The organism is Lacrimispora sp. (assembly GCF_036758025.1).
GTDB lineage: Bacteria > Bacillota > Clostridia > Lachnospirales > Lachnospiraceae > Lacrimispora.
Map to the genome: position 1 here is coordinate 1 of NZ_DAIOXM010000027.1, position 57671 is coordinate 57671.

Annotated in this window: 51 protein-coding genes, 2 tRNA genes and 1 pseudogene (1 of these 54 running past the window's edge); 8 read left to right on the forward strand and 46 right to left on the reverse strand. The window is 46.1% G+C overall.

Annotated features, from left to right (window positions below; all coding sequences use genetic code 11):
• Window positions 1–101: 101 nt before the first annotated feature.
• From V7M78_RS18415 to V7M78_RS18470, 12 genes are all read right to left on the reverse strand, one after another.
• Window positions 102–190 (reverse strand) — tRNA-Ser (locus V7M78_RS18415).
• Between the two features lie 41 nt (window positions 191–231).
• A tRNA-Ser gene (locus V7M78_RS18420) sits at window positions 232–317 on the reverse strand.
• A 251-nt stretch (window positions 318–568) separates the two neighbouring features.
• A complete protein-coding gene (locus V7M78_RS18425; protein ID WP_333651834.1) occupies window positions 569–1117 on the reverse strand; it encodes a glycine betaine ABC transporter substrate-binding protein in 549 nt (182 codons plus the stop codon).
• A gap of 239 nt (window positions 1118–1356) precedes the next feature.
• Window positions 1357–2058, reverse strand: coding sequence for a 2-C-methyl-D-erythritol 4-phosphate cytidylyltransferase (gene ispD / locus V7M78_RS18430; RefSeq protein WP_333651835.1), 702 nt, complete (start codon window positions 2056–2058; stop codon window positions 1357–1359).
• A 4-nt stretch (window positions 2059–2062) separates the two neighbouring features.
• On the reverse strand, window positions 2063–3100 hold the full coding sequence (gene tsaD, locus V7M78_RS18435; RefSeq protein WP_333651836.1) for a tRNA (adenosine(37)-N6)-threonylcarbamoyltransferase complex transferase subunit TsaD: 1038 nt from the start codon (window positions 3098–3100) through the stop codon (window positions 2063–2065).
• A 10-nt stretch (window positions 3101–3110) separates the two neighbouring features.
• Entirely contained in the window at window positions 3111–4022 is a 912-nt protein-coding gene (locus V7M78_RS18440) for a ribonuclease Z (protein WP_333651837.1), read from the reverse strand.
• 146 nt (window positions 4023–4168) lie between these two features.
• Window positions 4169–4411, reverse strand: coding sequence for a hypothetical protein (locus V7M78_RS18445; RefSeq protein WP_333651838.1), 243 nt, complete (start codon window positions 4409–4411; stop codon window positions 4169–4171).
• A 370-nt stretch (window positions 4412–4781) separates the two neighbouring features.
• Window positions 4782–5216 carry a ribosomal protein S18-alanine N-acetyltransferase gene (rimI, locus tag V7M78_RS18450; RefSeq protein WP_333651839.1) on the reverse strand — a complete coding sequence of 145 codons (435 nt, stop codon included), beginning with the start codon at window positions 5214–5216 and terminating at the stop codon, window positions 4782–4784.
• A complete protein-coding gene (gene tsaB, locus V7M78_RS18455) occupies window positions 5206–5925 on the reverse strand; it encodes a tRNA (adenosine(37)-N6)-threonylcarbamoyltransferase complex dimerization subunit type 1 TsaB (protein WP_333651840.1) in 720 nt (239 codons plus the stop codon). Before tsaB ends, rimI begins: the two co-directional genes overlap by 11 nt.
• Entirely contained in the window at window positions 5926–6351 is a 426-nt protein-coding gene (gene tsaE, locus V7M78_RS18460) for a tRNA (adenosine(37)-N6)-threonylcarbamoyltransferase complex ATPase subunit type 1 TsaE (RefSeq protein WP_333651879.1), read from the reverse strand.
• Window positions 6352–6353: 2 nt separating this feature from the next.
• Window positions 6354–6860, reverse strand: coding sequence for a YcxB family protein (locus tag V7M78_RS18465; protein ID WP_333651841.1), 507 nt, complete (start codon window positions 6858–6860; stop codon window positions 6354–6356).
• Window positions 6861–6912: 52 nt separating this feature from the next.
• Window positions 6913–9054 (reverse strand): Tex family protein, encoded by a 2142-nt coding sequence (locus V7M78_RS18470; protein WP_333651842.1) that lies wholly within the window; start codon window positions 9052–9054, stop codon window positions 6913–6915.
• Window positions 9055–9233: 179 nt separating this feature from the next.
• Here V7M78_RS18470 and V7M78_RS18475 point away from each other — a divergent pair, with 179 nt between their 5' ends.
• Window positions 9234–9608: a sodium:solute symporter gene (locus tag V7M78_RS18475; RefSeq protein ID WP_333651843.1), complete on the forward strand. Its 375-nt coding sequence runs from the start codon at window positions 9234–9236 to the stop codon at window positions 9606–9608.
• A 2-nt stretch (window positions 9609–9610) separates the two neighbouring features.
• Here the strand turns inward: V7M78_RS18475 and V7M78_RS18480 are convergent, their stop codons facing one another.
• The 6 genes from V7M78_RS18480 to secA form a co-directional block, all read right to left on the reverse strand.
• Window positions 9611–9943: a DUF2752 domain-containing protein gene (locus V7M78_RS18480; protein ID WP_333651844.1), complete on the reverse strand. Its 333-nt coding sequence runs from the start codon at window positions 9941–9943 to the stop codon at window positions 9611–9613.
• 5 nt (window positions 9944–9948) lie between these two features.
• Window positions 9949–11157 carry an aspartate kinase gene (locus V7M78_RS18485; RefSeq protein ID WP_333651845.1) on the reverse strand — a complete coding sequence of 403 codons (1209 nt, stop codon included), beginning with the start codon at window positions 11155–11157 and terminating at the stop codon, window positions 9949–9951.
• Window positions 11158–11199: 42 nt separating this feature from the next.
• Entirely contained in the window at window positions 11200–12423 is a 1224-nt protein-coding gene (locus V7M78_RS18490) for a homoserine dehydrogenase (RefSeq protein WP_333651846.1), read from the reverse strand.
• A 55-nt stretch (window positions 12424–12478) separates the two neighbouring features.
• Window positions 12479–12922, reverse strand: coding sequence for an ACT domain-containing protein (locus V7M78_RS18495; protein WP_333651847.1), 444 nt, complete (start codon window positions 12920–12922; stop codon window positions 12479–12481).
• Window positions 12923–13092: 170 nt separating this feature from the next.
• Window positions 13093–14227 (reverse strand): peptide chain release factor 2 gene (prfB, locus tag V7M78_RS18500; RefSeq protein ID WP_333651880.1). Its coding sequence is split into 2 segments (ribosomal slippage): window positions 13093–14151 and window positions 14153–14227, totalling 1134 coding nucleotides; the frame shifts between segments, so codons are not numbered across the junction.
• Window positions 14228–14359: 132 nt separating this feature from the next.
• Window positions 14360–16930: a preprotein translocase subunit SecA gene (gene secA, locus V7M78_RS18505; RefSeq protein WP_333651848.1), complete on the reverse strand. Its 2571-nt coding sequence runs from the start codon at window positions 16928–16930 to the stop codon at window positions 14360–14362.
• A gap of 613 nt (window positions 16931–17543) precedes the next feature.
• On the opposite strand from secA, the gene hpf reads away from it, so the two are divergent.
• On the forward strand, window positions 17544–18071 hold the full coding sequence (gene hpf / locus V7M78_RS18510) for a ribosome hibernation-promoting factor, HPF/YfiA family (protein ID WP_333651849.1): 528 nt from the start codon (window positions 17544–17546) through the stop codon (window positions 18069–18071).
• A gap of 53 nt (window positions 18072–18124) precedes the next feature.
• Here hpf and trxB read toward each other — a convergent pair whose 3' ends face one another.
• Entirely contained in the window at window positions 18125–19045 is a 921-nt protein-coding gene (trxB, locus tag V7M78_RS18515) for a thioredoxin-disulfide reductase (protein WP_333651850.1), read from the reverse strand.
• Window positions 19046–19193: 148 nt separating this feature from the next.
• Here trxB and ymfI point away from each other — a divergent pair, with 148 nt between their 5' ends.
• The gene (gene ymfI / locus V7M78_RS18520) at window positions 19194–19925 is read left to right on the forward strand and encodes an elongation factor P 5-aminopentanone reductase (protein ID WP_333651851.1); all 732 of its coding nucleotides are present in this window, start codon (window positions 19194–19196) and stop codon (window positions 19923–19925) included.
• Window positions 19926–20042: 117 nt separating this feature from the next.
• Here ymfI and V7M78_RS18525 read toward each other — a convergent pair whose 3' ends face one another.
• Genes V7M78_RS18525 through larA form a run of 3 tightly spaced genes read right to left on the reverse strand, consistent with a single transcriptional unit; the run spans window position 20043 to window position 23472 of the window.
• Complete coding sequence (locus V7M78_RS18525; protein WP_333651852.1) at window positions 20043–21041, reverse strand: 2-keto-3-deoxygluconate permease; 999 nt, start codon at window positions 21039–21041, stop codon at window positions 20043–20045.
• An 11-nt stretch (window positions 21042–21052) separates the two neighbouring features.
• Window positions 21053–22180, reverse strand: coding sequence for a glycerate kinase family protein (locus V7M78_RS18530; protein WP_333651853.1), 1128 nt, complete (start codon window positions 22178–22180; stop codon window positions 21053–21055).
• A 14-nt stretch (window positions 22181–22194) separates the two neighbouring features.
• Window positions 22195–23472: a nickel-dependent lactate racemase gene (gene larA, locus V7M78_RS18535; protein WP_333651881.1), complete on the reverse strand. Its 1278-nt coding sequence runs from the start codon at window positions 23470–23472 to the stop codon at window positions 22195–22197.
• A 201-nt stretch (window positions 23473–23673) separates the two neighbouring features.
• On the opposite strand from larA, the gene V7M78_RS18540 reads away from it, so the two are divergent.
• Window positions 23674–25488 (forward strand): sigma-54-dependent transcriptional regulator, encoded by a 1815-nt coding sequence (locus V7M78_RS18540; RefSeq protein ID WP_333651854.1) that lies wholly within the window; start codon window positions 23674–23676, stop codon window positions 25486–25488.
• Between the two features lie 64 nt (window positions 25489–25552).
• Here V7M78_RS18540 and yajC read toward each other — a convergent pair whose 3' ends face one another.
• The 4 genes from yajC to scfA form a co-directional block, all read right to left on the reverse strand.
• Window positions 25553–25825: a preprotein translocase subunit YajC gene (gene yajC / locus V7M78_RS18545; protein ID WP_333651882.1), complete on the reverse strand. Its 273-nt coding sequence runs from the start codon at window positions 25823–25825 to the stop codon at window positions 25553–25555.
• Window positions 25826–25882: 57 nt separating this feature from the next.
• Window positions 25883–27022 carry a tRNA guanosine(34) transglycosylase Tgt gene (tgt, locus tag V7M78_RS18550; protein WP_333651855.1) on the reverse strand — a complete coding sequence of 380 codons (1140 nt, stop codon included), beginning with the start codon at window positions 27020–27022 and terminating at the stop codon, window positions 25883–25885.
• A gap of 38 nt (window positions 27023–27060) precedes the next feature.
• A complete protein-coding gene (scfB, locus tag V7M78_RS18555) occupies window positions 27061–28455 on the reverse strand; it encodes a thioether cross-link-forming SCIFF peptide maturase (protein WP_333651856.1) in 1395 nt (464 codons plus the stop codon).
• Between the two features lie 137 nt (window positions 28456–28592).
• Entirely contained in the window at window positions 28593–28739 is a 147-nt protein-coding gene (gene scfA / locus V7M78_RS18560) for a six-cysteine ranthipeptide SCIFF (RefSeq protein ID WP_002601553.1), read from the reverse strand.
• Window positions 28740–28893: 154 nt separating this feature from the next.
• Here scfA and V7M78_RS18565 point away from each other — a divergent pair, with 154 nt between their 5' ends.
• Window positions 28894–29253, forward strand: coding sequence for a TIGR04086 family membrane protein (locus V7M78_RS18565; RefSeq protein WP_333651857.1), 360 nt, complete (start codon window positions 28894–28896; stop codon window positions 29251–29253).
• Window positions 29254–29299: 46 nt separating this feature from the next.
• Here V7M78_RS18565 and V7M78_RS18570 read toward each other — a convergent pair whose 3' ends face one another.
• The 16 genes from V7M78_RS18570 to V7M78_RS18645 form a co-directional block, all read right to left on the reverse strand.
• Window positions 29300–29872, reverse strand: coding sequence for a nitroreductase family protein (locus V7M78_RS18570; protein WP_333651858.1), 573 nt, complete (start codon window positions 29870–29872; stop codon window positions 29300–29302).
• Between the two features lie 29 nt (window positions 29873–29901).
• Window positions 29902–30750 (reverse strand): pirin family protein, encoded by an 849-nt coding sequence (locus V7M78_RS18575; RefSeq protein ID WP_333651859.1) that lies wholly within the window; start codon window positions 30748–30750, stop codon window positions 29902–29904.
• Complete coding sequence (locus tag V7M78_RS18580; RefSeq protein WP_333651860.1) at window positions 30734–31168, reverse strand: MarR family winged helix-turn-helix transcriptional regulator; 435 nt, start codon at window positions 31166–31168, stop codon at window positions 30734–30736. Before V7M78_RS18580 ends, V7M78_RS18575 begins: the two co-directional genes overlap by 17 nt.
• Window positions 31169–31406: 238 nt before the next feature.
• Window positions 31407–31874 carry a signal peptidase II gene (locus tag V7M78_RS18585; protein WP_333651861.1) on the reverse strand — a complete coding sequence of 156 codons (468 nt, stop codon included), beginning with the start codon at window positions 31872–31874 and terminating at the stop codon, window positions 31407–31409.
• A gap of 64 nt (window positions 31875–31938) precedes the next feature.
• Window positions 31939–33354, reverse strand: a complete 1416-nt coding sequence (gene clpX / locus V7M78_RS18590; protein WP_333651883.1) for an ATP-dependent Clp protease ATP-binding subunit ClpX — start codon at window positions 33352–33354, stop codon at window positions 31939–31941.
• Between the two features lie 213 nt (window positions 33355–33567).
• Window positions 33568–35349: a HAMP domain-containing methyl-accepting chemotaxis protein gene (locus tag V7M78_RS18595; protein ID WP_333651862.1), complete on the reverse strand. Its 1782-nt coding sequence runs from the start codon at window positions 35347–35349 to the stop codon at window positions 33568–33570.
• Window positions 35350–35636: 287 nt separating this feature from the next.
• The gene (locus V7M78_RS18600) at window positions 35637–36968 is read right to left on the reverse strand and encodes a S1C family serine protease (protein WP_442914677.1); all 1332 of its coding nucleotides are present in this window, start codon (window positions 36966–36968) and stop codon (window positions 35637–35639) included.
• A 248-nt stretch (window positions 36969–37216) separates the two neighbouring features.
• Window positions 37217–39856: an LCP family glycopolymer transferase gene (locus tag V7M78_RS18605; protein WP_333651864.1), complete on the reverse strand. Its 2640-nt coding sequence runs from the start codon at window positions 39854–39856 to the stop codon at window positions 37217–37219.
• A gap of 33 nt (window positions 39857–39889) precedes the next feature.
• On the reverse strand, window positions 39890–41308 hold the full coding sequence (locus V7M78_RS18610; protein WP_333651865.1) for an undecaprenyl-phosphate glucose phosphotransferase: 1419 nt from the start codon (window positions 41306–41308) through the stop codon (window positions 39890–39892).
• 250 nt (window positions 41309–41558) lie between these two features.
• Window positions 41559–42548 carry a glycosyltransferase family 2 protein gene (locus V7M78_RS18615; protein WP_333651866.1) on the reverse strand — a complete coding sequence of 330 codons (990 nt, stop codon included), beginning with the start codon at window positions 42546–42548 and terminating at the stop codon, window positions 41559–41561.
• Window position 42549: 1 nt separating this feature from the next.
• Complete coding sequence (locus V7M78_RS18620) at window positions 42550–44742, reverse strand: glycosyltransferase family 2 protein (protein ID WP_333651867.1); 2193 nt, start codon at window positions 44740–44742, stop codon at window positions 42550–42552.
• Window positions 44739–45725 (reverse strand): glycosyltransferase family 2 protein, encoded by a 987-nt coding sequence (locus V7M78_RS18625; protein ID WP_333651868.1) that lies wholly within the window; start codon window positions 45723–45725, stop codon window positions 44739–44741. The genes V7M78_RS18620 and V7M78_RS18625 overlap by 4 nt, the downstream gene beginning before the upstream one ends.
• A gap of 4 nt (window positions 45726–45729) precedes the next feature.
• A complete protein-coding gene (locus tag V7M78_RS18630; protein ID WP_333651869.1) occupies window positions 45730–46842 on the reverse strand; it encodes a zinc-binding dehydrogenase in 1113 nt (370 codons plus the stop codon).
• Window positions 46843–46851: 9 nt separating this feature from the next.
• Window positions 46852–48057, reverse strand: coding sequence for a class I SAM-dependent methyltransferase (locus tag V7M78_RS18635; RefSeq protein WP_333651870.1), 1206 nt, complete (start codon window positions 48055–48057; stop codon window positions 46852–46854).
• A gap of 1 nt (window position 48058) precedes the next feature.
• On the reverse strand, window positions 48059–49000 hold the full coding sequence (locus V7M78_RS18640) for an NAD-dependent epimerase/dehydratase family protein (protein WP_333651871.1): 942 nt from the start codon (window positions 48998–49000) through the stop codon (window positions 48059–48061).
• A 49-nt stretch (window positions 49001–49049) separates the two neighbouring features.
• Entirely contained in the window at window positions 49050–50978 is a 1929-nt protein-coding gene (locus V7M78_RS18645) for a thiamine pyrophosphate-binding protein (protein ID WP_333651872.1), read from the reverse strand.
• Window positions 50979–51278: 300 nt separating this feature from the next.
• Here V7M78_RS18645 and V7M78_RS18650 point away from each other — a divergent pair, with 300 nt between their 5' ends.
• Together V7M78_RS18650 and V7M78_RS18655 are read left to right on the forward strand one after the other, a co-directional pair.
• Window positions 51279–52616, forward strand: a complete 1338-nt coding sequence (locus V7M78_RS18650; RefSeq protein ID WP_333651873.1) for an N-acetylmuramoyl-L-alanine amidase family protein — start codon at window positions 51279–51281, stop codon at window positions 52614–52616.
• A gap of 231 nt (window positions 52617–52847) precedes the next feature.
• Window positions 52848–53240, forward strand: a complete 393-nt coding sequence (locus tag V7M78_RS18655) for a hypothetical protein (protein ID WP_333651874.1) — start codon at window positions 52848–52850, stop codon at window positions 53238–53240.
• Between the two features lie 61 nt (window positions 53241–53301).
• Here the strand turns inward: V7M78_RS18655 and V7M78_RS18660 are convergent, their stop codons facing one another.
• The 3 genes from V7M78_RS18660 to V7M78_RS18670 all read right to left on the reverse strand — a co-directional run bounded on the left by V7M78_RS18660 (window position 53302) and on the right by V7M78_RS18670 (window position 56046).
• A complete protein-coding gene (locus tag V7M78_RS18660) occupies window positions 53302–53451 on the reverse strand; it encodes a hypothetical protein (protein ID WP_333651875.1) in 150 nt (49 codons plus the stop codon).
• Window positions 53452–53960: 509 nt separating this feature from the next.
• Complete coding sequence (locus tag V7M78_RS18665; RefSeq protein WP_333651876.1) at window positions 53961–54653, reverse strand: hypothetical protein; 693 nt, start codon at window positions 54651–54653, stop codon at window positions 53961–53963.
• The gene (locus tag V7M78_RS18670; RefSeq protein ID WP_333651877.1) at window positions 54643–56046 is read right to left on the reverse strand and encodes an AAA family ATPase; all 1404 of its coding nucleotides are present in this window, start codon (window positions 56044–56046) and stop codon (window positions 54643–54645) included. Before V7M78_RS18670 ends, V7M78_RS18665 begins: the two co-directional genes overlap by 11 nt.
• Window positions 56047–56267: 221 nt before the next feature.
• Between V7M78_RS18670 and V7M78_RS18675 the strand changes: the two genes are divergently transcribed.
• On the forward strand, window positions 56268–57188 hold the full coding sequence (locus V7M78_RS18675) for a tyrosine-type recombinase/integrase (protein WP_333651878.1): 921 nt from the start codon (window positions 56268–56270) through the stop codon (window positions 57186–57188).
• A gap of 287 nt (window positions 57189–57475) precedes the next feature.
• Here the strand turns inward: V7M78_RS18675 and V7M78_RS18680 are convergent.
• Window positions 57476–57671, reverse strand: a pseudogene (locus tag V7M78_RS18680) (IS66 family transposase); its annotated part runs 125 nt beyond the window's last position; the annotation flags it as partial.

A 57671-nucleotide genomic window follows, 5' to 3' on the forward strand; every position in this document is an offset into this window, starting at 1 on the left:
TATTAGAATTTTCAGGGTTTTACATACTGTTCAATCTTCTGTTTTCAAAGTGCTTGTACATCTATACATCTGTTTGAAACTTTCGCATCAGCAGATGTTAACGCAGAAGGAGGGATTTGAACCCTCGCGCCGCTATTAACGGCCTACTCCCTTTCCAGGGGAGCCCCTTCAGCCACTTGGGTACTTCTGCAGGTAGCTGTTTATGTTATTCAGCGGCTTAAAATCTGCCAACGGAGAGGGTGGGATTCGAACCCACGCGCCCTTGCGGACAAACGGTTTTCAAGACCGCCTCGTTATGACCACTTCGATACCTCTCCAAATGTGCTTTTACATTTTAATAGAAGTCCATGCTTTTGTCAAGCACTTTTTTCTATTTCTTTAAATCTCTTGGAGACTCATAAGTTCATTTTTGCGACTCTCACGAGCTGCAACTTGGATAGTTTATCATTGTTTGATTGTTCTGTCAACATGTTTTTACAATTTTTTCAAGCTAATATTTTCAGACCTTGAAAGCGGGCCAAAAGCCCTGCTTTTTACCTCTTGTTCCGGGCAAAATCATCCCGCTGTACTACCCGCTAATCCAGCCGTTAATCAGTTCCGTATTAAACTTTATCCAGTCCCGGGCTGATTCAAGGGGTTCTTTGCCGTCTTCTTTCATAGACTTCATAAAATCTCTCAGTTCTGCCTCATTCACTTTAAAGTTCTTTAGAAACAATGCGACCTCCGGCATATCTGATCCTAACCCTTTCCGGACATATTTATGAACACTTTCTTCACTATTATAAGAAATACCCAGATCTATCATGTCGCTTTCGTATTGTTCCACCTGGCTTTTGTGGATGATTGGAAGACGTACATTCAAAAAGGCATCTGCGTCCCCGGCAGCAAGAGCGGCAAAGGCAGCATCAGCATCTTCCATAATCAGTTCTACCCGATAGCCCATTCTATCCTCCAGCACTGCGGCGGCCAGGCTGGTCAGGGCTATTCCTTCATCCCAGTCCACATAAGTCAGTCTTATATTCCTCTCCGGTTCTTCAATCCTGAGCCTGCGGCAGCCGAACAGCCCCACAGCTGCAATTGACAATGCCAGAATCGTCCCTATTACTTTCTTTCCCATAACTCTCTCCTTTGATTCATTTACCCAGAAAGCATCCCTGTACTTTTAATCCACGGTTCTTTCTGTCTTCCTTTGTATCTATTTCTTATTTTGAGGCAATATGTCTTTCATGCTAGCACAGATCATTTTAATTGTCAAATTCATGAACATTGGAGAATTCAAGGCCTGGAGAAAAAAAAGCAGGCCTCCTGTTAAGGGGCCTGCCGGGATTTGAATATTATTTGTCTGGATATAGGAAGTTATGGGATGTTTTGCAGAAATAAAGCTGCGATTTCCAAGTCCTCCGGTGTAGTGACCTTAATATTAGAATAATCGCCCCGGATCAACTTCACTTTTTCCTTGGTCATAGTTTCCACCACCATGGCGTCGTCGGTGATTCCCTCCTGATGCTGCTCTGATGACATGAGCATTTCATAAGCGTTCAGAACAAGGCCGTATTCAAAGGCCTGGGGAGTCTGGATCAGCCACAGGCGGCTCCGGTCCGGTGTTACGGAAGCAAATTCGTCTTCATCGGAAATTTTTATAGTGTCTTTAACCGGCATTCCCACCACGCAGGCCCGGTAGGTTCTGGCTCCAAGGGAAGCTCTGTCGATGATTTCAGCCGTTACGCAGGGTCTGGCTCCGTCGTGAATCAGGACATATTCGCAGTTCTTCACCGCTTTCAGTCCCTGGTATACGGAGTGGTATCGTTCTTTTCCGCCTTCTGTAATGGCTTTTACCTTGGTGAAGCCGTACTTTTCTACGATTTCACTTTGGCAGTACTCCATTTCCCCACGGCCTGTCACCAGAATGATATCATCCACGGAGCTGTTCTCAAAAGCGCAGAGAGTATAATACAGAAGGGGTTTCCCGGAAATCTCCAGGTATTGCTTATGAACCTGGCTTTCCATGCGGGTCCCTTTTCCTGCTGCTAAAAGGACTGCTGCTATTCTTCCCTTCATCGGATCACCTCTCCCCTAATTTTAAATTGGGAACTGCGTTTAAATCCCAGTCCGCCCTGGCTCCGTTGATGTATTCATAGTAAGCGGCAACGGCAATCATGGCTGCATTATCGGTGCAGTAAATGGGGGATGGGTAATAGAAATCGGCTTTGGCTTTTTTGCAGGCAAGGGCCATTCCTTCCCTAAGCGCGGAATTAGAGGCCACGCCTCCTGCTATGGCAATCTTTTTTATGCCGTATTCCTTTGCAGCGGCCATGGTGTGGCTGACCAGTACATCTACAACAGCTTTTTGGAAGGAAGCTGCCAGATCAGGAACATTTATTTCTTCTCCCATCATCTTTCCATGGTTGATGTGGTTTAAAACCGCCGACTTTAAGCCGCTGAAGCTGAAATCATAGACATTTCCTTCTACTTTAGCCCTTGGAAATGAAATGGCATCGGGATTCCCCTCTTTGGCCGCTTTATCAATCTTGGGGCCGCCCGGATATCCAAGGCCTACGGCTCTTGCCACCTTGTCAAATGCTTCGCCTGCCGCATCATCTCTGGTCCGTCCCAGAATTTCAAATTCCCCGTAATCCTTTACAATGACCAGATGGGTATGGCCTCCTGATACGATGAGACAGAGAAACGGCGGCTCCAGCTCCGGATGCTCGATGAAGTTGGCGGATATGTGGCCTTCTATATGGTGTACGCCTACCAAAGGCTTTTTGGCAGCATAGGCAATGGCTTTTGCCTCTGCAACGCCCACCAAAAGGGCTCCCACAAGTCCGGGACCATAGGTCACTCCAATGGCATCTATGTCCTTTAAGGTGACATTTGCTTCTGAAAGAGCTGTTTCAATGACCTGGTTGATCTTTTCAATGTGCTTTCTGGAGGCGATTTCCGGCACCACTCCTCCGTAAACCGTGTGAAGAGCGATCTGGGAGGAAATCACGTTGGAAAGGACCTCTCTTCCGTTTTTTACCACTGCTGCTGCTGTTTCATCACAGGAGCTTTCAATGGCCAGTATATAAACATCTTCTTCTGTATGATTTTTCTTCATTGCCATTTCCTCATTCCTCATCAAATTCCAGTTCCAGGGTCCAGCCATCTCTGGCTGCTTTGGACCGGGGGAAGATTTCCCGGACCTTGTCCATAAACTCCTCGGGTCTTGTAAGGGAGGGGCTGTAATGAGTCAGCCACATCTGTTTCGGCTGAGCTTCCTTTGCCAGTCTGGCAGCTTCGTAAAAGGTCATGTGTCTGTATTCCCTGGCCTTGGCCTCTTTTCCCTCTTCTCCGTACATGCCCTCGCAGATAAAAAGATCCGCCTCCCTGGCATATTCTGCAATCACAGGAACCGGTCTTGTATCGGTACAGTAGGTGACTTTCAGTCCTCTCCTTGCAGGTCCTAAGACCATGTCGGGAGTCAGAGTCCGTTCTCCGTCCTCTATAACCTCTCCCTTTTGCAGGCGGCTCCAGAACTTCTGGGGAATTTGGGCGTCTCTGGCCCGGTCCACGTCAAAGCGGCCTGTTCTCGGAATGGAGATGGAATAGCCGTAGCATATCACATTGTGATTTACCCGGTAAGCGTCAATCACATAGGGGCCGGCTTTTATCTGCTCCTGATTTTCAGAAAGCTCGATAAATTCCAGGTCAAAGGGCAGCTCCGGAGCAATGGTCCGCAGGGCTCCCACCACCCGCTCCAAGCCTCTTGGCCCGATTAAGGTCAGAGGCTCTGTCCTCTCGGCATTTCCCATGGTCAGAAGCAGACCGGGAAGGCCGCTGATGTGGTCGGCATGGTAGTGGGTAAAGCAAATGACATCAATGGGCTTGGGACTCCAGCCCTTTTCCTTTAAGGCAATCTGGGTTCCTTCCCCGCAGTCAATGAGGAGACTGCTTCCGTCGCATCTTGCCATCATGGCCGTCAGCCAACGGTAGGGCAGAGGCATCATCCCTCCGGTTCCCAGCAAACATATATCCAGCATAAAATTTCCTCTTCTCTAGTTTGATTTTTGAGTTGGTACAGAAAAACAGCAAGTTTTACTGTATTGGCGAACGTACGCGGTGCATTCATAATTTGGCTGCGCCGCTGAACTCTAAAAGCATAACACAAAGAAGAGGCAATTAGCAACTATAAATATTCCAGCTGTTCTTCTCTCTCCACTGGAATCCTGAATTCCGAAATCATGGCATCGTAGCAGGTTTCACATAAATCAAAATGATGAACTTCCCCATCTTTCTCTGAAAAGAAATCCCAGGCATGGCTGATGTGTATAATTCCTTCCCTGGCTACTCCTTTTGACACGATGATCTTTTTTCCGCAGCAATTACATATAACCGTTTCAAGCTGACCTCCGTTTTTGTACTTTCTCATCTTATTCTCACCTTTCCTTTTTATCGTCCCTGCTTTTTCGGACATAAAGGTATACCCGCAGGGTGCTTCCTTTTTATCGTCCTTGCTTTTCGGACATAAGGGGATACCCGCAGAGTGCTTCCTTATTTCTGCCCACGCATTCCCTGGCATCATGACATGCCTGCAAGGCTCTCCTTTTTCGCGCTTTCCAGTTATGACCTGATTCTTTTCCCCTCTCATCTGATGAATGTTCACTCAGCTAAACTGGCTGACGCTTTTGTTGGTTCGTCTTCATTAAGCTGCTTTCGGCAAGGGATAGAAAAAAGGGCATCCATACTGGATACCCCTACATTATAAACGGTGTTCTCCCTTATTTTTAGTGGTAAATGTTTCATATCAGGTTATTTCTCATGATAACAGCATTTTCACTGGGATTTTGGTAGTAATTTTTTCGGATGCCTTCCTCCTGAAAACCATAGGATTTATAAAGGTTTATGGCGATTTTATTGCTTTCACGGACCTCTAAAAATATGGATGTGACCGCCTTTTCTTTGGAATATTCTGCCAGCCTCTCCATAAGTTTCTTCGCCAGCCCCCCACCCCTATATTCAGGCAGAATGGCGATGCGAAACAGCTCTGCTTCTCCTGCAATTATGCGGAAAACGCAGTACCCTTTCACCGCTCCGTCTTCCTCCAGAACCAGCCAGGTGTCGAATGGACTTTCTATTCCCTCTTTTATGGTTTCCAGGGACCAGGGATCGGAAAAGCAGGCCTGCTCGGTATCACTGACTTTCAAAACATCTTCCGGCCTCATTTCACGAACCATGGGATTCTCCCTTTAAAGCGTTTTCCTCCCGCTCCCGTTCAGCCTGAGGCTTTCTTAAGTATTCAGGGCCATGATCGGCCGCAGGGACTGTCTTTCCTTCTTCATAATACAAAGAGCCCAAGGCCGCCACTGCTGCTGCCCGCTGCCGGTTTAAGTGGGCTGGGGCAAAAACAAAGGGGGTTTTCATATTTTCTTCAATCCGGCTTTGATATACGGGAACCCCGTCTCCCAAAAAGATGACTTTTTGTCCGGTTTCGTTTAATTCTTCTATTAAATCCATGATATCCATGGCACACTGTTCCTTTACCACGGAAAATCCGGTGCGGTTGTCATAGATTCCGGTATATACCTGATTTCTTCTGGCATCCATAATAGGGCAGACCAGATAGGCGCTGCCGTATAAATTGTAAGCCATGGCATCTACGGTAGGAACGGAAATCATGGGCTTGTCCAGAGCCAGGCCCAGGCCTTTTCCCGTGGCAGAGCCGATCCGAAGGCCGGTAAAGGAACCGGGGCCGCCGGAAACGGCTATTGCATCAATGGTTTCCAAATCCGCTTCCGTCATTTTCACAATCTCATCCAGCATGGGAAGAAGGGTCTGGGAGTGGGTTTTCTTAAAATTCACCGTGTATTCCGCAGTCAGCACCTGATCCGTTACAATGGCAACAGAGGCTACCAGGGATGAGCTTTCAATTCCAAGTATCTTCATTTATAATCCCTCCACGGTTATTTTTCTGTAATCAAATCCTTTTTCCAGGTCCTTTTCAATGGTTACGGTTATGACCTCTTCCGGAAGAAGCTCTTCAATCAGGCCGGACCATTCGATCAGGCTCACTCCTTCTCCGTAAAAGCAGTCCTCATAACCGATCTCGTCCATCTCGCTGATGTCTCCGATCCGGTAAACATCAAAGTGATAAAATGGCAGGCGCCCGTCGTCATACTGCTGGACGATGGTAAAGGTGGGGCTGTTTACCGGGCCCTCAATTTCAAGGCCTGATGCAAAGCCCTGAGTGAAAACGGTCTTTCCCACCCCTAAATCTCCGTTTAAACAGTATACGGAAGAGGGCTTCGCTTCCTCTCCCAGCTTTTTTCCAAGTTCAAAGGTTTCCTTCGGACTCAGGCTTTCTATTACCATCATCATATCCTCTTTCGCCTCTTGGGAGGCAGCTTTTCTTTTATGAGCTCAGTGATTTCCGCCTTTTTTTCTGCCATACAGCCATCAGTAAGAAGATAGGCTCTGATCTGGTCCATGTAAAGGATGATCATATCTCCTATCCGCACTCCCCTCTTGACATTTTCCCAATTCAGGAGCAGGCTTTCCTCTCCCTGGGAAACTAAAAACCCATCCTCATCAAAGGAAAGCGTCATTCCGTTTTGAATCCTCGGATTTTTGGCCTGTTTGACAGACCTATAGTAGAGAAGAAGGGGCTGCCAGACCGTAAATATAAGGGCGCTGACCAGGAGCATGATCCGGTAAGCCACAGTGCTGGTGCTCCAGGCGGTTATCAGCAGATAAGCAGCGGCCAGGCTGAAAATAGCAGAAAATATCCCCTTACTTCCCCAGTAGGCATGATACAGGGAAAATTTCCACAAATCCTTTGCTGTTAATTTTATTTCTATTACAATCGGGAACTTTTCTTCCACGTTGTCCTCCTTCTTGCGCAAATCCTGCGCAGCGGCCTTTGGCACTGTTCTTTTACAACTTCATGGTCAGAGCGATCCGCTTCTTTGGCACGTCCACGCTTATGACCTTCACTTCCACAATATCTCCTACGCTGACTGCTTCCAAGGGATGTTTAATAAACTTGTCCGAAATCTGGGAAATGTGAACCAGTCCGTCCTGATGGACTCCGATATCCACAAATGCGCCGAAATCAATGACATTTCTCACCGTTCCCTTTAAGACCATGCCCGGCTTTAAATCCTTCATTTCCATAACATCGGTGCGCAGAATAGGGGCAGGCATCTGGTCTCTTGGGTCCCTGGCGGGCTTTTCCAATTCCTTTACAATGTCCCGCAAGGTGATCTCGCCGATTTCCAGTTCAGCAGCCAAAGCCTTATAATCAATGACCTTTTTACCGATTCCGCTTAAGCCGCCCTCAGACAGCTCCTTTAAATCATAGCCCAGCTTTCCTAAAAGCTTCTTTGCAGCATCATAGGATTCCGGATGGACACTGGTGCCGTCTAAAGGATTCTTCCCGCCCTGGATTCTCATAAACCCGGCACACTGCTCGTACGCCTTTGGCCCAAGCTTGGAAACCTTTAAAAGCTGGCTTCTACCAGTAAAGGCACCGTTTTCTTCCCGGTATACCACGATGTTTTTGGCAATGGCTTTGGAAATGCCGGAAATGTATTCCAAAAGAGAAGCGGAAGCCGTGTTCAAATCCACGCCCACCTTGTTGACACAGTCCTCCACCACGCCCTGAAGAGCTTCGCTTAAATGCTTCTGGTTCATATCGTGCTGGTACTGCCCTACTCCAATGGACTTGGGATCGATCTTAACCAGCTCTGCAAGAGGGTCCTGAAGCCTTCTTGCGATGGAGGCCGCACTTCTCTGTCCCACATCAAAGTTGGGGAATTCTTCTGTCGCCAGCTTGCTGGCAGAGTAAACCGAGGCCCCTGCCTCGTTGACAATAATATACTGAACCTGTTCCGGAATTTCCTTTAGAAGTTCTACAATCACTGCTTCTGATTCTCTGGAGGCCGTTCCATTTCCCACGGAAATCAAGGAAATGCCATATTTTTTAATCAGCTTTTTCACAACGGCCTTTGCTTCTTCCACCTTATTCTGAGGAGCTGTGGGATAAATGACCACTGTGTCCAGAACTTTTCCTGTTTCATCCACCACTGCCAGCTTACAGCCGGTTCTGAATGCCGGGTCCCAGCCCAGAACCACACGGCCCACAATGGGAGGCTGCATGAGAAGCTGTTCCAGATTTTTTCCAAACAGCCTGATTGCTCCATCCTCAGCCTTTTCCGTCAGCTCACTCCGCACCTCCCGCTCAATGGCCGGATAAATGAGACGGTTGTAGCTGTCCTCAACCACCGCTTTTAAAATAGGAGCGGTATAAGGGTTGTCCTTTACAATGACCTGCTTTTCCAGAAAACGCAGAATCTGTTCCTCCGGAGCCAAAACCTTCACGGTGAGCAGCTTTTCCTTTTCTCCCCGGTTTAAGGCGAGAATTCTATGGCCTGCCGTCTTTTTGATGGTTTCTTCATAGTTATAATACATCTCATATACAGACTCTGCCTCTTCATCCTTGGCAGAGGACTGGAGAATTCCCTGGCTCATGACGGCATTGCGGATGTAGGTGCGGTACTCTGCATTGTCAGAAATCCGTTCTGCCAGAATATCCTTTGCCCCTTCCACTGCTTCCTCTGCAGAAGAAACGCCTTTTTCTTCTGAAATATAGGCTGCGGCAGCCTCTATAACAGGTGCCTTTGCCATCTGAAGCATAATGAGATCTGCAAGAGGCTCCAATCCCTTTTCCTTCGCAATGGTAGCCCTGGTCCTTCTTTTCGGCTTATAGGGACGGTATAAATCCTCCACCGCCACCAAAGTCCTGGCCTCTAAAATCTGCTTTTCCAGCTCCGGTGTCAGCTTTTCCTGTTCCCTGATGGAAGAAAGAACCTGGCCCTTGCGCTCCTCTAAGTTGCGGAGATAGCGAAGCCGTTCATCCAGACTGCGGAGCACCTCATCATTTAAAGAACCTGTCGCTTCCTTCCTGTATCTTGCAATAAAGGGAATGGTATTCCCTTCGTCAATAAGCTTCACCGCAGCCTCCACCTGACCTCGTCCAATGGAAAGCTCTTCTTGTAATGCCTTTATAATATCCATGCTGATCCCCTTGTTTTCATAGTTTATACATGAGATATTATAATTCATCCCTCCCCCTTATGCAATACCCGTCTGGACAGAAGGAGGGAGTTGTGTTACACTCTTCACGAAAGCACCAAACTGGGGGAAAATGCCAATTCCCCTAGGAAACGAATCAAAAAAACACACGAGGTTTACACATGAACGAAAATAAAAACACCAATCCAAATAATCATAAAACCCCGCCCAGCTCTGCTGCCACTGCCGCATCCTGGTCTGTAATCCTGGGCGGCTTCGGTCTGGTGAGCAGTTGTATTCCCCTATTCAGCATCTGGGAGCTGCCTGCCGGATTATTTTTAGGAATCGCGGGAACCGCATGCGCTATCTATTCCAAGCAGGGCAAGCCCTTTACCCAGCAGGCCCAGCTGGGCCTGATTCTGTCTGTCATTTCTACAGTATGCGGCCTCCTCATGACCTTTTTCATCATCTTCATGTACGATATCATGGAAAGCGACACTCCACTGGGGCGGCATTTCAGGGAAACCCTTGAAGCCCTTTCCGTACCTCAGGAATAGTCTTATTTTATGACAGGAAGCAGATCCACCCCTAAGAAAACCAGCATATAATTTTTAAAAATCCAGTTAACCACTACAATAACGGCTCCCAGCAAAATAAAAAATCTTTCCCACTTTTTCCGGTCACGGGGACGCCAGACCAGCATGAATCCAAAAACCAGGATAGCATAAAGGACCAGCGGATGATATTGAAAACTCATTCGCAGGTCCCCCCGAAGCAGTGACCGGACAGCCCTGGTTCCTCCGCAGCCCGGACAGTAAAGTCCGGTCAGCAGAAGAAACGGGCAGGAAAAACCGATTCCCAGCAGCCGTTTTAACCAGTTCAGCCCCTTCATCTCTTTTAATCCGCCAGGTCAAAGGCGTCATGAACAGATCTCATAGCCCGGTTTACATCCTCTTCATGGATTAAAACCGTAATTCTTATTTCTGAGGTGGCAATCATCTTAATGTTGACATTAGCATTAGAAAGAGCCTCAAACATCTTGGCAGCTACTCCCGGATTGCTCATCATACCGGCTCCGATAATGGAAAGCTTTGCCACATCCTCTTCACTTGTTACAGCCTGGGCTGTAATGGACTCTTTATTCTTTTCCAAAAGATCTAAAGCATCTTTTAAATCCGTCTTTGCAACGGTAAAGGAAATATCCTTCTTCTCCTCACGCCCGATGGACTGAATGATAATATCCACGTTCATGTTGTGTTTTGCCAGAAGATTGAATATCTTAAAAGCAATTCCAGGTTGATTCTTTACACCAAGCACCGAAATACGGGCTACGTTCTTATCTGCGGCCACACCGCTAACCAGCATTCTTTCCAATTTTGTTTCCTCCTTGACGATGGTACCTTCTGCTCTGGTCAGACTTGACCGGACTACCAACTGTACTCCATAGCGTTTTGCCATCTCCACAGACCGGTTGTGAAGCACCTTGGCTCCCAAAGACGCAAACTCCAGCATTTCCTCATAAGAAACCTCCGGAAGCTTTCTGGCGTTAGGAACTATGTGGGGATCTGCGGTATATACTCCATCTACGTCTGTATAAATCTCACAGGCATCGGCGTGAAGGGCAGCCGCAAGAGCCACCGCTGTAGTGTCGGAGCCTCCACGGCCCAGTGTGGTCATATCATCGTATTTATTAACCCCTTGAAAACCTGTAATAATGACAATCTTTCTGGCCTCCAGCTCATGTCTGATCCGTTCTGTATCAATCCTCTTTAACTTGGCTGAGCCGTAGGCAGAGGTGGTGTGCATAGCCACCTGAGCCGCATTCAGGGAAACGGCGGGAACTCCCAAAACATTCATTGCCATAGCCATAAGGGATACACTGACCTGTTCCCCTGTGGATAAAAGCATATCCATCTCCCTCTTAGGGGGATTAGGATTTATCTCATGAGCCTTTGCAATCAGGCCGTCCGTGGTCTTTCCCATTGCCGACAGTACCACCACCACCTGATTTCCATTTTTATAGTCTTCGATACAGCGCTTTGCTGCATTGAAAATTCTTTCCTTGTCTGCGACGGAGCTTCCGCCAAACTTTTTTACTACTAACATCGATGTCTCTCCATTCCGCTATACTGCATGCTTATCAATCTGTTATACAGATTCCAGTTCTGCGCGGATACGCTGTCTGATTCCTGACAGCCGCTTCGCTTTTTCTCTGTACTCATCCTCAGTCATGGTTTCTGTGAGAACCGCAAATTCATCCTTATGCTCCAGTTCAATCACTTCCACCTTGCCCAGTACCTCTTCCACTTCCTTCCGGCGCTGATCTGCAAGACCTTTCAGCCTTACAAAATAACGGAAGGAAAGACCGCCTAAATCTGAAACGGTAAGAGTCTGGTCATCCCAGCCCATCTCCACGTGATGGCCGGGATTCTTAAGGGCCTCTATCATATCTGCAACCACGGCGCTGGCTGTGGGAAGCTTTCCGGCTCCGCTTCCGTAAAACATGGAAGTGCCCAGCATATTTCCTTTTACCAGAATGCCGTTATAGGCATCGCTTACGGAATAGAGGGGATGGTCCTTTCCGATCATGACAGGAGCTGTAAATGCGTGGACCTTTCCGTTCTTCATCCGGCTGGAGCCAAGGAGCTTGACAGAGGTTCCCATTGCCTGGGCATATTCAAAGTCCACATCAGTGATCTTTGTAATCCCTTCTGTATAAATATGCTCATAATTGACCTCATGTCCCGCAGCTATGGCAGTTAGAATGGAAATTTTTCTGCAGGTGTCGTGTCCCTCCACGTCAGCCTCAGGATTCCGTTCCGCATAGCCCAGGTCCTGAGCCTCCCGAAGTGCCGCTTCAAAGGTCTCCCCTGTCTTATCCATCTTTGTCAGGATATAATTGGTGGTTCCGTTTAAAATTCCTGTGATCTCTTCAATCTCCTCACCTGCAAGAGAGGTGTAGAGAGGCCTGATAACGGGAATTCCGCCGCCTACGCTGGCTTCAAAAAAGAAGTTAACTTTATGCTCTGCCGCAATCCTTAAAAGCTCTGTTCCGTGAGCCGCCACCAGGGCCTTGTTGGAGGTGGCAACATGCTTTCCTGCCTCTAAGCTGGCCTTTACAAAGGGATAAGCCGGATTCAGGCCGCCCATGGTTTCCACCACCATGGCAATCTCCGGATCTTTTTCAATGACAGAGAAGTCATGAACGATCTTATGTTCAATGGGTGTTCCGGGAAATTCTCTTAGGTCCAGAATGTATTTTACAAAAATCTCATGGCCTGTTTTTTTAGCGATGAGTTCCTTATTTTTTTCCAAAACCTCGACCACGCCCGAACCAACGGTACCGTAGCCCATAACAGCAACTTTTATCATAATTCTCCTCTTTTCTGCCAGCCTTTTCTGCCACTTCCCCAAGGTGTTTCTGTCCTTATTCTCTGGCTAAAATTTTCACGTAGTGGACTCCATCCTTTTCTTCTATATCCTCTACCATCTTGGAAACATTTCCGGTGGTTTCAAGCACCTCTACGCTAAGGGTCAAGGTTGCTACTCCGTTAACCGGAATACTCTGATGTATGGTAAGGATATTGGCTCGGTATACCGCCACCACGTGAAGCAGGTCTGACAGAAGTCCAGGTTCGTCATCCATCTGCATCACCAGGGTGATGGTCTTTCCCTTGGCATTGTCATAAAAGGGAAAGATATCATCCTTATACTTATAAAAAGAACTGCGGCTGATCCCAACCCGGTCAGTAGCCTCCTGAACCGTGATGACCCGCTCTGATTCCAGCAGCTTTTTCGCTTCAACTACCTTCAGCAATACTTCAGGTACAGCTTTCTGCTTTACCACAAAATATTTACTTTTTTCTTCCATAAAAAAATATCTTCCCTTCTGTGTCCGTAACAGAAATACATCTGTTTACATAGGGAAGATATTATCATATTTATGCAATGTATGCAACTATTTTTCTATTAATTTTACGAAATTGTTCAGGACGGCGGGATAATCGAAGGCTATACAAGAAGATTCCCGTCCGGGCTGCATCATTCCAGTTCCGTGTCCCCCACCTTTGCACCGGTGTTGATCCAGCGCAGATATGCATACATAAACTGGTCCAGAGCACCGTCTAAAACGCTGTTTACGTTGCCGGTTTCTGCTCCGGTTCTGTGGTCCTTGACCATGGTGTAAGGCTGCATAACGTAGGAACGGATCTGGTTTCCCCAGCCGATTTCTGTCACATCTCCGCGGATGCCCGACAGCTTTTCTGCATTTTCCTGCTGTTTCAGCATATACAGCTTGGCTTTCAGCATCTGCATGGCCTTGTCTTTGTTCTGGAACTGGGAACGCTCATTCTGGCACTGCACCACAATGCCTGTAGGCAGATGGGTAATTCGGATGGCAGAGGATGTCTTGTTGATGTGCTGTCCGCCGGCTCCGCTGGAACGGTAGGTATCAATCCGCAGATCCTCTTCATTGACCTCTACATCAAGGTCCTCTTCAATATCCGGCATTACATCGCAGGACACAAAGGAGGTCTGGCGTTTTCCTGCCGCATTAAAGGGAGATATCCGCACAAGGCGGTGGACTCCTTTTTCCGACTTTAAATAGCCATAGGCATTAGACCCGTTGACCTGAATGGTAACGGACTTAATACCGGCTTCTTCGCCGTCTAAATAGTCCAGAACTTCGATGGAGAAGCCTTTCTTTTCTGCCCAGCGGCAGAACATGCGGTAGAGGATGCTGCACCAGTCACAGGATTCTGTTCCTCCTGCTCCTGCGTTCAGCCTTAATATGGCGTTGTGGTCGTCATATTCCCCTGACAGCAGGGTGTTGATGCGCATTTCCTCCAGCTTTTCCTTGAATTCATTCAGCATCTCTTCCACTTCGGGCACCAGGGATGGGTCATTTTCTTCATTTCCCATCTCGATCATGACGCTGATGTCCTCGTATTGCTGCTCCAAATCCTTGTAGCCCTGAACGGTATCTTTTAAATTCTTGGCAAGCTGGACGATCTTTGCAGACTTCTCCGGGTCCCCCCAGAAATCGGGCTCTTCCATGGATTTGTCCAGCTCATCGATTCTCTTTAACTTATTATCTAAGTCAAAGTGAATCCCTCACTTCCACTAATGGTTTTTGAAACGTTGATAATTCGTATTTATACTGGTCAAACTCTACCACTGTGTCACCCACTTTCATTTTATATTGTATGTTCACTCAACTAAACTCGCTATCGCTCGTTAAGGTTCGTGAACGGCCTCGCACTAAATTCAGCCTTCGCCTTCGGCTCGACTTCATTAAGTTGCTTTCGGTCTATGCCGGTTTGCGTCCGCAGCACTGTTTGTATTTCTTTCCGGAGCCGCAGGGACAAGGATCGTTGGGATAAACCTTTGCTTCCATCTTCTTGGCAGGCTCTCTCACTCCGCTGTCATCTTTGTTGGTTCCGGTCACCTTGGCTGCCGGTTCCCTCTCTACCTTCTGCTCTACCTTGATGTGGAACAGAATTCTTACGGTATCCTCACGGATGGCCGCTGTCATCTCATCAAACATCTGGTATCCGCTCATCTTATATTCCACCAGCGGATCTCTCTGTCCGTAAGCCTGGAGGCCGATACCCTGGCGGAGCTGTTCCATATCGTCAATATGGGACATCCATTTATTGTCAATTACCTTTAAGAGAATGACACGCTCGATTTCACGGATCTGCTCTCCCTCAGGGAATTCTGCTTCCTTGGATTCGTAAAGCTTGATAGCCTCTTCCTTCAGCAGGTGCTTTAATTCATTTCTCTTGATCTTCTTATCTTCTGGAAGAGTGATGGGCTTTAAAGGCACAATAGGAAGAAGAAGGGTGTTCAGTTCATTTAAATCCCACTCTTCCGGTGACTGTTCTTCGCTGATAGTAAGGTCAACGGCATTTTCCACCAGATCTGTCACCATCTTTAAGATGACATCACGCATGTTGTCTCCGTCTAATACCTTTCTTCTCTCCGCATAGATCACTTCACGCTGCTCGTTCATGACCTCGTCGTATTTAAGAAGGTTTTCACGGATGCCGTAGTTGTTGGTCTCGATCTTCATCTGGGCCTTTTCAATGGCATTGGACAGCATCTTGTGTTCAATCTGCTCTCCCTCCGGCACTCCAAGGGCATTGAACATGCCTACAAGGCGCTCGGAACCGAACAGACGCATCAAATCGTCTTCCAGGGAAATGTAGAACCTGGATTCACCCTGATCTCCCTGACGTCCGGAACGTCCGCGGAGCTGGTTGTCAATACGGCGTGATTCATGGCGCTCTGTACCGATGATCTTTAAGCCGCCTGCTGCCTTTGATTCGTCATCCAGCTTAATATCCGTACCACGGCCTGCCATGTTGGTGGCAATGGTAACCGCTTTGTGGATACCTGCATCTGCTACGATCTCGGCCTCCAGCTCATGGTATTTGGCATTGAGCACTTTATGGGGAATGCCCCGGCGCTTTAACATGCCGCTTAACATCTCAGAGGTTTCAATGGTAATGGTACCAACCAGAACCGGCTGTCCTTTTGCGTAAGCCTCTTCCACTTCATCGCATACTGCCTTGAATTTTTCTTTCTTTGTTTTATAAACCGCATCCTCCTGATCGATACGGGCAATGGGGCGGTTGGTTGGGATGGCAACAGCATCCATTCCGTAGGTGTTACGGAATTCCTTTTCCTCTGTCAGAGCCGTACCGGTCATACCGGACTTTTTGTTGTACTTATTAAAGAAGTTCTGGAAGGTGATGGTAGCAAGGGTCTTACTCTCCCTGCGGACATTCACATGCTCCTTGGCTTCAATTGCCTGATGGAGGCCGTCAGAATACCGTCTGCCGGGCATAATACGTCCGGTAAACTCATCTACAATCAGGACTTCGTCATCCTTTACCACATAATCCTTATCGCGGAACATAAGATAATTGGCGCGAAGGGCCAGAATGATGTTGTGCTGGATCTCTAAGTTTTTGGGATCAGACAGGTTTTCGATCTGGAAGAACTTCTCTACCTTTTCCACACCCTGTTCTGTTAAGTTTACAACTTTATCTTTTTCATCAACTACGAAATCTCCGCTTTCCGTAATTTCCTCTCCCATGATGGCAGCCATCTTGGAAAATTCACCGGAAGCCTGACCACGCTCTAACTGGCGGGCCAGAATATCGCAGACTTCATATAATTTAGTGGATTTGCCGCTTTGTCCGGAAATGATAAGAGGAGTTCTTGCCTCGTCGATCAATACGGAGTCCACCTCATCAATGATACAGAAATCCAGATTACGGAGAACCATCTGCTCTTTGTAAATAGCCATGTTATCTCTTAAGTAATCGAATCCCAGCTCATTGTTGGTTACATAGGTGATGTCGCAGTTGTATGCGGCACGTCTTTCATCGGAATTCATGGAGTTTAAGACAACGCCTACGGTCAGGCCCAGGAACTCATGAACCTTTCCCATCCACTCCGCATCTCGCTTTGCCAGGTAGTCGTTGACCGTAACGATCTGAACACCTTTTCCTGCCAGTGCATTTAAATAAGCAGGGCAGGTAGACACCAGGGTCTTACCTTCACCTGTCTTCATTTCCGCAATACGGCCCTGATGGAGAACCATGCCGCCGATTAACTGCACACGGAAATGTTCCATATTAAGAACTCTTTTTGCGGCTTCTCTTACGGTGGCAAATGCTTCAGGCAGAATGTCGTCAAGGGTCTCGCCTGCTGCCAGCCTTTCCTTAAAAAGCTTTGTGTTATTTTTCAGTTCTTCATCGGTTAAGGCAATCATGGCCGGACGGAGAGCTTCTATCTTATCCGCAATGGGATTGATCAATTTTAATTCTCTTTCACTATGAGTTCCAAATATTTTTTGAACCAGGTTCATGTTTCTTTCTCCTACTCTTCTTACTGAATGCACGATATAATCCTGTATATTGTAGCACTAACCTTTCTTTAATTCAATGAATTCATAAAAAATTAACATTCTTGCAATAATCAAATCCTTTTTTGTCAGATCCTTCCTTTTTCTCCGGCAAACTTCGGCAAATGATGGGAAATTATGGTTAACCTGACATATTGCACAAAAAATCTGTTCGATTTTTCACCTTTCCACATTATCCACAACCCATTGTGTATGTTTCCCCCATTTTTATCCCCACGCCCATCCCTCATAATTCTGTAAAAAAACAGTTATACACCAAGTTATCCACATTATCCACAGTTTTTCTCCACATATACGCGTTTTTCCCCTCTTCCTGGAAAACCTTTCAATTTTTGTGTACTTGTCATAAAATTATCTTTTTCGACGAAAAAATCCCTTTTTCCCTTGACATTTTCCAAGGTGTATATATAGTTTTTCAATAAATTGATAAAATATAAGTCGAGGGATTTTATAAAAAAATTTCCATTAATTATCTTATAATTTTCCCAATACGATTGAACAAATCTTAAAAATGTGGTATACTATACCCATCTCAAGAAAAAGGAGCTGAAGACTTATGCATTTTACAATTACAGGAAGAAATATTGAGGTTACATCAGGGCTTCGTGAAGCAATTGAGGACAAGCTTGGAAAGCTGGACCGCTTCTTTGCCCCCGCTACAGAAGCAATCGTAAGACTCAGCGTGCAGAAAGATATGCAGAAAATCGAAGTTACCATTCCAGTGAAAGGACATATAATCAGAGCAGAGGAATCCAGCACAGACATGTACGTTTCCATCGATCTTGTAGAAGAGATCCTGGAACGCCAGTTGAAAAAATATAAGAATAAACTGATCGATAAAAAGCAGAATACCCCCTCCTTCTCCGCAGCTTTTATGGAAGAGGAATACCAGGCAGATGATCGTGTGGAAATTGTCAAGACAAAGAAGTTTGCAGTAAAGCCTATGGACACGGAAGAAGCATGCGTCCAGATGGAGCTTTTAGGACATAGCTTTTATGTATTCTTAAACGCAGAGACAGAAGAGGTCAATGTGGTTTATAAGAGAAAAGGCGGTTCTTACGGACTGATTGAACCGGAATTTTAAAAACTTTATGAAAAACAGCCAGGTGACGGACACCTGGCTGTTCTTTATTTTCTTCAATGGCTGCCTGTCAGATACCGTTCTACGCTGGTAATGGCATTGGCTCCGTCGGATACTGCTGTTGAAATCTGTCTAAGCTGCTTGGTGCGCACATCGCCGGCTGCGAATATTCCCGGAATATTGGTCTCGCAGTCCTCTCCTGCCCTGATGTATCCGTGATCCATTTCCACCAGGTTATCAAAGGCCTTGCTCTGGGGATTGATTCCCACTGCAATGAACACTCCGTCTACGGCCAGCTTCTGAGTCTCCTCTGTCTTTGAATTCTTTATAGTCAGGGATTCTACCTGATCACCGCCTTCAATCTCTTCCACAATCGTATCCCAGAGAATTTCCACATTTTCCTGATTAAACAACTGGGTCTGCAGGGTCTTTGCACCTCGTAACTGGTTTCTCCTATGAATTAAGTACACCTTCTTGCACATTCTGGCTAAGAAAATCGCATCCTCAATGGCAACATCTCCGCCGCCTACCACGGCTGCTACCTTGTTGCGGAAAAATGCTCCGTCACAGGTGGCACAGTAGGAAACGCCCATGCCTGCAAGCTCTTCTTCTCCTATGACACTCAGTTTCCGGTGGTGGGCACCGGTAGCAATGATGACTGTTTTGGTGGGATATATCTTTTCTTCTCCCACTACGGTAAATCCATTTTCAGAGGTTTCAATCCGAAGCACCTCATCTGTGACAAATTCTGCGCCCAGCTTCTCTGCGTGTTCCCGAAACTTCATTCCCAGGTCATATCCGTTAATTCCCGGTAAGCCGGGATAATTATCCACTTCATAAGTGTTGAGAACCTGGCCGCCGCTGGCAAGCTCCTTTTCAATTACTACCATATTAAGCTCCGCTCTCTTTCCATAAACAGCGGCAGTCAGTCCGGCCGGACCGGAGCCGATAATCACAACATCATACATTTTATTCATAGTCGTCTACCTTCTCTCTTTTATATTGATATTGGGTCTTCTATCCTCATTATATCTCATCACCCTTCAACTATGCAAGGTTCCATTGCATTCTTCCCCTTGATTTGATAAAATAAGGGTATCAATTATTGACGGAAAGGGTGATTTTATGGCTAAAAAAACAGTACTTATAACCGGCGCATCCAGAGGAATCGGAAAAGCCATTGCTGTTAAGTTCGCAAAGAAGGGATATCATGTGGTCATCAACTGTCTCCACAGTGAAGACCGCCTTCTGCAGACGAAAAAGGAGCTGGAATCCTATCAGATATCCTGTCTGGCCCACATGGGAGATATGGGAGACATGAACCAGTGCCAGGCACTCTTTGAACAGATCCGAAAGCAGTTCGGCACGCTGGATGTCCTGGTCAACAATGCAGGAATTTCCTACATCGGTTTGTTACAGGATATGAAGGACGATGCCTGGGACCGGATTATCCGCACCAACTTAACTTCCGTATTCAACTGCTGCAAGCTTGCCATCCCCGGAATGATAGAAAAGCAGCAGGGAAAGATCATCAATATCTCCTCTGTATGGGGTGTGTCCGGCGCTTCCTGCGAAGTGGCCTATTCTGCCACCAAGGGAGGGGTCAATGCATTTACAAAGGCTTTGGCAAAAGAACTGGCTCCCAGCAATATCCAGGTCAATGCCGTTGCCTGCGGCGCCATTGATACGGAAATGAACCGGTTTTTAGAGGAAGATGAGCTGATTTCCCTCATTGACGGAATTCCTGCTGGACGGCTTGGCAAGGCTGAAGAGGTAGCTGATCTGGTCTACCACCTTGGATATAAAAACTCCTATCTGACCGGACAGATCATCGGCCTTGACGGAGGCTGGATTTAATCCTCTACTAAATCATATGAAAAAGGTTCAATGCCGGACACTGTTTCCCATGCCCGGCATTGATGAAGCAAAAAAAGGTGACAGGGGGATTATATCCCGCCTGTCACTTTCCTATTTTTATCCTGTTTTTGAAGAAGTAACCCCAGCTCTTTTCTTCTCCTCTGCCTTATGTAAATACGAAGTCAGCAAAGGACAAAGAATGGCTGTTACAATGATGGCTGCCGTAATCTGTACCGTTGCAATTCCTGCCACTGCTGCCAGGGAAGGGTCAGCCGTCGCGACAGCCGCAGGTGTGGCCGCAGCATTGCCTGCAGTCGTTCCGATCCCTGCTCCCACCTCAGGATACTTCATTTTCAGAAGCTTGTAGACAAAATATCCTCCAAGGCCTGTGACAAGCGTACAAACAACCCCCAGTATAATTCCGGGAATCCCTGCCTTTAACAGATTGGAAAGATGCAGTCCTGCTCCCAGAGGAAATGCAAAAAAAGGAATCATCATAGTAGCTCCCGGTTCACAGAATTTCCTGATCTCTTCATCCAGGTTTCCCAGAATGCAGCCTATAATAATGGGAATCAGACAGCCGATCAGTACTGTAATGGGAATTGTGGCAACGCCTGCTGCACCTAAGGCCACCATAGTAAAGAAGGGACCGTCGTTGATGGACAGGATGGAGACGGCTCCTACATCTGTTGCATCTCCGTATTCACCTGCAAGAGCGGCATATAATCCTCCGTTTGAATTGGAAATCGCTCCAACAATTGCAAGGGGAGCCAGACCTAAAATACCGTTAGGGCCAAAAACCCTGCCGATTACAATGCCGATTACAATTCCTGTCAGCACTTTGGTGGCAGTCAGTACCACTCCCTTGTACAAGGGCACACCGGCTTTTTTAAAGTCAATGGTGGTAGCATTGCAGAATAAAAACACCGCTAATATGGGCATTGCCCCTGTCTTAAAAAGATTTTCCGTAAAGGTTCCCCCAAACCAGTCCCACACTCCGGTTTCAGTCATGCCTAATATGCTTTTTCCGAAAAATGTGTTGATAATTGCGCCTAATAGCAAGGGCACTACCATTAACCCGCCCGGCAATTTCTTTACTGTCTTTAATATATTCATATCCCTTCTCCTTACACTTTTAATAGTCTCAAAACATTATCCACCGTGTAACCCAGATTTTCTCTCGAAAACTTACTGCTGACTGAGAAGTCCTGAGGAAGCCGGTTTATAGGAAAGACCGCCGTCACTCCCATCTCATATGCTCTGGCAATTTCCCCATCTTCTGCTCCTCCCACAATGGCAATCAAAGGAACATTGTGTTTTTTCGTTCTTCCGGCAATGCCGATCACCACTTTTCCTCTGAGACTTTGGGAATCCAGCTTTCCTTCTCCTGTGATGACGTAAGAATCCTGACTTAAGATTTCATCAAATTTGACGGTATCCAATACGGTTTCAATTCCCATCTGCAGCTCAGAATGAAAAAATGCCACCATGCCTGCCCCCATTGCCCCGGCCGCACCTGATCCTGGGATTTTACTGACATCTTTTCCTGTGGTGCTTTCTATTACAGCGCTTAAGGACTTAAGCCCCTGATCCAGTTCTCTTACCATCTCTTCGCCGGCACCCTTTTGGGGTCCGAATATGTAGGCAGCTCCTGTTTCACCGTACATGGAGTTGTCGATGTCGCACATTGTCACAATTTCCACTTCCTGTAAAATGGGATTGATTTCATCCATGGAAATCCTGGAAATGGCGCTTAAGGTTCCGCCGGTGGGAATAAATGTCTCAGCCCTGTCATTATAAAACTTAACACCAACTGCTGCCGCTGCCCCGCAGCCTCCGTCATTGGTACAGGAGCCACCCAGGCCTATGATTATTTTCTTTGCGCCATCCTCTGCTGCCGCAAGAATCAGCTGGCCTACCCCATAGGTGGTGGTGAGCTTCGGATTTTTTCTGTCTTCCACAAGAGGAAGGCCCGCACAGGAGGCCATTTCCACAACAGCAGTTTCCCCATCGGAAAGCATTCCATAGTAGGCATCCATATCCTCAAAATAAGGATTTTTGACAGTGACTGTTTTTTTCCTGCCCCCCACAGCCGTGATAAAGGCATCTACGCTTCCCTCTCCGCCGTCTGCCACCGGTATGGCTGCCACTTCGCTGCCAGGAAAATGAACGCTGATTTTCTCTTTTATGATATTACATATTTCCCCGGAACTTAAGGTTCCTTTAAAGGAATCAGGTATCAGAATAAATTTCATATTTGCCCTCCTGCTTATTCAATAACAATGACTGATACTCCATCGGGAATCACGGTAACCTGATAATCTTCTTTTTTCACCATTTCTTTTGCCATTTCCATGGCCTCCTCCATACTGTGGGCCGGTGTCATATGCAGATCACGGACCATGTCATCGGGAGCATCGGAAACATAGATCACACGGGCCTTTAACAGCACTCTGGCAAAAATCTGGGACTGCCATTGATCAGGTATGGTTTCTTCTGCCTTTCTGTCAATAAATACCTTCATCATCTTATTTAAATCTTTTTCATCCCGGAAGGTTTCGTAAAAGACCTCTCCGCCGTGGCCGTCCACTGATTTGGCAACCATAATAATTACCCCGCCCTCTTTTACGGTGGCTTCAGCCGCAGTCATTCCCTTTACTGCCTGGTAAATATTCTGGTCAAGGGGATAGCCTCCATTGGTGGATATGACGATATCAGAAGGAACGGCATCGATCCGGCACATGCTGTTTAAAAACCCGCGGCCTTCCCGGTGGGCCAGGTCGCAGTCACCGGAGACGCATTTTATCACCTTATGCTCCGCATCAATGACTACATTGACGATAAAGTCAAGCCGTGCGGCTCTGGCTCCGTAAAGCATATCATTGTGTATGAGATTGCCCTCGATCACACCGGTTCTTGCATACCTGCTGGCAATAAAGGCAGAATTGTGATTGTACATAACGGTTTCACGGCTTGCCACTCCAGGAAGAACGCTCTTTCTTCCGCCTGAAAATCCGGCAAAGAAATGAGGCTCAATAAATCCTTCTCCAATGAGCAGGTCTGCTTCTGCTGCAATCCGGTTAATGGAAAAATTTCCTCCGGAAGGCAGTTTTCCAAAGAAAACAAGGTTTTCTTTATCATCGCAGTCGTGAATTACAATCTTTTCCCGGTCCACAATATCTTCACCGAATTTTTCTACCAGTTCATCCTTTGTTGTTCCCCTGTGCAGGCCTGTGGAAATCAGTATGGTAATATCCGCATCTTTATTTCCTTCACGGACTTCTTTCAGCAAAAGGGGCATAATCACTTTGCTGGGAACCGGCCTGGTATGATCAGAAGAAATAATAACCACCTTTTTCTTACCCGTCACCATATCTTTCAGCCTGGGAGTCCCTATGGGATTTTCCAGGGATTCCTGTACAAGGTCCTCCTGGCTCTTTTCCGCTTTATATTGATGCAGACTGGATACCAGGACCCCGGCTAAGTGCTCCTCCTCAATATTGGCTTCTATGGTTTCCTTTCCATAGGGTAAGTGAAATGTTTTCATCATACAGTCTCCTTTTCGTTTCATTTTAAAACAATTCTATCTATTAATCTGGTGGCTTTCAACTTTTTAGCTTTAAGTTTTTGTTTCACATCGAAACAATTATAGGAAACAGGCTGATTCTTAATGCATACCCGTTTTCTCTATGTTATAATTAGTTTCATATTGAAACAAAATTACATCAGAGAACTATTGGAGAAATTTATGAACCGTAAAATAAAAATTCTGGGCATTGCCCCTTACGAGGGCTTGAAAGTATTAATGGAGCAGGCGGCCTCCAAAAGAGATGATATCCAGCTTACCGCCGTAAAAGGCAACCTGGAGGAAGGAAAAAAGATTGTACAGGCCATGGGACAGGAATACGATATCATCCTGTCACGTGCAAATACTGCCGATATGATCAGGAGCGTAACCCACCTTCCTGTTATTGATATTGGGATTTCCTATTATGATGTGCTTCACTGTATCCGCCAGGCAAAAGCGACGGGAAACCCGTTTTCCATCATAGGCTTCCACGGCTTAACCTCCATTGCAAAATCACTTTGCGAGCTTATGGAATACTCCATTGAAATTATCCCTGTCCATTCTGCGGATAATGTAAAGGAGCTGTTAAAGGGGGTAAAGGAAAAAGGATATGAAACCATCGTATGCGATACGGTTCCTTATCCTTATGCAAATCTTATGGGAATCACTCCCATTCTATTGACTACGGGAATTGACAGCCTGAACACTGCCATTGACCATGCAGTAAAGCATTATATAAATGAGGCACAGTATTTGGAACAGATTTCAGTTCTGAAAAAAACAGTTTCCAGCACGGAAACATATACGGTTGTTTTTGATACGAAAAAGAAGCTTTTATTTTCTTTCAATGCCCAGCCTGACTCTGAGTCCATTCTCCAGAAAATATATAAGGCAATAGATGCTTCTCCTTGCGTAAATGCCGACTTTTTTATCAATGCCAGAGGCACTGTTTATTCCGTTCACTGCCATTATTATGGGGAGGAGAAAAATCCGTACTATATCTGTCATATCAACCCAACCGGCATCCCCATGACCTATTCCAAATACGGCATCAAGATATTAAACCGGATCAAGGCAGAGGAAATTTACAGTTCCAGCTTTTACAGCACTACAAATGCTTCAAAGGAGCTGCAAAGCAAACTGGCTCAGATCAACGAAACAAACACTCCCGTTATGATTACAGGTGAAATCGGCACTGGAAAAAACAAGGCGGCCATGCTTTTATATTCCAAAGGCCAGGATAAAAACAATCCGCTGTTTACCATCGATTGTTCCCTGTTAAATGACAGAAACTGGAATTACCTGGTTTCCAATTATAATTCTCCCTTTATGGAGAACAAGAATACCATATATATCAGCAATATAGAAAGTCTTGATGAGGCCAAGCAGCACCATCTGCTGTCCATTATGACAGATACAAACCTTCATCTGCGAAACAGGCTTATTTTATCCTGTTCCAGCGGATACAAACAGCACATTCCACACATTGCCATGCGTTTTACAAACCTGCTTAACGCCTATGTGCTCCATATGCCGTCTTTGCGGGAACAGGAAAGGGATATCCCCTCTTCTGCCACCTTATATCTGAACACGCTCAATCAGCAGCTGGGAAAACAGGTGGCCAGCATTCAGCCTCCTGCCATGGAGCTTCTTTTAGCCTATGACTGGCCCTTTAATATCATACAGTTTCAAAGAGTGCTGAAAGAGATCGTCACCTTAACCGGCACAAGCCACGTGACTCCGGAAGTGGTGAGCCAGGTTCTGGAACAGGAAGCCAGGTTTGTTATTTCAAAGAGTCTTGAAAGCGATATTCCTATGGCGGGACAAAAGTCCGAAAGCATAAGCCCTGTAAATTTGAGCCAGCCCCTGCATTTTATTATAAGGGATATTGTGGAATACACGTTGGACAAGTGCAATGGAAATCAGAGCGCTGCCGCAAAAAAATTGGGCATCGGAAGAACCACTTTATGGCGGTATTTAAATCATGATAAGTAAAGGACATAAAAAGGGCTGCTGCAAAAAGATTGATCTTCTTTTTGCGGCAGCCCTGCCTGTTTTCTTAAGCTCCTGGTTTTTCTACCTGAACAATGGCAGATTTCTGCATAGGAATTCTGCAGTTCTTATTATTACCGAATTCAACAATAACTGTGTCATCTGTCATGTCGATGATCACACCGTAAAAACCGCTGGAAGTCAGAACGCTGTCTCCGATGGCGATGCTTGCAAACATCTCCTGCTGTTTCTTCTTTTCCTTTTTCTGCGGTCTGATTGCGATAAAATACATGAAGCCAAAGATCACTACGATATAAATTACCCAGAAACCTATGCCCATATTGCCGCTGTTTACTGCTGATAACATAACATGTCCTCCTTATAATCAATCCGCCCTTTATGGCCTGGAGCCTGCTGCCATGCCTGCCAGCTTTTGCTCTTTATATTCTCCATACCGATGGTTCTCAATTGCCTCGCGGATCTCTTCCATCATTGTATTATAAAAATACAGATTATGCAAGACACATAATCTCATGCCAAGCATTTCTTTTGCCTTTAAAAGGTGTCTGATATAGGCTCTGCTGTAGGAACGGCAGGCCGGGCACTGACATCCTTCTTCAATAGGCTTGTGGTCCAGTTCATACTTGGTGTTGAATAAATTTAACTTTCCCTGATTGGTATATACATGACCGTGACGGCCGTTTCTGGAAGGATAGACGCAGTCAAAGAAGTCCACTCCCCGGTCCACTGCCTCCAATATATTGGCAGGGGTTCCCACTCCCATCAAATAGGTGGGCTTCTCCTCCGGCAGATAAGGAACGGTTTCATCTAAAATCCGGTACATCTCCTCATGGCTTTCCCCTACGGCCAGTCCGCCCAGGGCATATCCGTCTAAATCCATAGCTGATATGGTCTTTGCATGGGCGATCCGAATGTCTTCAAAGGTTCCGCCCTGATTGATGCCGAATAAAAGCTGTTCCCGGTTTAAGGTCTCAGGCAGGGAGTTGAGCCTTGCCATCTCAGCCTTGCTCCGCTCCAGCCATCTGGTGGTGCGGTCCACGCTGTTTTGCATGTATTCCCTGGTGGCCGGGTGAGGGGGACATTCGTCAAATGCCATGGCTATGGTGGAAGCCAGGTTGGACTGAATCTGCATGCTCTCCTCAGGACCCATGAAAATCTTATGTCCGTCTATATGGGACTGGAAGTAAACGCCCTCCTCCTTGATCTTTCTCAGGCCTGTCAGGGAAAAGACCTGAAAGCCTCCTGAGTCGGTGAGAATGGGACGGTCCCAGTTCATAAATTTATGAAGGCCGCCAAATTCCCTGATCAGCTTATCCCCGGTACGCACATGAAGATGATAGGTGTTGGAAAGCTGTACCTGGGTTTTGATCTGGCGCAGATCGTCGGTGGAAACAGCCCCTTTGATGGCTGCCACTGTTCCTACGTTCATAAATACCGGAGTCTGTATGGTGCCATGGACCGTGGTAACCTCCGCCCGCTTTGCACGTCCATCCTTTGCAATGATTTTATATTTCATTTACAATTCCCTTCTTTTTGCGTCCTAATGAATCTGCCTCAATCCTCAGCCATAGCGGCTTTGATCATAATAGCGCACTCAATCCGTTTCTTCTGCATTTCGCAGCCAATGTCATAGGCATCTGTCAGCTTACCGTGGAAGTTGTAGGAGTTGGCCGCACATCCTCCGCTGCAGTAAAACCTTGCAAAGCAGTCCCTGCACTTATCCTTTGCATAGACGTTGCAGAGCTTGAATTCGTCTCTTAAGTCTGTCTTGGTGACGCCTGTGTCCACATTTCCCATAAGGAATTCTTCCTCGCCTACGAACTGGTGGCATGGGTATAAATCACCCCATGGAGTCACAGCCAGGTATTCGGTTCCTGAACCGCAGCCTGACAAACGCTTTGCCACACAGGGGCCTTGGGTCAAGTCAATATTAAAATGGAAGAAATTAAAGCCTTTTCCTTCCTTCTGGCGCTTGATGTATTCCACTGCCAGCTTGTCGTACTCATCCATGATGCGGGAAAGGTCTTCTTCCCTGATGGCGTATTCCTCTTCAGGCTGGGCTACAACAGGCTCAATGGACATGCTGGAAAAACCTAAGTCTGCAAACTCCAGAACATCCTTTGCAAAGTCCATGTTGTTTCGGGTAAAGGTTCCTCTGATGTAGTGGTCTTTCCCTTCTCTTAACTCGGCAAATTTCTGGAACTTGGGAACGATCAGGTCATAGCTGCCTTTTCCGTTGCGGAAGGGGCGCATCTTGTCGTTGACTTCTTTTCTGCCGTCAAGACTTAAGACCACATTGCTCATTTCCCGGTTGCAGAACTCCATGATCTCGTCATTGAGCAGTACGCCGTTGGTGGTCATGGTGAAACGGAAGTTCTTATTATATTCTGCCTCTTTAGAGCGTCCGTATGCAACAAGCTGCTTTACTACCTCCCAATTCATAAGAGGCTCACCGCCGAAAAAGTCCACTTCCAGGTTTCTTCTGTTGCCGGAATTGGCAATGAGAAAATCGAGAGCCTTTTTGCCCACTTCAAAGGACATGAGGGCTCTTCTGCCGTGGTACTCTCCTTCTTCTGCAAAGCAGTAGCGGCAGGCTAAGTTACAGTCATGGGCAATGTGGAGGCAGAGGGCCTTTACCACGGTTTCCCGTTTTTTGAAATCGATGATATAATCGTGGTAGGTATCTTTTGTAAACAGCTCTCCTGCCTGGATCAAGTACTGGATTTCCTCTAAGGCTTCCCTTACCTCTGACTCTCCGTACTTGGGAGAAAGACGGTCAAGGACTGCTTCCTCCACTTCTTTTTTAAGGGCTTCCGGCTCTTCCATATCCGGCACCATGGCAGAGGCGATCTCTACGGCCTCATACATAACCGGGTCTACAGAGTGGACGGAACCGCTGTTGACATCCATAACGATATGGAAGCCATTGTTCATATATTGATGAATCACTTATATTCTCCTTTACGATGACAAGCGAATAACCCCTACCGTCATAGGACCGTAGGGGCATCTGCTTACCTGCTTTCAGTTGTTCTATACAGTTTGTCAAGCGGATATCTGCAATCCGCTCCGCTGCTTCAATTAAACTAACGGTTGCTGTTTTCGCAGCTCTGGTTTCCTACTGTACAGGATGTTTTGCAGGCTGACTGGCAGGAAGTCTGGCATTCGCCGCAGCCGCCTTTTTTCATAGATTCTTTTAATGTACTGGAATTTAATGTCTTCACGTGTTTCATGTACTTACACCTCCTGTATGTCCTGATTCTTTGAGATTATACCATATGTTTTCGGTCAGCGCAAGATATTTCCCCCTCTCATAGGAATGATTAGAATATCCTCCCATACCATAGAATATACTGAACCATAAGACAAGATATAAGGAGTAATCGGATGGAAAAATCAAAGCTTCAGGTCACACTCAGAAACCTGCTCATCACTTACATACTGACCGGAATTCTGCTGGTGGTCCTGGCCTTCGCACTTTATAGATTCCGTTTGAAGGAAGGTCAGATCCGCTTGGGAGTCAATGCGGTTTATGTGATCACCTGCCTTTTAGGCGGCATCTTAATGGGAAAAAGCATACGGCAAAGACGGTTCTTCTGGGGTCTTCTGCTGGGGCTTACTTACTTCCTGGTGCTCTTAGGTGTTTCCTATTTCCTCAACAAAGGGCTGACCGGGTCTGTGAACCAGATATTGACCACCATGGCCATCTGCGCTGCCAGCGGAACGGCGGGGGGAATGCTCAGTTAAAGGAAAAAGCAAGCGTACTGATCCATTGTACGCTTGCTTTTCTGATTTATTTCACAATACGGACCCGTTTAGAAATGTCTTCTTTCTCCTTTGGTCCCGGCTCTTCCACAATGCCTCCAAAGGGCATCTGGGCGATGAGCTGATAGCTTTCCGGAACGTCAAACAGTTCCCGGATCTTCTGGTCAATCACCGGGTTGTAATGCTGCAGGGAAGCGCCGATTCCCAGTTCCCGCAGTCCGCTCCAAATGCTGATCTGCAGCATGGCATTGGCCTGAAGGGCCCAGACCGGGAAATTACCTGCATACAGGGGGAACTGGTCCTGAAGGCCTTTTACCACTGCCTGGTCATAGAAATAAAGAACGGTTCCTGCCCCTGCCTTAAAGCTGTCAGTTTTGTCCTTAGGAATCTGACCGCCGAAAACCTCGTAAATGGAATCCCATAACAAATCCTGTTTTTCTCCCAAGGCCACCACAAGGCGGGAGCTTTTCATGTTAAATGCGTCGGGCACCAGCTCCGTCAGTGTTTCAATTCTCTTTGTCACTTCTTCCATGGAAACGGGAAGTTCCCTGTTAATATTATAATAGCTTCTTCTCTTTTCTAACGCTTCTATTATTCCCATATAAAAATCCTCCTGATCATTTCAAAGTTTTATTTGTCTTCATATGAAATTTCTTTCTGCAGAAATGTCCCCTGCTCCAGATCCTGAAATGCTTTCTGCAATTCTGCCTTCGTGTTCATAACAATGGGACCGCCCCATGCAACAGGCTCTTCCAACAGCTTTGAGCTGACAAACAGCACCTGAGTATGGGCACCACTGCTTTTTATCTCTACCTGGCTGCCTGATGTAAGTTTTGCTGCTGTCTTTTCTTCCACCAGTGTCCCTCCAACAATAGCTTCTCCCAATAAGGTGAAAATCATAACTGACCGCTTAGGGTCCGTATCAATCACAATGGAGGCACCAGGCTCCAAGTGGATGTCGTAGTAGTCAAGAGGCAGATATTTGCTTTCATATCCTTTGCTCTCTTTATATTGTCCGGCAAGAAGCCTTAATTTTCCGTTTTCAAAATGGATTTCTTCTATATCGGCGTTCTTAATACTGTGGTAAGAAGGGGCAGTCATCTTATCCTTTGCCGGCAGATTCAGCCAAAGCTGGACTCCAAGCATTCGCTCTGAGGGCGGCAGCTTCTCTTCATGAAGGATGCCGGAACCTGCTGTCATCCACTGAACCTCTCCATCGGAAATGGAATCTTCATTTCCCAGACTGTCCTTATGGACCATGGTTCCCCGATATACATAGCTGATGGTTTCAATTCCTCTATGAGGGTGTAAGGGGAAGCCGGCAACGTAATCGTCGGGGTTGGTGCTGTCAAAGGAATCCAGCATGAGAATAGGATCGTACTCTTCCACGGTTTTATGACCTAATACTCTGACCAGATTCACACCTGCACCGTCCTGGGTTTTAAAACCTTTTACCTGTCTCTTAATTGTCCTCTCCATGTTTTATCTCTCCAAATTTTTTTAATAAAGCAGCCAACTGTTCTTTTTCTTCTTCTGTCCAACCGGACATTAACTCTATAATCCTGGCCTCATTCCGGGGATAGACCTGACCAATCAGCTCCTGCCCCTGTTCTGTAATGTGCAAAATGCATCGCCTTTTGTCATTGCTGTCTGTTTTTCTTACCAGGTATCCTCTTTTTTCAAGATTATTTACAATAAGAGGAATGGTTCCACTGGAACTCAGTATCTTTTCCTGGACCTGGCCCACAGTCATATCTCCTTTGTGGTACAATGCCTCCAGCACTGCAAATTGTCCCATAGTAAGCTGGTACTCTGAGAAAATTCGAACCGACTGCCGGTCAATGTAATTGACAGCCCGATGGAGGCCAATTAATATCTTAAGCTCCTTCTTTGCCATCTCTCCTCCTTCATTATCTCTACATAGATATATATTACACTATGTAGAGATAATTTGCAACAATTTTTATTATTTAAGTTTTTTATTTGTATGTGTTTGTATCTCAGTAAAGGGGACATCCATCCCATGACCGTCCCGAAGCCGCTTTAATAAAATCTGGTATACTCCTCTTCTGCGGAGAAATCACCTTTTTATTTATAAAAAATCAGGCAGCATAGTCTGCCTACGCCGCCTGATTTTATCGATCTTTAAATGCCCGGATTACTTCCACTGCTGCAAAAATGGCAGCTCCCAGAAAGATAAAGATATCTCCTAAGTTAAATATAACCTTTTTCAGCCTTCCAAACTGGAGGCTGAAATAATCTACCACATAGCTGCGAACCAGCCTGTCATATAAATTGCTGGCAGCACCGCCCAAAACAAGGGACAGAGCCAGCTTTTCTGCATGTCTTCCTTTTCCTTGAAGCAGACAGACCTGTATTCCTGCCACAAAGGAAGCCACTGCAAGAGGAAGCATTTGTACAAGAGATTGTTTTTCTTTTAAATAGCCAAAAGGAAAACCGGCATTGTGGCTTTTATGAAGCAGAATCTTTCCCTTGCTCCCCTCCAGCTCTTTTGGAAAATTATCTTCATCTTGTTCCTCAATGGCATTTTTTATAATAAGATCCAGGGCTGCCAGCAATGCAGTAAGACCCATATATATCATAAAATCCCTCCTTTTGTTTCTATTATCTCCACCTTACCCTTACTTTTATCCTTTACATTGGCAATCAGCCTCGCATTTGAATAAAAGGACCTCCGTTTTTATCAAGGTAAGCTCTCGTTATAACCACCGAACCGATATTGGCATCCTTGGGAATCTCATACATAATATCCAGCATAAAACTTTCGATAATGGCCCGTAAAGCTCTGGCTCCCGTCTTTTTCTTAAGAGCCTCCTCTGCGATCCACTCCAGGGCATCATCCTCAAATACCAGGTTGACCTCATCCAGCTCCAAAAGCTTTTTATACTGCTTTAAAATGGCGTTCTTCGGCTCTTTTAAGACCCGGATCATCAAATCCCTGCCTAAAGACTCCAGGGTTACGGTTATGGGAAGACGGCCTAAAAACTCAGGAATCATGCCGAACTTTCTCAAATCTTCGTTGGTCACCTTTGTCAGGATATTAGAATCCTTCTCATGCTCATCCTTTAGCTCTGCAGAAAAGCCCATGGAGGACTTTTCCTTCAGCCTTTCCTTTATAATGTCTTCCATATCAGGGAAGGCACCGCCGCAGATGAACAGGATGTTTTCTGTACTGACAGAGGTCATGGGGGTTAATGCGTTTTTCTGATTGGAGCCTACGGGCACCTCTACTGTGCTGCCCTCCAGAAGCTTTAAAAGCTCCTGCTGGACCGACTCCCCGCTCACATCCCTGCTGCTGGTGCTCTTTTTCTTGGCAATCTTATCGATTTCATCGATGAATACAATGCCCCGCTCCGCCTTATCCACATCATTGCCTGCTGCGGATAAAAGCTTGGATATGACGCTTTCAATATCATCGCCTATGTAGCCTGCCTCTGTTAGGGAGGTGGCATCGGCGATAGCCAGAGGTACGTCTAAAAGCTTTGCCAGGGTTTTTACCAGATAGGTCTTTCCGCTGCCTGTGGGACCGATCATCAGGATGTTGGATTTTTCAATCTGTACATCTCCTTCTGCTTCCTTCTGGCCGGCAGAAAGGTAAACCCTTTTATAATGATTATAAACTGCTACGGAAATCACTTTTTTTGCCTGTTCCTGGCCAATGATATAATCATCCAGCTTCTGCTTGATGATATGGGGGGCAGGTATATCCTTCCGGTCCAGCTCAGGCTTTGGTTCCTTGGCCGTTCTCTTTTTGATCTTCTGTCTGTTTGGTATCTCTATATCCTGAGGGTTTAAGTTCCCTAAGTCACTTAAGTTTAAATTCATGTAAGGCATGTTCTGGATCTTGGATAAATCAAATCCTCCCTGGCTTACGGAATCAAAAGCCTTCTGCATACAGTCATGGCATAAATTCATGCCCACCGGCATGGAAACCATGGGGCCTGCCACATGCTCCGGTCTCCGGCAGACGTAGCAGACTTTTTCGTATTCCTCATCTTCTTTTTTCTTTTTATCACCGTCTGAGACGGAAGCTGCTTTGCTTTCTTCCTCCTCAGACGAAATATATTTATCGTCCAAACTGTAATCTCCTTTTGTGTATCATAATCAACTGTGTACCAGACTATTATAATTCATTTAAGAGCCTTGTACAAGTATTGCCAGGCACTTTAGACTTTTTTAATCAGTACTGGGTTACACTTCATTCCTGGCCCAAGATTAACATAAACCTCCAAAAAAAGCCTGCCGAACATTCGGCAGGCTAAGGATTGTCTTTGATTAATACTTGCTAAAGGCCATGGAAAAGTCTCCATAGGAAGGAGCGGGTGCCGGGCTGCTCTGTTCAAAGGTATAGGCTTCACTATAAGCGGATTGCCTCAGTTTGAACTGCTCAACAATGCCGTTCATCAAAACTGCCTGTGCCGACATCTCCTCAGAAGCAGAGGCGGACTGCTCAGCAGTGGCGGAATTGGCCTGTACCACGGAGGAAATCTGATCCATTCCCCGGTTTATCTCAACAATAGAGGACAACTGGTTCTCCAGGGATTTTGACATCTCCCTGATAAGATCAGCATTTTCCTTTGTGGTCACGCTCACGGCCTGCAGGCTTTCATTGGTTTTGTCCATGATCCGGCTGCCTTCGTTCACGCGCTGTGTACTGCCCTCAATGAGTCCGGCAGTCTCTTTTGCAGCCTCCGCACTCTTGGAAGCAAGACTGCGTACTTCATTAGCCACCACCGCAAAGCCCTTTCCTTGCTGGCCGGCCCGTGCTGCCTCCACTGCTGCGTTCAGTGCCAGGATATTAGTCTGGAACGCAATGTCATCGATTACCTTAATGACCCGGGTAATATCTCTTGAGCTCTCGCCGATGGATTGCATTGCTTCCGTCATTTGCCGCATGGAGTCCATACTGATGTCCACCAAGGACACAGCCGTGTTGCAATTTTCCAGAGCTTTTTCAGAACGCTTCGCATTTTCATCCACCTGCTGCCTCACTTCGGTGACGGAAGCAGTGAGCTCCTGGACATCGGCGGCCTGTTCGCTGGAACCTGTTGCCAATTCCTGAGCGCTCTGGGACACCTGCCCTGCCCCGGACGATACCTGCTCCGAAGCGGTTTTTATTTCCCCAAACATGGAATTGAGGTTGCCGACCATTTTGTTAATGGAAAGCCCCATTGTGTCACGTTCTGACAATAGCGGCATCTCAGAGGTCAGATCGCCGCCTGCGACTGTTCCCAGAGCCTCACCCACTGTTACGAGGCGGCGTACCATTGTGAGAAGCATCTCCACAGATTCACCGATTTCATCTTTAATCTCCGCGTATTCCTCAGTCTGCCTGTACTCGGCGTCAGAAAACTCCAGATCTCCCTGGGTGCCGATACGGGAAAGCACATCCTTCATAAATACAGCGGGCCTGCTGACAAGATTGGCTATGTACAGGCCAAGAGTCAGGGCGATGGACGCCGAAAGGAGAAGTATGATGATCTCAGCTATTATCATGGTGTAGCTTAATCTCGTGTTGCCGGCCGCTATTTGCTTTGCAGCCTGACTGTTATATTCCACTCTGTCCATGATGAGATCGCTCAACTGCTCCAGATGACCGGCAGATGCGTCCAGTGCCGCCTTGGCCCCCTCCATGTCATTCTTTGCGCTGGCGGCGCTGACCTCCGGAATCACATGGCCCAGCACATTCTCGTTGTACAAGGATTTGATCTGATCGAATATCTTCTGATCCTCCTGGTCGGATATGGTTGCCTGATAACTGTCTTCATACGTTCCAAATTTACTGGTGATCTCCTTTATTGCCTGTTCACTGGCAGTATAATGGGGGTCACCGGGTCCGTATATCGCCATAGACCTGAGATGCATACGCAGCGAAGTTACGGCGTTGTTCATATCACCCATTGCTTCAGTTCCAAGAAGGTTTTCCTCATAAAGCCTGGTGTCTGCCTTGCTTATACGCAGCATTCCGAAAATGCCGACCATGCCGACTATAACGGACAGCAGGACTACCATGGAAAAACTTACAATCAGCTTTGCTTTTATCTTCATGTTTTTCATTTTATAAATCTCCCTCATAAGTATTTTTTCTTTATGGCCCTCTCGCCATGATCGGACGGAGATACCAAATTTTTAATCCGTTCACATAAATTAATAATAGTAATTAATACTATAAAGAGACTACTACATAGTTTGTTCAAAGTCAAGTGCTTTTTTCGCAGCTTTTCACTGATTTGCAAGTTTTCTTCTTGAATTATCACAAAAAACGGCAGTACATATATTTCTACATGTACTGCCATTACATAAACGGATTGAGGAGCTTAATATATTCATTTATTTGTCCGTCATTACTGCTGAGAGGTCTCTACGGGTCTGCTTCCAAGAACCAGACTGATCTCTTTTTCTATATACTGGCCGTTCTCAAGGGACTGGACCGTAAGGGTTACAGTGGTTCCACCCTCGTAGTATTTCAGCATGTTGGTCAGGTCATCATAGGTTCTGATGCTCTGGCCGTCAAATTTCGTAATGATATCCTTTTCTCTTAAATCCGACTTGGAGGCTGCTCCGCCTTCTACGATCTTATAGATAAATACGCCCTGAGGCATGCCAAGCTGCTGGCTTGTGACGCTGTCGATATTCTTGCACTGGACTCCCAAATAACCCTGTTTATCACTTGCAACCTGGGTTCTGGTCTTCTTTGTCATCAGATTGTCAATAATATCCTGGGCCTTGGAAATGGGAATGGCATAGCCGATGCCTTCCACATCTGTGGAGGAATATTTGGCTGAGTTAATGCCGATAACCTGGCCCTGCATATTTAAAAGAGCGCCGCCGCTGTTGCCCGGATTAATGGCCGCATCGGTCTGAATTAAGTCCTGATTGACGCCGCTGTCAGTCTGGATAGAACGGTTTAATGCGCTGACATAGCCTACTGTAACGGACTGTCCGTAACCAAGGGCATTGCCGATGGCTACCACTCCCTGGCCTACCTTTAAATCATCAGAGCTTCCAAGGGAGGCAACGGCGATCTGGCTCAGGGTTTCAGCGGGAATATTATTCAAAGGGATTGCAATGACAGCTAAATCGCTGTCTGCATCGGTTCCCTTAATGGCTGCATCTACAGCCGTCTCATCAATGAAGGTAACCTTTAACTGGTCTGCGCCCTGCACCACATGGTTATTGGTCACAATCAAAAGCTCCTCGTCATTCTTTCCTACAACAAATCCGGAACCACTGCCCACTCCTTCTCTCTGCATGGGGCCGAACCAGGTCTGGCTCTCATAAAGAACCTTGCTGGTAATGGCAACTACCGATGGCATGGAGCTATCTACAATGGCGGAAACATCATTTCCTGCAAAAGCACTTCCTCCGGCGCTGGCAGGTTTAGCTCCTTCAGGAGCTGTTACGGAAGGAAGGGTTTCAACCTTGCTGATCTCCACGGATTTGTTATTGATATAGGAGCCTGCGGCCAGGTTGATTCCTACCATAGTTCCTCCGGCCACTACGCCAAAGACCAGGGCTCCGGCCACAATTCCGGCTGCCTTCTTTACAAAACCTCCCTTTCTTTTGGGCGGTTCTTCTGAATAGTAGTTTTCCTGTGCTGTCTGGCGGTACTGGTATTCCTGATAGTGGGGAACCTCCCGGGATTGTCTGGACTCCTCCGGATCAGGGTCTCTCATAATAAAATTAGTGGTAATCGCTTCTTCTTTATAATCTCCAGGGTTCATTCCGCCTGTTTTGTTGTTATCTTCTTCGTTATACATAAGCTTAATCTCCTTTCATGTATATTTGTATTTCTTTGTTAATGAAAGTTTACCAATGAATTGTGACCAATTTGTGATAAAAATATATTAAAAATGTGAAAATAAAAGAACCCCGCATCAGATGGCTGTCAAAACAGGAATCTTTGCGGGGTAAATTTTTACTATTAGACCGGAGGTGCCGATACTACGGGGACATCGGTATTCCCGGCTGAGGTTGGGGCAGGCGAAGTAGGTGCTGTTTCGCCTGGGCCGGCGGGACCGCCTGAGGTAGTTTCCGGTGCAGTAGGACTGCCGGGCCCTGTGGTGGGAGCTGTTCCCGGGCCGTCCGGAGCTGTGGTGGGCTCTGGGGCACTGTCTGTGGGAGAGGGTTTTGTCTCCCCGGGCTTTGTTTCTCCCGGCTTTTTGGAGCCTGAAGTGGATTCTCCCGGCCTCGTCTCTGTGGGCTTGGTTTCTCCTGGTTTTGTTGTTTCTCCAGGCTTTGTTTCTTTGGTACTGCTTTCTGAAGGATCGGTACCCTTTATAGGTTTGCCGTTTTCATCAGTTTCTCCGACGGTGGTTTCTCCGGAAGAGGATTCTGACGAATCTTTTGTCTTTTCTTCCGTTGAGGCTTCTGTGGTTTGCTTTACAGTTTCATCTTTTCCTCCGGAGCCTTTCTTATACATACCGGAATCAGCCGCAATTTTGGCACTGATCTTTTTCACCATATCAGATGGTTCATGATTTTCTTTGTCAAACAGGAGCTTGTGAAGTTCTTGCACATTGCTTTCCAGGGTTTGGGGAACAACGCAGTCCCCTCTCTTTCCTATGGTCATTTCACCGCGGGTAAATGGGAAGCCTCCCGTTTCTCCGATGTGATATTTATTAAGATCCAGAATTAATTCTGTAAAATCGCTGAAGGTGAGGTTTGTTCCTATCTGCTCTACTTCCATCAGAAGTATTCTGTTGAGCAGTCCTAAATCCGCCTTTTTGGCTTTTTCAAATGTCTTCTGGATTATAAGGCGCTGACGCTCTGTTCTGGCGTAGTCAGTGTCCATTTTTCTCAGTCTTGCATAAGCCACTGCCTGAACACCGTCTAAGTGATTCATTCCTGCTGATTTTAAATGAACGGAAGGAACTCCGCTTTTTTTCACCGTTTCCGTAATATAACCGTTAATTTGACTGAACTCTGCCTTGGTGAGTTCAACGTCCACGCCGCCAAGCATATTGATTCCATCGGCAACGGACTTCCAGTTAAAGGTGACATATTCTCTGATATCCATGTCCAGATTCTTATTTAAAGCTGAAAGAGCCTGGGCAGCACCGCCGGTGGAATAGGCAGAATTGATCTTGTTGTAGGCATTTCCTTCTCCGGTATTTAAATATGTATCACGGAATACGGATACAAGGCGAATCTCTCCTGTGTCTCTATTGATGTTGCAGATCATAATAACGTCTGCATTAGCACCTTTATTCACATTGCCATCCCGGCTGTCAACACCGAATATTGCAATGGTCCGGTAACCTGTCATGTGCTTTTTCTGTTCCGGAGACATGATTTCATTACGAACCTGATTTTCATCAAAATCATCAGGGCGCTGAATGGAGTTCATCAGTCTTGATACATAGGCGTAGGAGAAAATGAGGGCCAAAGTAAATATCTCTGCAATCGCCAGAATTATGATGCGGCGGATTTTTTTCTTTTTTTCAGTCTGGGCTCCTGACCGGCTGGCTGCGTTCTTGCCTCCTTCTGCGGAGGATTGTAAACGGGCCGCCCTGGAATCACTTCCTGAAGATAACGGAAGGCGAATGGTTCCCTGATCAATTCCTGATGATGCCTGGGAGCGGGCTGTGCTCTGACCGTTTCCTGACTGGGGTCTGATTCGGGATGTGTTCTGGTCGATTCCTGATGGTGTCTGGGGGCGGGATGTTCCCTGGGTGTTTGCTGTGGAAGCCTGAGAGCGGGTTGTTCCCTGGGTGTTTGCTACAGATGCCTGAGTTCGGGTTGTTCCCTGAACATTTCCTGACTGGGCTCTGGTACGGGATGTTCCCTGGTCGCTTCCTGGTGATGTCTGGGAGCGGGCTGTGCTCTGGGTGTTTCCTGTCAATGCCTGAGAGCGGACTGCTCTTTGATTACTTTCTGGCATTGCTTTGGAATTGGACGCTTCCTGACCATTTCCTGACATTGCTTTGGAATAAGACGCTTCCTGACTGCTTCCCGGCGTTGTCTTGGAACGAGTTGTTCCTTGATCACTTCCTGCCGATGCCTGGGGACGAGCCGTTCCCTGGCCGGTTCCTGACTGCGCCGTAGTACGGGCTGCTCCCTTGTCATTTCCTGTTGAGGCCTGGGAACCAGCCGCTCCCTGACCATTTCCTGCTGAATTTCTGAAACCGGTGCCACCCTGACTGAGTCCTGACTGCCCTTTGGAACGGGCTGAGCCTTGGCCGATCCCTGACAGCGCTCCGGAACGTCCGATTCCCTGGACACTGCCTGCTGCGGTCTGGGAGCGGGACAACTCCTGTCCTCCTCCCTGCCTCGGGCGGGCAGAGTTCTGAGACTGAGCCTTTCCGGAAGGGTTCCGGGGGCTGGCAGCTTTGGAGGGCTCCTGCCCTCTGAACATTGCCTGGCTGCCTTCCGGTCCAGTCCGGGAATGGCCGGTTCCCCGGCCTGATGTCTGGTTTTTTACGCCCGCTTCCTCTTCCCCGGAATCTGTATAATCGTCATCCAGGTAGTAGTCTGCATCGGACGGATCTGGCTCTGAATAGGAACCGTGCCTGCTTTTTTCAACCTTATCACGGTCTAATTCATCATCAAATTCATTTTTCATCTATTTATCCTCAATCCTAATGGTGTCGTGGTATCAGTATGCATTTTTATTGATAAATCCCTTGAATACCGTAAGAAATAAAATCTTAAAGTCGTATCCCAGGGTCCAGTTTTCAATGTAATACAAGTCGTGTTCAATTCTCTTTGTAATAGAAGTATCTCCTCGGTATCCGTTTACCTGAGCCCATCCGGTGATTCCCGGACGCACCTGATGCTTGATCATATAGCGGGGGATTTCTTCTTTAAATTTTTCTACAAAAAGAGGTCTTTCTGGTCTTGGGCCTACCAGGCTCATGTCTCCACGGAGGACGTTTAAAAATTGGGGCATCTCATCTATGCTTGTCTTTCTGATGAAGCGTCCTATAGGGGTTACACGGGAGTCGTGGGGGGAGGTCCATTTTGTTTTTTCTTCGGATGGAGCCTGAACCACCATGGAACGGAACTTATACATTTTAAATGGTCTGTTGTGGAGGCCTACCCGGTCCTGGCTGTAGATGAGAGGGCCAGGGGAAGTCAGTTTAACGAGTGCTGCTGCCAAAAGCATGACAGGTGAAAATAAAAGCAATGCAAAAACAGCCCCTAAAATGTCTACCCCTCTTTTTGCCATGGCATTCAGTGGGTCGGTCAGAGGTACACGGCGGATGTTTACTACAGGCAGACCGTGAAGGTCTTCTATATAGGGCCTGGTGGGGATCATGTTGTTGTAATCTGGGATGAATTTGGTGTGGACGCCTGATTTTTCGCAGGAGGCTACAATTCTTTCTAAGCTGGCGTATTCGGTGATGCTGAGGGTGATCGCTATTTCATCCAGGGAGTTTAAGTCCAGGATTTCATCTAAGTCGCTTACTTTTCCGATGACGTTGATTCCTTTGTATCCGGTTGCCCATTCTTTTGTGTCGTCTAGGATTCCTTTGATTTGGTATCCCCATTCAGGGTTTACCAGGACACGGTCTATGAAACCTTCGGCTGCACGGCTGTATCCGATTAAAAGGATGTGCTTCTGGTTGTAGCCTTTGGAACGCATGGAGCGGAGGGTGTAGCGGATGAGATTGCGTTCTACGGTTTCTAGGACGATGTTGATGGCGCAGAAGTAGAATATGATTCTTCTGGAGAACTCACGGAAATAGGGGTTATTCTTTGCCAGAAAAAAAATCATGGTAAAGAGCAAAACCCCAAATAAATTAGCCTTGCAGATGTTGGCAAACTCATACCGCTTCCCCTGGATTCTCTTCGGCGTGTATAAATTAAAGATGCCATAGAGCAGAAGATACACCGGCAGCATTACGAGAAATACTGCGAAATAATACTGAGGAGCCAAAACTCCTTTTCCGGGACTGAATATGCGGTTTCCTGCGAGAAGCAGCGCCCAGGACAGAAAGTAGGACAGGGCAAGGACTAAAGCGTCCAGTACTACGTGGAATCCGTTTAGTTTTTTCTGATTGTCTTTTATCATAGTGGGAAGACCTTCCAAATCTTGAGGGTGAATCATAGGGGGGCTTGTGTTGCCCGTAAGTCCGCAGTGCAGCCGGTAAAGCCTGCGGCTTTACCGGCTCACGGGCATTCGCCCTATGAAACAGGACACAAAAGAATTTTTTCTTATGTGCGGGCACAACGAAAAAATTCTTTCGCGCCCCGTTTCGCACTGCTCATTGCTTTCGTGGATATTATACACAATAAATCCCTATGTTGCTATTAAATTATTCTTAAAATGACCTGAAAATTTTTAGCTTTCTTTTTAAAAACTCCCAAATATAGAGGATTGTTCCATAAATCAACTCTCCTTCTATACGCAAATAGTTCCCCAAATGAGTGGAACGAAACTTCACTTTCTTTGTTTTTCCTGCCGTCTTCAAACCTTCTTTGAGGCCTTCTGCATAGTCAGAAGCAAAGCCGATTTTCCTGAAAAACAAATATTTTACAAACATCCCAACCAATAAAGGCCCCAGGTTGATAAAAAGCTGTAGGAAGGGCATATTTTTATAGTTTAAATACACATTGTTCCTGGCAGCCAGGCGGACTTTGAAGGAATTGTACTTGGAACCGCTGGTTCCGCTTCCTACGTGGTAAACTATGGCTGTAGGACAGTACATGTTTTTGTATCCGAAAATCTTTGCCCGGTAGCCTACGTCAATATCCTCCAAATAGGCAAAGTGGTCCTCGTCAAAGCCTCCGATTTCCTTAAAGACTTCTCTCCGGTAAATCGCTGCTCCCGCACAGGCGGAAAATACCTGGCAGGGTTTTCGGTAGCCCCGGCTGCTTTGGCCTACGCCGCGCTGGTAAGCCCAGCCAAGAAGGCTATACATGTCTCCTGCGTCATCCATCAGCTCCTTGTGATAAAGTTGGATCATTTTGCTGCTGACGGAAAAAACTTCAGGTGACCGTTCAATGGCCTTTACCATTTCCTTGACGTAATCCGGCTCAGGCTCTGTATCGTTGTTTAAAAGAATGACGTAAGGGGTTTGGGCACGGTTGATGCCTACGTTTACAGCGCCGGAAAAACCGGTGTTTTCCTTGAGAAATACAGAAGGAATATTCCGCTCTTTCAGCCATTCCACACTGCCATCGGAAGAACCGTTGTCCACCACAAGAAGCTCAAAGTTCTTTTCACTCTGAGCTTCCAGGGCCTTAAAACAAGGTTCCATAAATTTCAGTCCATTGTAATTAGGAATAATGATGGTCACTTTTTTCTGCATCTCACACCTCAAGCTTGTAAGGTTCCCCGATTTTTTCCTTTTTAAGGTCACGCAGGGCGAAGTTGGACTTGCGCAGGGTTAAGTTGGGATTGTAATAGGGATCTCCCTCTCTTAAAATATCCGGCCACCGCTCTGAAAACTTCTTAATCTCCCGGTTAAAGCGTTCCACCTTCTCCGGCGTGTCCTCCAGACCTCTGGATTTAGACTCATAGTGGTAGAACAGGGCGTAAGGCGCATATACCACCAGCTTATTGATCGAGCGGATCTTCATGCAGTAATCAATATCATTAAAAGCAACCTGCAGCTCCTCAGTAAAGCCTCCCACCTGATCAAAGAGGGATCTTTTGCTCATCATACAGGCAGCAGTTACCGCGCTGTAGTTTCTGGCGCACATGGCCTGGTTGAAATAGCTGCTTTCGGCCTTATGAAGGCCGATAAAAGTGTGGCCTGCAATTCCGCCAAAGCCTACTACCACACCGGCATGCTGAATGGTATCGTCGGAATATAAGAGTCTGGCTCCCACAATTCCCACATCCTCCCGCTGGCAGAAGCCAAGAAGTTCATGGATGCTTTCCGGATTGATGATTTCCGTATCATTATTTAAAAACAGAAGATATTCTCCCTTTGCAAAGGAAACGCCGAAATTGTTAATGGCAGAGTAATTGAATTCCCGGTCCCATTTCACCACCCGGACAGAGTCAAATTCCTTTTGGATCTTTTCATAATAATCGTAGGTTTCCGGGGCAGTGCTGTTATTTTCCACCACAATGAATTCCAGGTTCCTGTAAGTGGATTTTTCAATGAGGGTGCGCATACATAAATCCAAGTCAGCGCTGTGGTCTTTGTTGGGGATAATAACGGAAATCAAGGGCTCTCCGATTATCTCAAAGGTGGAATGATAAATACCGTAATCCACTCCCTTTTCCACTGATTTCACTCCAATGCCCATCCGTTCATAATGGGCCTTAATGGCTCTTGCTCCTGCCTCAAAGGCATAAAGTTTGCTTTCCGGGTTGCTGGCAGTGGAATTCTGGTGACAGCGCCAGTGGTATAATGCCTTTGGCACATGATAAATCTTCCTGGCCTTTTCCGTACAGCGGAAAATGAAGTCATAATCCTGGGCTCCGTCAAATTCCTCCCGGAAACCGCCCACTTCCATAAGAAGGTCGTGATTGACCACAAACAGATGGCAGATATAGTTGACGCTGGTTAAGAGATCAGGGTTAAAGTCCGGCTTGAAATGAGGTTCGAACAACTCTCCTCCATCCATGTCCAGCTTGTCCTCGTCAGTATAAACCACATCGATTTCCGGATCAGAATTAATGGCCTTTACGCATTCAAACAAGGCATCAGGTGCCAGGGTATCGTCGTGGTCTGCTAAAACCACAAAATCTCCTGTAGCCATTTCAAGAGCTGCATTGGTATTTCCTGAGATTCCCTTATTCTCTCCTAAAATCACGTACCGGATTCTCTCATCCTTTGAAGCGTAGCGCTTTAACACCCGTTCCACACTCTCCCCCTTAGGACTTCCGTCTGCTATGCAGACTTCCCATTTCGTATAAGTCTGGGACAGAAGGGAATCCAGCATAGCTGCCAGAAACCGCTCCGGTGTCTTATAGGCGGGGATTACTACGGACATTTTGGGGTTATAGTCAAAAACTGTTTTCTTCTGGGCTTCTAATTCTTCTTCTGATGTTTTGGTAAGGCTGTACCACTCCGGGTAATCGTAATCACTGTCAATGCCCTGAAGTTTGTGTCTGGACTTTAACAGCAGCGCTTTAAAGCCGTTTTCCTTCCAGAAGTCCACTGCAGAGCAAAGGGTTTGGGCGTTCATCATGCTTTTCAGCTTGGCAGTCCTTTTGTGGGCAGAACTGTTCTGCCGTTCCAGAATGGATGCATTGAGCTTCACCTTTACGGTTTTGCCATCACAATGGATGACCAAAATCCGATCCTCATTTTCCTCCCGGATATAAGGTATCCGGATGTCAAAGCCAAGATCCCTTGCCACTGTTTTCTTGAAATAAATCTGGCTCACATCATCTCTGCGGACGGGAACCAGCTTAAATTCAACCGGATTCTCACTGCCGTCCAAGACCTGAAACTCTGCCTCCGTCTCTTCTGTCCTGCCGATCACCCAGCCATTTAATATCATTGAATTTTCACGGATTCGTGCAATATCTATCTTATATTTCATCTCTGATCCTCATCCTCCACAGATGCTGCCGTAAGAAGCATATCCTCTTCTGTAAAATTGATCCTCTCTTCTTCAATGACAAGAGGCCGTTTCATGATTCTGGCATTCATGGACATGATGTACTCTCCCACAAGTCCGATAAAGAAAATCTGTATGGACCCCAGGAAAAACATGCCGATCAAAAGAGGCACCATACCTGCCGGAAAGCGGTCCCAGTACATCAATTTTAAAACCAGGTATACAAGAGCCACCAGCATGCTGGCAAAAGAACAGAGGCTTCCAAAAATCGTCGCCAGACGAAGCCCCACCTTTGTATAGGAAGTGATGCTCAGCATGGCCGCATCATAGAGGCGGTAAAGGTTATTGCTGGTCTTTCCTGCCCGGCGTTTTGGCTGGTCATAAGGAATTTCCTTGCGCTTAAAGCCAAGCTCCGCCACGATTCCCCGAAGGAAGGGGGTGGGGTCATCAAGTTCTCTCAGCACTCTGATAAATCTTGCATCATAAAGCCCAAAGCCGGTAAAGTGCTCGATCTGCTCCACGTCGGAAAGCTTTTTAATAGCCTTGTAATAGCAGCTTCTCAGCCAGTACATCAGCTTATTTTCCCTGCTGGATTCCTTGATTCCTATGACGATCCGATAGCCCTTTTCCCATTCCTTTACATACCTTGGGATCATTTCCACCGGATCCTGAAAGTCCGCTGCCATGAGAATGGTGCAGTCTCCTGTGGACTGAAGCATGGCATAATAGGGGGAATTGAACTGGCCGAAGTTTTTGGCGTTGAATATTCCCTTGACTCCTTCATCCCGGGAACAAAGCCTGCGTATTTTTTCTCTGGTATGATCCCTGGAATCATTATCGATAAAAATGAGCTCGTAGCCATAATCCGGCAGCTCCTTCTTAAATATGCTGGAAATCGCCTGATACAGGACTTCTACATTTTCTTCCTCATTATAGCAGGGAACCACAATACTGATTGTCTTCATCTGTTCACTTCCAATCTATCCGAACCATGACTTTAATTAAATCTTTCGGCTTTTCTTTCATCATCTGCAATGCTGTTTCCACCTGATCCAAACCGTTTAGCTGGTGGGTCACTAATTTCTGGGGATTGATTCTTCCATACTGAACCATCTTAAGAAGGCGCTCCATCCTGATACGGCCTCCCTTGGCAAGCTCTGTATGAATGGTTTTTCCCGCCATGCCTCTTCCTCCTGAAAACTTGGGAAAGGGCAGGTTTCCGGTTCCGCCGAAATAATTCACATTGGAAATGGTTCCAATGCCATACCGGGCCATATCCACTGCCTGGGCAAATACCTCGTCGCCGCCTCCGCAGATGATGACGCCATCTGCGCCTAAACCGCCTGTCCGTTCCAGTACCTGCTGCACCACATCTTTGTCCTTACCCTCCAGATGAGCTTCTCCTTGCCCTTCAGGCGGATTCACCTTATAGCTAAGAACCTCTGTGGCTCCGAATTCCTTTGCCAGCTCCACACAAATAGGCCTGCTGCCCACAGCAATAATCCGAGCCGCTCCTAAATGGCGGGCACCTTCTATGGCCATCAAACCAATAGGGCCGATTCCAAGAACCACCACCGTATCACCAATTTTGATATCGGCAAATTCAGCGCCGGTAAAACCTGTAGTCACCACATCCACGCACATGAGAGCCTGTTCCAGAGTAACCCCTTCCGGTATCTTTGCCAGAGTCGTGTCCGCATCAGGAATGAGGAATTTCTCCGCAAAAACTCCGGGAGCCGTTCTTCCAAGCTGATGGCCGGAAAAAGGTGCGGAAGCATGTTTAAAATTTCCCTCCTGAATTCCCATTGCCCGCCAGTCCGGCGTAATGGCAGGAACCACTACCACATCTCCCGGTTTAAAATCCTGGACCAGTTCTCCTGTTTCCAGAATTTCTCCCACGCACTCGTGACCAAGAATCAAGTTGGGAGCCTTTCTGGAACCTCCTCCGTATACGGTATGGACATCAGAAGAACAGGGCGCAACCGCCAGAGGACGGAGGATCGCACCGTAAGGAGTGAGGACAGGTTCCGGAGCCTCATGCCAGCCAACCTTCCCCGGTTCAATTAAAACAAATGCTTTCATAGTTTTATTCTATATCCTTTCCAGATGATTGGATTTTAACGCCATAATCTCCACATCATTGCCGAATTTTTCCCGTATTGACCCGGCAATCTCATTGGTATAGCCGGGAGCCACGATTAAAATAACCTCCACTGGGTCCTTTTTATAATGGTCCGGAGACACAATAGGAAGATGGGAGGCAGGGGCATATTTCCCCTGTTTAAAGGGAGCGGAATCAATGATATACTCCGCAAACCTGCCGATTTCCGTGGTGGCTGTCAGTGTAAAGCCCTGATGGCTGGCTCCCCATACGGCAAGCCGCTTTCCCTGGGACTTTAGGTTTTCAATCAGGCTCTCCATTTCTCTTCCGATCAGAGTCTGGCTTTCTATCAGTCCCGAAACATCCACCTTTTCCGGATTTCTTCCTTGACGGGCCGTTTCTGCCTGTGCTTGCATCGGGTTTGCCGTCTTTCTTACAAGGACGGAAAGAGTGTCCCTGTTGATCATTTCTTCCTCTATAACCTCAAATCCGGCCTCCTGAACCGCGAACTTAAGGGTATCAAAGGTATAATAAGCCAGATGATCCCGGATCAGTTCATAATAGCCGTCATACTGAAGGATGTATTCCAGACTGGGGACTGTAATTAAGCCCACTCCATTCTCTGTTAAATTATCTGCAAGGCAGCGGAGCATACTTACGGGCTCAGGCTGATGTTCCAGAAAATTAAAAGACAAAAAGCCGTCATAAGGGCCGGTTATACTGCCGTCTCCAGGCTCTAAAACCGCTCCCTCCTCTGCAAACTGCTTCCAAACCGTAAGCCCCTTTTCCCTGGCTAATTGAACCAGACTTTCTCTGTGTTCAATTCCGCAGGCCTTTACCGGAAATTCATTCAGCACCCCAAGGAACTCTCCTTGTCCGCAGCCTGCCTCAATCAGCTTCTTTCCCTCCAAACGGAAGGTATCAATAAAATGACGGTACTGGCTTCTTCTCAGCTCCACCATAGTAGTAGTAAATCCGCCGGACCGGATAACGTCCTTATAGTAAGCCACCGGCTGACAGTCAAACTGTACCAGGCCGCAGGTTTCACACTGGTGAAGATGAAGGGTCACACCATTGTCATGTTCAACCTCTTCTTTTGAGGGCATGTCCTGGGCAGAAGCCGGCATATGCTCAAGGGTCATCAGCGGCTTTTCTCCAAGAGATGTGCCGCATACAATACAATTCCTGTCTCTCATATTACATGTTACCTCCCAAGCCTGTTCTTTTTATCCCTTCCGGAAATGACACCTCAGGCTTCCAACCGGTGGCCTCCTGAAGCTTTCTGATATCAGGAATCAGATTAGCCGGGCCTTCCGCATTGGGTTTCCGCCTTCCATAGCTGTAGCTTCCGTGAAAGCCCATGGTTTCATACATCATCCGGATGTATTCCCTTAATGGCCTGTTTTCACTTTCCGGTCCTGCCACGTTATATATCCCGGAAATGGATTCCCTTTCCTGATTCATCAGGAGCACCAGCGCCTGGATACAGTCATCAAGATATAAAAAATTCCACATCTGGGTGCATTCCCCCAGGGAAATGTACTCTCCTTTTCCAAAGGCACCCAGACAGCTTTCCACCAAGGACCAGGGGTGGTCTCCAGGCCCATAGACGCTGAATATTCTGGAATGAATGTATTCCATGTCAGAAATTCCCGTCTGTCTCCAGCTTTCCGTCTGCTCCATAGCCCGCTTTAAAAATTCCAGCTTGGCTTTCCCATATTCAGAAATTGGCCTGCACTCTGTCTCCTCTGATAAAGGTTCCTTATGAATTCCGTATTCAGCCTGGGAACCGCTGAAAAGAAAGCGCTTGCAGCCAAGGCGTCTGGCTCCCTCCAGGGCTTTTAAAGAATCCTCTGCATTCTTCTGCTGTACGTCCGCCTTCATTCGATTTTCACTTCCTGAGCCGTCCCATCCAAAATGATAAAATGCGCCGCAAGACTCACCAATGACCTGATCAAGGTCCTGCAAGTCCTGAAGCTGACGCTCAATTAAAACCAGGCCCTTGCGGTTTACATCCAGCTTGCTTAAATTCCCTGAGCCTGGACGGACTACCGCAAACACCTGGCTGCCGTCTTTTAAAAGCCGGTCCACCAGCCTCCTTCCCAGAAAGCTGGTGGCTCCCGTTACAACAACGTTCAACGTTTTTCCTCCGTATTCCTTTGACCTTTTATTCCCGCGAAATATTTGACTACTTTATTCGGGGAATAATCATATTCCGGTCCATTTCTTCATCAGGCAGGAAGGGGGATAAATCCTCCAAAGGAGGAGATACCATGGTCCCGTCAGGCAGACGCTTAGCCGAGGATTTCGGTTCAAAGTTCTGATCCCTGCTCACAAACACCTCGCAGATGACTGGCCCCTGTATGGAAAGAGTCTCTTCAATTCCCCGTTCCAATTCCCCGTTGTTATGGATTGACACGTAAGGATAGCCATAAGCCCCGGAAAGCTTTGCCATGTCAGGAAAGCTTAAATCCATGCTGTCCTCTCCGATTCCCACCAAAGGCTCTCCGAAGAAATTCTTCTGGGTCTGGCGGATGGAGTGATAACCTCCATTATTAATAAGGAATATTTTAATAGCCATACGGTGATGGATAATCGTCTGCAGCTCCTGTAAATTCATCTGGAGGCTGCCGTCTCCTGTCACCAGAATGACATCTTGTTCCTGTTCTGTCATGCAGACGCCGATAGCCGCCGGAAGATCATATCCCATGCTGGCAACTGCAGAATTGGATAAAAAGCGCTGGCCTTCCTTGATCACATAGGCATGTCCGCCCACCACGCAGGCAGAGCCGTTCCCCACTACTGTGATCTGATTTTTGGAAAGTCTGGAGCTTAATTCCTTAATAAAGGCGTAGACGTTTGTTCCCTTGCCTTCATCGATATAATGCTTTGGCAGCACTACAGGATAGGTTTCCTTCCACATGCGGCAAGTCTCATTCCAGGTCATGTTATCCAGACCTTTTCCTCCTGAAAATAAGGGGTGCTCCCTGGTGGCCTTGTATTCGCAGTCCAGGAGCCTTTCCATGGCCTCCAGCAAATCCTTTACATCGGCATGAACCCTCATATCAGCATGAACCGATGGTTTTTTCAGTTCTTCCTGGTCAATGTCATTGACAATCACGTAAGCAGCTCTGGCCCATGTATTATAAGAATACCCTACCTGCCTGATGCTTAAACGGCTTCCCAGGGAAAGGACAAGATCGCTGTTTTGGATTGCAAAGTTACCGGGGCGGTCTCCCATTCCCCCGGCTCTGCCGGTATAGAGAGGATGGTCATCATGAAGACAGTCGATACTGTTCCATCCGGTCACCACCGGGATTCCCAGTTTTTCCGCCACTCTGACAAACACCTCATAAGCTTTTCCGATCCGTATTCCATTTCCTGCATTGATCACCGGGCGGGAAGAAGAACGGATCTTGTCCAAGATGGCCCGGACCGTATCGTCCGCCACCTGGGACGGAAGAATCTGGCGGGTTTCCCCCTCTCCTGCCTGATCTTCCCTGATTTTGGGGCCGGCCTCAGAAACCCAGCCGTCTCCGCCTGCCTCGTAATTCTCAGGAGAAAACCCGATCAAATCATCGGTTTCAATATAAGCTCCCTGAACATTTAAGGGGATGTCCAGCCAGGCAGGACCCTGGCGTCCGGAAAGAGCCAGATAGATGGCCTTTTCCAGACAAAAACGGATTCTCATGGGATCAATGACCATCTCACTGTACTTTGTCATACAGTCAACGGACTTTATAATATCAAATTCCTGGTCGCCCATGGCTCTGATTCCTACACCTGACCAGCGGGCAGTGGTATCATAGCGTACTTGTCCGGATATGATCAGCATGGGAATGGAGTCCAGCCATCCTCCCAGCACTCCGGTAATGGCATTGGTGCCGCCAGGTCCGGTGGTCACGCAGACCGCTCCTATCTTTCCACGGATTCTGGCGTAGGCCTCTGCGGCTATTGCACAGGCCTGTTCATGGTGGTTATACAAGCAGTGCAGGCCTTCCTGGTGGCCCAGAGCGTCATTTAAATGCATGGCGCCTCCGCCTGTGACGGTAAATACCTGGGTGATTCCGGAATCCACCAGTTTTTGGGAAATATAGTTGGATACTTTCATTCTCATGGCTTGGATCTCCTTTTTAAGGGATGTTTATTCTCTGTTTTGTAATTATATCATACCAGCCTTTATTTTCCTATTTAAAGTTTTCTTACTTTCTGAAGGCGTATTCTTCCATTTTTAGGCTGCCGGCAAGGGGAAACCCCTGGGTTTTCTCATCTTTTTTCTTGTTCTGTTACCTCCTTCCATATTTGCCATGAAACCACACTATCATTGTATCTCGGCTATGGGTTATAATCGCAGAGTAATGCAACGATGGATTTTCGGCCACGATAAAACTTATTGCAAAAAGGAGAGAACATATTTATGAAAAAGCATTTTAAATTGATGGCTGTATTATCCGCTGCCGGCGTAATCGCCATGGCAGCTCCGGAACTGGGCCTTACAAGCGCAACCGCTTATGCGAAAGCAACCGGTTGGGTTGAGGAAAACGGTTCCTTAAAGTTCTATGAAGAAGGCGATTTTTACGCTACCGATTCATGGAAGAAATACGGCGACGATTGGTACTATTTAGATGAGGATGGCGAAATTGCCACAAGTCAGGAAATTGATGAATACTATGTTGATGAAAGCGGAAAAAGAGTGATCAACCAGTGGATTTCCGTGAACAACGACAACTATTGGGACTCCCCTGACGCACCGGAAGTTTTCTGGCATTATTATGGAAAAGACGGTAAAGCCGTTATCTCCAAGTGGCAGAAAATCGAAGACAAAGGGTATTATTTTGACGAGCAGGGCCAGATGCTGACCGGCAAAGTCGAAATCGGTGACTTCACCTACTATCTCGGCGACGAAAATGACGGCGCTCAGAAAACAGGCTGGTTCCAGCTTGAAAACGCAGATGAGGACGCAGAAGATCCACTCTCCTGGTACTATTTCGATAAAGACGGCGCCATGGTCAAAGATCAGGTGGACAAGAAAATCGAAGGTTCCTACTATACCTTTGTCAATGGAGAAATGCAGACCGGATGGTATAAGCTTCCTGAAACTGCAACTCCATCAGAAGCGGCCGAAAATACAAAAGATACTGCAGCTGGATATCACTATTATGATGAGGAAAGCGGTGCAAGAGCAGAAGGCTGGAGAGAAATCGAAGGCATTTCAGAGCTTAGCGAAGAAGGCACACTTCATTGGTTCTTCTTCAAAAACGGCGCACCTTACTATGCTGAAAAAGGAATTGGATTATTTACTATAAGCTCTCAGAAATATGGATTTAATACAAAAGGTGAAATGCAGACTGGACTGGAAGTAGTCAACCTGGATAACGATACCATCGCTAACTTCTACTTCGCAGACAACGGCGCTATGAGCACCGGCAAGCAGACCATTTACAACGAAGATACTGACGAGAATGAGATCTGGTACTTCCAGACCTCCGGAAGCAAAAAAGGACAGGGCTACCACGGAATCCTGGACAACACTGTTTATGAGTACGGTTTAAGAAAAGAAGCTGACGTTGACTTAAAGATGGCTTCTGTTACTCTTAACGGCACCAACTATCTGGTAAACACCAGCGGCGCTGTTCAGAAAGCATCTTCCACCTCTAAGTCCTCTGAAAAACCAGAGCTTGGTGCTGGTTTCAGAGACTACAAGGATTCTAACGGCAAAGTATTTGTTGTAGATACAAACGGTATCATTCAGTAAAAATAACATAAAATACAAAAGATTCATCCGTTCAAATTTAAAAAGTCCGCGGCGCTTATGCCTGCGGACTTTTTATGTATTTCTGCATTATTTCTTATAATTTTTCCGTTAATTCTATAAGGTTACATATTCTATATGTTTTATGTTTTTTTTCGTCATATTTTAATTTATCTTACGTTATATATATAGAAGTAGACCATTTTTTACCATATACGAAAAAGGAGGAGAACAATGAGAGAACTATCCGTATATTACTGCGCCAAATGCGGCTACTATGGATATTACCAACTTGAACGGAATGCAGTGTGCCCCAAATGCCGGTTAGAAATGACGTGTCTGGATCTTAACTATCAGGACTTTATGGATTTGTCTTGTGAAGAGAGGGACGAGCTGCTTTCCGCATATATTATTATGTCATCTTCTCCTTATGTAAAGCGCCTGCTGGAGCCTCATAAGACAAATAATAAAAGAGAGATCATCGCCCAAATGGGTGCACGCATTACCGAACTGGAAATTGAAAATGAAAAACTAAATAAAACCATCGAATGGATGCACCAGACCATATGGGAAATGGTCCGCGCAAGCAGAGGGCTTACTTCTGATGGCAAGGAGCATTTTAAATAAGAGACAGCCTTACAGGGATATAACCGGGAGTGACGGGCACTCCCGGTTATATCCCCCCGGTTCAGGCCATCCTATCAGAGCATATGTAACGTCCGATCAATCGGTTGAGTGTCTGATTCAGCCTTTCAATCACCTTGTAGAGTTTCATATTCTCCTCCAGCAGTTTCTCATTCTCCATCTCTATAATCCGCAGCTTCTCAGCATCAGTCATATAGAAAACCCTCCTTTTTCTGCTATAACCTTTCAAAATCTCCAAATCCTATTACAAGGTTCTGAGAATTTTAATAGTTTATCGCTGTTCTTGTAATCACTATAAGCTGTTTTAAGCCATTTGAAAAGCAAAATCTATCGCATTATTCGACATTCTTTTATCGTTTTTTAACAAAAAAGCTTTTATTCTTGCGATGAAACAAGCAGACATACTACATATATCTATATCAACACAAAGATATACTATATATACCATAGGTATGCATATTGTAATGTCGACAAGATTTCATAAAAGATTATGAAAAAAATAAGTTTTTATAGAAATTCCGGCTTTTTTCTTTGGGGAATCTGCCGATCCGGTATTTATTGATTTTGGAGAAAAAGGAATTTGCGGACGGAAAATTATAATTTTCCATCCGCAGTATCTGAAAACTTTCACAAAAATTTTATATTTATATAGCTGAAAAAATGGCATTGGGGAATGGTATCCGGGAGTTCAGGCTCTTTTATTTACCGGGCCTCCTGAAATATATGATGCATATTGGTAGCCCGTTTCAAAGAGTTTAAGCCTTCTTCCATGTACTTCCACGTTTCCTGATAATTTCCCGGTACAGCTATTTCCGAAGATGAAATGAATTTGACAAAATCATTGACACGACCTTCGTATTGCTCTGCAAAGCCGTCTGATAATTCTTCCTTTTGGTCATCAGTAAAATCCTTCTGGTCACCAAAAAGCACATGTTCCAGGTTACAGGAATTATAATAAATACGGTAGGGAATGGTTCCTATTTTTCCTGTTCTGTGTAACTTAAATAATATTTCTTTTTTCCTGTGATTTCTGTCTAATGTGTTTTTTACAGAAGATGTTTCCATACGGTCTTCGTAATACTCAATGCTCTCCACATTGGCCTTGTGTACGTGCTCATCGGGGATGAAAACACCATCGGAATCTGTTAAGTGAATAATTCTTAGGAAATCTGCAGTTTTGTAGCCGTATATGCTTTTCACTTTGTTAACTAATTCATTGATTTTGGTAAGGATCTTATCGGTGCTCACATAATCCCTTACTGTGATGTCACCATGGACTACAAGAAACTGTACCTGTTCTGCTTCAAAATACTCTTTGATGATTGTACCAATGGCAGCTTCGTCGCTGGGACCTTCCACAAGGAATAGAAGGACCTTTTTCTCCCTATTTTTCATCCCATATACTCCTGCCTGCTTTTCGGAAAGCACGGGAAATCTTTAAACTGTCCGTTTCCGCATAAATTTCCTCTTTCTGGCCTCCCAGGGTTATGCTTCGCAAATATACATCCCGCAGATTATTGGAATTTTTTATGTGTTTCATGTGGATGTAGCGATTTTGGGGATTAGAGGTGGAAAACATGATGCTTTCTTTTTCCAGCATTTCCAATGCCCGTAAGTTGTGGGATGTGAAGATGAGCTGGCCCTTTGCGCTTTTATCAAATATAGAAAGAAGTTCTCCCAGCATGAATTCAAAAATACCGGCATCCAGTTCGTCAATGACCAGGCATACGGAATAGTCACCAAAGGCGTGGATCAATGCATTTAGAATGGAGATTATTTTTATGATTCCTTCTGATTCCATGCGGATAGGAAATTCAATGCCGTCTCTTACTGATAAGAGTTCGATCTTGATGCCTTCTTTTCCGCTGTCCATAAGCTGCAATCCGTAATCCCGAATCCCCATTTTCATTCCGGGGATAATGGTGTAGAGGACTGTGTTTATTTCCTCCACAATCTGGTATAAGACTTCTTTCCTTTCCTTATCAATCACTGTGGGTTGGACAAGAGAAACGGAAAAATCACCTTTTATGGCTTTTCCCGCCATTTCACCGGCTTCAATCCGAAATGCCATGGGGAGGATTAAATTGGCTGAAATGACACCGGAATGGATGTTGCGGATTACAAATAAGTCTGTTAAGGCAAAACGGAACAGGGATATTATAATGAAGGAATATTCGTGAAAGGCTCCATGAAAATTGCTCTGGAATATTTCTCTGCTGCTCTCGCCGAATATATAGGAGCAGTTGCTCTTTTTTGCAATTCTCTTTGCAACCAGTAAATCCATTTTGTAGGACTTGTTTTCTTCTACTAACTCGTCCAAGCGTTTTTTGGGGGTGAAGATGGCTTCGTCATCACGGTTGTAGTCCATGAATACGATTTTATTGCTTCTTCCTTCAGAAGTGGTTTTTGCGCAGCTGAGGGTTTCACGGCAGATTTCTGCGCGGACTCCAGGGGGGTTGTGAAGTGTGACTTTGTAGGTGATTTCGTAAATCTCCGTTGCTGTGTAAAGGGCAATTTCTGTTGTTATTTCGGCGTTGGTTTCTTTTACGTCGATGTAATCTTCTATCTCTGGGTCAAGTACATTGCCGGTCATGATGCGTTGAAGGAAATATAGGGCATCGACAACCGCTGTTTTTCCGGAACCGTTTTGGCCGTATAAGCCTAAGATTTCCGGATTTTTGTATGATGGTTTTTTTCGGAAGGTGTTGGGCATTTCGATTTTTCCGTTATTTACATTTTTGATGTTTTTTAATTCTACAGACTGTAAACGTACTACAAGATCTCGCATATATTTTTCCTCCATATTTACTTTGTATTTTATGCTTTTTTTGAAATTTTATCAATATCTTTTTAGGGATGTGCCTTTTTTATTTCGATTTTGTTATTTTATGAGTTATTTATAGTAGATTTTATGGTGAAATATGGAATATGGAAAATAAAACAATTTTGGACAAATGAATCATTATCCTTCATAATATCTCTATTACTTTACATCAGGAGGAAGGATTCATGAATAACTTACGGCAATTGATCGAGGACTATATGGAATTCTGCCATTATCAAAAGAATCTCAATCAGAAAACAATAAATGCCTATAGAATTGATTTGGGACAGTATTATGGGCATATGAAAGAGGATGATATGGCATTTAAGCGGAATTATATTACCAATTATATAACGTATTTACATAAACGGTATAAGCCGAAAAGTGTTAAGAGGAAGGTAGCGAGTTTAAAGGCATTTTTTTCTTATTGGGAATATGAAGAGATACTGCCGGAAAATCCATTTTCTAAAATTAAGGTGAAATTTCAGGAGTCATCTCTGCTACCCCGAACCATTCCTACGGGAAGTCTGCAGAAATTATTTCAAGCGGCTTATGAGAACCGGGAGGCAGAGGGAGTGTCCGAATACCAGGAAAAGTCAGCAGTGCGGGATGTGGCAGTTTTGGAACTGCTGTTTTCTACGGGGTTGAGAGTATCGGAACTTTGTTCATTGAAGTGCAGGGACATAGATTTGGAACAGGGAAGTGTCCGAATATACGGAAAAGGATCGAAGGAGCGAATCGTTTTGCTAACAAATGTTCAGGTGTTGAATGCTTTGGTTGCTTATCAAAAGCTTTTTCAGAAGGATATACGGGAGGAGGGGTTCTTCTTCTGTAATCGGCTGGGGAATCGGCTTTCAGAGCAGTCTGTCAGGTTTATGATTAACCGCTATGCGGATACGGCCAGGCTTACGGAGCATATTACTCCGCATATGTTTCAACATACTTTTGCCACTTTGCTGCTGGAGGAGGATGTGGATATTCGATATATTCAGCAGATTCTGGGGCATAGTTCGATTATTACAACCCAGATTTATACGCATGTGACGGCTTATAAGCAGAGGGATATTTTGATGGCTAAGAATCCACGGAATAAGTTGAGGTTTTAGAGGGATAGGGGGAATTTGTGATGATTTTAAGTGACGGTCAGATTGGAATTACCAATAAAGGATAATATATGATTATCCAGTAATATAAAGTTGGAGAACTATATGAATTTTAGTTGGAGCAATATAAAAGATGGATATCGTGGATTTGAGGCACTTGCGGTCGAGTTTGTTAATTCTGTTGATAAAGGTGCAGGTAACTGTTGGAAAAAAAGTAAGCGCGTGATTTCGGGGTATGGCTCAAAATTTATTTCCAGACCCTATTGCTAGGATTCGGAAATGCAAGCATTTTACTCCATTTTGTTCTTGCAAAGTTCTTGGACTGTTTTATCCCAAGGTGCAAGTTTTGCTATCTCGTTATCTGACATGCCCTTGCTTGGACGATTCTCTAGCAAGAGCTTCAGATATTCATATAGATTTAAGTCATACGCCTTTGCCATCTCTATGATGGTGAGATAGAGTGAATTAGCAGTCGCTCCTTCCGGA

Excerpts from the sequence above, each read along its gene's own strand:
- V7M78_RS18425 (WP_333651834.1), bottom strand. The coding sequence starts at position 1,117 with ATGGGAAAGAAAGTAATAGGGACGATTCTGGCATTGTCAATTGCAGCT.
- ispD (WP_333651835.1), bottom strand. The coding sequence starts at position 2,058 with ATGAAGGGAAGAATAGCAGCAGTCCTTTTAGCAGCAGGAAAAGGGACC.
- tsaD (WP_333651836.1), bottom strand. The coding sequence starts at position 3,100 with ATGAAGAAAAATCATACAGAAGAAGATGTTTATATACTGGCCATTGAA.
- V7M78_RS18440 (WP_333651837.1), bottom strand. The coding sequence starts at position 4,022 with ATGCTGGATATATGTTTGCTGGGAACCGGAGGGATGATGCCTCTGCCC.
- V7M78_RS18445 (WP_333651838.1), bottom strand. The coding sequence starts at position 4,411 with ATGAGAAAGTACAAAAACGGAGGTCAGCTTGAAACGGTTATATGTAAT.
- rimI (WP_333651839.1), bottom strand. The coding sequence starts at position 5,216 with ATGGTTCGTGAAATGAGGCCGGAAGATGTTTTGAAAGTCAGTGATACC.
- tsaB (WP_333651840.1), bottom strand. The coding sequence starts at position 5,925 with ATGAAGATACTTGGAATTGAAAGCTCATCCCTGGTAGCCTCTGTTGCC.
- tsaE (WP_333651879.1), bottom strand. The coding sequence starts at position 6,351 with ATGGTAATAGAAAGCCTGAGTCCGAAGGAAACCTTTGAACTTGGAAAA.
- V7M78_RS18470 (WP_333651842.1), bottom strand. The coding sequence starts at position 9,054 with ATGGATATTATAAAGGCATTACAAGAAGAGCTTTCCATTGGACGAGGT.
- V7M78_RS18475 (WP_333651843.1), top strand. The coding sequence starts at position 9,234 with ATGAACGAAAATAAAAACACCAATCCAAATAATCATAAAACCCCGCCC.
- V7M78_RS18480 (WP_333651844.1), bottom strand. The coding sequence starts at position 9,943 with ATGAAGGGGCTGAACTGGTTAAAACGGCTGCTGGGAATCGGTTTTTCC.
- V7M78_RS18485 (WP_333651845.1), bottom strand. The coding sequence starts at position 11,157 with ATGTTAGTAGTAAAAAAGTTTGGCGGAAGCTCCGTCGCAGACAAGGAA.
- V7M78_RS18490 (WP_333651846.1), bottom strand. The coding sequence starts at position 12,423 with ATGATAAAAGTTGCTGTTATGGGCTACGGTACCGTTGGTTCGGGCGTG.
- V7M78_RS18495 (WP_333651847.1), bottom strand. The coding sequence starts at position 12,922 with ATGGAAGAAAAAAGTAAATATTTTGTGGTAAAGCAGAAAGCTGTACCT.
- secA (WP_333651848.1), bottom strand. The coding sequence starts at position 16,930 with ATGAACCTGGTTCAAAAAATATTTGGAACTCATAGTGAAAGAGAATTA.
- hpf (WP_333651849.1), top strand. The coding sequence starts at position 17,544 with ATGCATTTTACAATTACAGGAAGAAATATTGAGGTTACATCAGGGCTT.
- trxB (WP_333651850.1), bottom strand. The coding sequence starts at position 19,045 with ATGAATAAAATGTATGATGTTGTGATTATCGGCTCCGGTCCGGCCGGA.
- ymfI (WP_333651851.1), top strand. The coding sequence starts at position 19,194 with ATGGCTAAAAAAACAGTACTTATAACCGGCGCATCCAGAGGAATCGGA.
- V7M78_RS18525 (WP_333651852.1), bottom strand. The coding sequence starts at position 21,041 with ATGAATATATTAAAGACAGTAAAGAAATTGCCGGGCGGGTTAATGGTA.
- V7M78_RS18530 (WP_333651853.1), bottom strand. The coding sequence starts at position 22,180 with ATGAAATTTATTCTGATACCTGATTCCTTTAAAGGAACCTTAAGTTCC.
- larA (WP_333651881.1), bottom strand. The coding sequence starts at position 23,472 with ATGAAAACATTTCACTTACCCTATGGAAAGGAAACCATAGAAGCCAAT.
- V7M78_RS18540 (WP_333651854.1), top strand. The coding sequence starts at position 23,674 with ATGAACCGTAAAATAAAAATTCTGGGCATTGCCCCTTACGAGGGCTTG.
- yajC (WP_333651882.1), bottom strand. The coding sequence starts at position 25,825 with ATGGGCATAGGTTTCTGGGTAATTTATATCGTAGTGATCTTTGGCTTC.
- tgt (WP_333651855.1), bottom strand. The coding sequence starts at position 27,022 with ATGAAATATAAAATCATTGCAAAGGATGGACGTGCAAAGCGGGCGGAG.
- scfA (WP_002601553.1), bottom strand. The coding sequence starts at position 28,739 with ATGAAACACGTGAAGACATTAAATTCCAGTACATTAAAAGAATCTATG.
- V7M78_RS18565 (WP_333651857.1), top strand. The coding sequence starts at position 28,894 with ATGGAAAAATCAAAGCTTCAGGTCACACTCAGAAACCTGCTCATCACT.
- V7M78_RS18570 (WP_333651858.1), bottom strand. The coding sequence starts at position 29,872 with ATGGGAATAATAGAAGCGTTAGAAAAGAGAAGAAGCTATTATAATATT.
- V7M78_RS18575 (WP_333651859.1), bottom strand. The coding sequence starts at position 30,750 with ATGGAGAGGACAATTAAGAGACAGGTAAAAGGTTTTAAAACCCAGGAC.
- V7M78_RS18580 (WP_333651860.1), bottom strand. The coding sequence starts at position 31,168 with ATGGCAAAGAAGGAGCTTAAGATATTAATTGGCCTCCATCGGGCTGTC.
- V7M78_RS18585 (WP_333651861.1), bottom strand. The coding sequence starts at position 31,874 with ATGATATATATGGGTCTTACTGCATTGCTGGCAGCCCTGGATCTTATT.
- V7M78_RS18595 (WP_333651862.1), bottom strand. The coding sequence starts at position 35,349 with ATGAAAAACATGAAGATAAAAGCAAAGCTGATTGTAAGTTTTTCCATG.
- V7M78_RS18600 (WP_442914677.1), bottom strand. The coding sequence starts at position 36,968 with ATGAGAGACCCTGATCCGGAGGAGTCCAGACAATCCCGGGAGGTTCCC.
- V7M78_RS18605 (WP_333651864.1), bottom strand. The coding sequence starts at position 39,856 with ATGAAAAATGAATTTGATGATGAATTAGACCGTGATAAGGTTGAAAAA.
- V7M78_RS18610 (WP_333651865.1), bottom strand. The coding sequence starts at position 41,308 with ATGATAAAAGACAATCAGAAAAAACTAAACGGATTCCACGTAGTACTG.
- V7M78_RS18615 (WP_333651866.1), bottom strand. The coding sequence starts at position 42,548 with ATGCAGAAAAAAGTGACCATCATTATTCCTAATTACAATGGACTGAAA.
- V7M78_RS18620 (WP_333651867.1), bottom strand. The coding sequence starts at position 44,742 with ATGAAATATAAGATAGATATTGCACGAATCCGTGAAAATTCAATGATA.
- V7M78_RS18625 (WP_333651868.1), bottom strand. The coding sequence starts at position 45,725 with ATGAAGACAATCAGTATTGTGGTTCCCTGCTATAATGAGGAAGAAAAT.
- V7M78_RS18630 (WP_333651869.1), bottom strand. The coding sequence starts at position 46,842 with ATGAAAGCATTTGTTTTAATTGAACCGGGGAAGGTTGGCTGGCATGAG.
- V7M78_RS18635 (WP_333651870.1), bottom strand. The coding sequence starts at position 48,057 with ATGAGAGACAGGAATTGTATTGTATGCGGCACATCTCTTGGAGAAAAG.
- V7M78_RS18645 (WP_333651872.1), bottom strand. The coding sequence starts at position 50,978 with ATGAGAATGAAAGTATCCAACTATATTTCCCAAAAACTGGTGGATTCC.
- V7M78_RS18650 (WP_333651873.1), top strand. The coding sequence starts at position 51,279 with ATGAAAAAGCATTTTAAATTGATGGCTGTATTATCCGCTGCCGGCGTA.
- V7M78_RS18655 (WP_333651874.1), top strand. The coding sequence starts at position 52,848 with ATGAGAGAACTATCCGTATATTACTGCGCCAAATGCGGCTACTATGGA.
- V7M78_RS18660 (WP_333651875.1), bottom strand. The coding sequence starts at position 53,451 with ATGACTGATGCTGAGAAGCTGCGGATTATAGAGATGGAGAATGAGAAA.
- V7M78_RS18665 (WP_333651876.1), bottom strand. The coding sequence starts at position 54,653 with ATGAAAAATAGGGAGAAAAAGGTCCTTCTATTCCTTGTGGAAGGTCCC.
- V7M78_RS18670 (WP_333651877.1), bottom strand. The coding sequence starts at position 56,046 with ATGCGAGATCTTGTAGTACGTTTACAGTCTGTAGAATTAAAAAACATC.
- V7M78_RS18675 (WP_333651878.1), top strand. The coding sequence starts at position 56,268 with ATGAATAACTTACGGCAATTGATCGAGGACTATATGGAATTCTGCCAT.